This is a genomic window from Paraeggerthella hominis (assembly GCF_021044775.1).
GTDB lineage: Bacteria > Actinomycetota > Coriobacteriia > Coriobacteriales > Eggerthellaceae > Paraeggerthella > Paraeggerthella hominis.
The window spans coordinates 286,463-344,133 of the sequence record NZ_JAJNOQ010000002.1 but is presented as its reverse complement, the minus strand read 5'-3'; the positions used below and the strand labels follow the sequence as shown (position 1 = coordinate 344,133).

45 protein-coding genes, 2 tRNA genes and 1 riboswitch (1 of these 48 cut by a window edge) are annotated in these 57,671 nt (G+C 60.1%); of the genes, 13 read left to right on the top strand and 34 right to left on the bottom strand.

What is annotated here, in order from left to right:
- Positions 1 to 222 precede the first annotated feature (222 nt).
- The 8 genes from LQE90_RS03755 to LQE90_RS03720 form a co-directional block, all read right to left on the bottom strand.
- On the bottom strand, positions 223 to 1,656 hold the full coding sequence (locus LQE90_RS03755) for a uracil-xanthine permease family protein (protein ID WP_216529842.1): 1,434 nt from the start codon (positions 1,654 to 1,656) through the stop codon (positions 223 to 225).
- Positions 1,653 to 2,231 carry a xanthine phosphoribosyltransferase gene (locus LQE90_RS03750; protein ID WP_114566449.1) on the bottom strand — a complete coding sequence of 193 codons (579 nt, stop codon included), beginning with the start codon at positions 2,229 to 2,231 and terminating at the stop codon, positions 1,653 to 1,655. The genes LQE90_RS03755 and LQE90_RS03750 overlap by 4 nt, the downstream gene beginning before the upstream one ends.
- 129 nt (positions 2,232 to 2,360) lie before the next feature.
- Positions 2,361 to 3,890 (bottom strand): basic amino acid/polyamine antiporter, encoded by a 1,530-nt coding sequence (locus tag LQE90_RS03745; protein WP_216529843.1) that lies wholly within the window; start codon positions 3,888 to 3,890, stop codon positions 2,361 to 2,363.
- Between the two features lie 90 nt (positions 3,891 to 3,980).
- Positions 3,981 to 6,803, bottom strand: a complete 2,823-nt coding sequence (gene menC, locus LQE90_RS03740) for an o-succinylbenzoate synthase (protein ID WP_216529844.1) — start codon at positions 6,801 to 6,803, stop codon at positions 3,981 to 3,983.
- Between the two features lie 107 nt (positions 6,804 to 6,910).
- Positions 6,911 to 7,750, bottom strand: a complete 840-nt coding sequence (menB, locus tag LQE90_RS03735; protein WP_114566410.1) for a 1,4-dihydroxy-2-naphthoyl-CoA synthase — start codon at positions 7,748 to 7,750, stop codon at positions 6,911 to 6,913.
- Between the two features lie 842 nt (positions 7,751 to 8,592).
- On the bottom strand, positions 8,593 to 9,531 hold the full coding sequence (locus LQE90_RS03730; protein ID WP_231088187.1) for an alpha/beta fold hydrolase: 939 nt from the start codon (positions 9,529 to 9,531) through the stop codon (positions 8,593 to 8,595).
- Between the two features lie 85 nt (positions 9,532 to 9,616).
- Positions 9,617 to 11,494, bottom strand: a complete 1,878-nt coding sequence (gene menD, locus LQE90_RS03725) for a 2-succinyl-5-enolpyruvyl-6-hydroxy-3-cyclohexene-1-carboxylic-acid synthase (RefSeq protein ID WP_216529846.1) — start codon at positions 11,492 to 11,494, stop codon at positions 9,617 to 9,619.
- Positions 11,491 to 12,747, bottom strand: a complete 1,257-nt coding sequence (locus LQE90_RS03720) for an isochorismate synthase (protein WP_216529847.1) — start codon at positions 12,745 to 12,747, stop codon at positions 11,491 to 11,493. Before LQE90_RS03720 ends, menD begins: the two co-directional genes overlap by 4 nt.
- A gap of 147 nt (positions 12,748 to 12,894) precedes the next feature.
- Here LQE90_RS03720 and mscL point away from each other — a divergent pair, with 147 nt between their 5' ends.
- Positions 12,895 to 13,347: a large conductance mechanosensitive channel protein MscL gene (gene mscL / locus LQE90_RS03715; RefSeq protein WP_216529848.1), complete on the top strand. Its 453-nt coding sequence runs from the start codon at positions 12,895 to 12,897 to the stop codon at positions 13,345 to 13,347.
- Between the two features lie 66 nt (positions 13,348 to 13,413).
- Here the strand turns inward: mscL and nhaA are convergent, their stop codons facing one another.
- The 3 genes from nhaA to LQE90_RS03700 form a co-directional block, all read right to left on the bottom strand.
- Positions 13,414 to 14,904 (bottom strand): Na+/H+ antiporter NhaA, encoded by a 1,491-nt coding sequence (gene nhaA / locus LQE90_RS03710; RefSeq protein WP_216529849.1) that lies wholly within the window; start codon positions 14,902 to 14,904, stop codon positions 13,414 to 13,416.
- 114 nt (positions 14,905 to 15,018) lie between these two features.
- Positions 15,019 to 15,369 carry an anaerobic ribonucleoside-triphosphate reductase gene (nrdD, locus tag LQE90_RS03705; RefSeq protein WP_216529850.1) on the bottom strand — a complete coding sequence of 117 codons (351 nt, stop codon included), beginning with the start codon at positions 15,367 to 15,369 and terminating at the stop codon, positions 15,019 to 15,021.
- Between the two features lie 84 nt (positions 15,370 to 15,453).
- On the bottom strand, positions 15,454 to 16,392 hold the full coding sequence (locus tag LQE90_RS03700) for a LysR family transcriptional regulator (RefSeq protein ID WP_114566403.1): 939 nt from the start codon (positions 16,390 to 16,392) through the stop codon (positions 15,454 to 15,456).
- Positions 16,393 to 16,642: 250 nt separating this feature from the next.
- On the opposite strand from LQE90_RS03700, the gene LQE90_RS03695 reads away from it, so the two are divergent.
- Entirely contained in the window at positions 16,643 to 18,436 is a 1,794-nt protein-coding gene (locus tag LQE90_RS03695; protein WP_216529851.1) for an FAD-dependent oxidoreductase, read from the top strand.
- Between the two features lie 132 nt (positions 18,437 to 18,568).
- On the opposite strand, the gene LQE90_RS03690 is transcribed toward LQE90_RS03695, so the two are convergent.
- Positions 18,569 to 20,029: a CorA family divalent cation transporter gene (locus LQE90_RS03690; protein ID WP_216529852.1), complete on the bottom strand. Its 1,461-nt coding sequence runs from the start codon at positions 20,027 to 20,029 to the stop codon at positions 18,569 to 18,571.
- A 378-nt stretch (positions 20,030 to 20,407) separates the two neighbouring features.
- On the opposite strand from LQE90_RS03690, the gene LQE90_RS03685 reads away from it, so the two are divergent.
- From LQE90_RS03685 to LQE90_RS03675, 3 genes are read left to right on the top strand one after another with little or no spacing between them, the layout of a single operon-like run.
- The gene (locus tag LQE90_RS03685; RefSeq protein ID WP_231088186.1) at positions 20,408 to 21,583 is read left to right on the top strand and encodes a site-specific integrase; all 1,176 of its coding nucleotides are present in this window, start codon (positions 20,408 to 20,410) and stop codon (positions 21,581 to 21,583) included.
- The gene (locus LQE90_RS03680; protein WP_114566399.1) at positions 21,571 to 22,575 is read left to right on the top strand and encodes a tyrosine-type recombinase/integrase; all 1,005 of its coding nucleotides are present in this window, start codon (positions 21,571 to 21,573) and stop codon (positions 22,573 to 22,575) included. The genes LQE90_RS03685 and LQE90_RS03680 overlap by 13 nt, the downstream gene beginning before the upstream one ends.
- Positions 22,565 to 23,596, top strand: a complete 1,032-nt coding sequence (locus tag LQE90_RS03675) for a tyrosine-type recombinase/integrase (RefSeq protein WP_181792526.1) — start codon at positions 22,565 to 22,567, stop codon at positions 23,594 to 23,596. The genes LQE90_RS03680 and LQE90_RS03675 overlap by 11 nt, the downstream gene beginning before the upstream one ends.
- Positions 23,597 to 23,699: 103 nt before the next feature.
- On the opposite strand, the gene LQE90_RS03670 is transcribed toward LQE90_RS03675, so the two are convergent.
- The 4 genes from LQE90_RS03670 to LQE90_RS03655 form a co-directional block, all read right to left on the bottom strand.
- Positions 23,700 to 23,969, bottom strand: a complete 270-nt coding sequence (locus tag LQE90_RS03670; RefSeq protein WP_216530004.1) for an ACT domain-containing protein — start codon at positions 23,967 to 23,969, stop codon at positions 23,700 to 23,702.
- A gap of 102 nt (positions 23,970 to 24,071) precedes the next feature.
- Positions 24,072 to 24,635, bottom strand: a complete 564-nt coding sequence (gene folE, locus LQE90_RS03665) for a GTP cyclohydrolase I FolE (RefSeq protein ID WP_114566396.1) — start codon at positions 24,633 to 24,635, stop codon at positions 24,072 to 24,074.
- 32 nt (positions 24,636 to 24,667) lie between these two features.
- A complete protein-coding gene (locus tag LQE90_RS03660) occupies positions 24,668 to 25,846 on the bottom strand; it encodes an SLC13 family permease (RefSeq protein WP_216530005.1) in 1,179 nt (392 codons plus the stop codon).
- Complete coding sequence (locus LQE90_RS03655; RefSeq protein WP_216530006.1) at positions 25,839 to 26,699, bottom strand: exodeoxyribonuclease III; 861 nt, start codon at positions 26,697 to 26,699, stop codon at positions 25,839 to 25,841. The genes LQE90_RS03660 and LQE90_RS03655 overlap by 8 nt, the downstream gene beginning before the upstream one ends.
- Before the next feature lie 158 nt (positions 26,700 to 26,857).
- Between LQE90_RS03655 and LQE90_RS03650 the strand changes: the two genes are divergently transcribed.
- Positions 26,858 to 30,268, top strand: a complete 3,411-nt coding sequence (locus tag LQE90_RS03650; RefSeq protein WP_216530007.1) for a metallopeptidase domain-containing protein — start codon at positions 26,858 to 26,860, stop codon at positions 30,266 to 30,268.
- Here the strand turns inward: LQE90_RS03650 and rlmH are convergent.
- The 7 genes from rlmH to LQE90_RS03615 form a co-directional block, all read right to left on the bottom strand.
- Positions 30,259 to 30,729, bottom strand: a complete 471-nt coding sequence (rlmH, locus tag LQE90_RS03645; protein WP_114566392.1) for a 23S rRNA (pseudouridine(1915)-N(3))-methyltransferase RlmH — start codon at positions 30,727 to 30,729, stop codon at positions 30,259 to 30,261. The genes LQE90_RS03650 and rlmH overlap by 10 nt on opposite strands.
- Positions 30,730 to 30,854: 125 nt before the next feature.
- On the bottom strand, positions 30,855 to 31,760 hold the full coding sequence (locus LQE90_RS03640; RefSeq protein WP_216530008.1) for a 4Fe-4S binding protein: 906 nt from the start codon (positions 31,758 to 31,760) through the stop codon (positions 30,855 to 30,857).
- Positions 31,757 to 32,500, bottom strand: coding sequence for a 4Fe-4S dicluster domain-containing protein (locus tag LQE90_RS03635; RefSeq protein ID WP_216530009.1), 744 nt, complete (start codon positions 32,498 to 32,500; stop codon positions 31,757 to 31,759). Before LQE90_RS03635 ends, LQE90_RS03640 begins: the two co-directional genes overlap by 4 nt.
- 20 nt (positions 32,501 to 32,520) lie before the next feature.
- Complete coding sequence (locus tag LQE90_RS03630) at positions 32,521 to 33,198, bottom strand: TorD/DmsD family molecular chaperone (RefSeq protein WP_216530010.1); 678 nt, start codon at positions 33,196 to 33,198, stop codon at positions 32,521 to 32,523.
- Positions 33,199 to 33,386: 188 nt separating this feature from the next.
- Positions 33,387 to 34,262 carry a dimethyl sulfoxide reductase anchor subunit family protein gene (locus tag LQE90_RS03625; protein ID WP_216530011.1) on the bottom strand — a complete coding sequence of 292 codons (876 nt, stop codon included), beginning with the start codon at positions 34,260 to 34,262 and terminating at the stop codon, positions 33,387 to 33,389.
- A 2-nt stretch (positions 34,263 to 34,264) separates the two neighbouring features.
- A complete protein-coding gene (locus tag LQE90_RS03620) occupies positions 34,265 to 34,837 on the bottom strand; it encodes a 4Fe-4S dicluster domain-containing protein (RefSeq protein WP_216530012.1) in 573 nt (190 codons plus the stop codon).
- 1 nt (position 34,838) lies between these two features.
- On the bottom strand, positions 34,839 to 37,748 hold the full coding sequence (locus LQE90_RS03615) for a molybdopterin-containing oxidoreductase family protein (protein ID WP_216530013.1): 2,910 nt from the start codon (positions 37,746 to 37,748) through the stop codon (positions 34,839 to 34,841).
- A 376-nt stretch (positions 37,749 to 38,124) separates the two neighbouring features.
- Here LQE90_RS03615 and LQE90_RS03610 point away from each other — a divergent pair, with 376 nt between their 5' ends.
- From LQE90_RS03610 to LQE90_RS03600, 3 genes are all read left to right on the top strand, one after another.
- Complete coding sequence (locus tag LQE90_RS03610) at positions 38,125 to 38,652, top strand: MarR family winged helix-turn-helix transcriptional regulator (RefSeq protein WP_231088185.1); 528 nt, start codon at positions 38,125 to 38,127, stop codon at positions 38,650 to 38,652.
- Positions 38,612 to 40,075 carry a L,D-transpeptidase family protein gene (locus LQE90_RS03605; protein ID WP_114566384.1) on the top strand — a complete coding sequence of 488 codons (1,464 nt, stop codon included), beginning with the start codon at positions 38,612 to 38,614 and terminating at the stop codon, positions 40,073 to 40,075. Before LQE90_RS03610 ends, LQE90_RS03605 begins: the two co-directional genes overlap by 41 nt.
- A gap of 632 nt (positions 40,076 to 40,707) precedes the next feature.
- A riboswitch (glycine riboswitch) is annotated at positions 40,708 to 40,834 on the top strand.
- A 130-nt stretch (positions 40,835 to 40,964) separates the two neighbouring features.
- Positions 40,965 to 42,482 (top strand): alanine/glycine:cation symporter family protein, encoded by a 1,518-nt coding sequence (locus tag LQE90_RS03600; protein ID WP_305072030.1) that lies wholly within the window; start codon positions 40,965 to 40,967, stop codon positions 42,480 to 42,482.
- 162 nt (positions 42,483 to 42,644) lie between these two features.
- Here LQE90_RS03600 and LQE90_RS12495 read toward each other — a convergent pair whose 3' ends face one another.
- Positions 42,645 to 44,075: a response regulator transcription factor gene (locus tag LQE90_RS12495; RefSeq protein WP_216529240.1), complete on the bottom strand. Its 1,431-nt coding sequence runs from the start codon at positions 44,073 to 44,075 to the stop codon at positions 42,645 to 42,647.
- A 372-nt stretch (positions 44,076 to 44,447) separates the two neighbouring features.
- On the opposite strand from LQE90_RS12495, the gene LQE90_RS03590 reads away from it, so the two are divergent.
- Together LQE90_RS03590 and LQE90_RS03585 are read left to right on the top strand one after the other, a co-directional pair.
- On the top strand, positions 44,448 to 46,268 hold the full coding sequence (locus LQE90_RS03590) for a flavocytochrome c (protein WP_216529241.1): 1,821 nt from the start codon (positions 44,448 to 44,450) through the stop codon (positions 46,266 to 46,268).
- 151 nt (positions 46,269 to 46,419) lie between these two features.
- Positions 46,420 to 47,028 carry a cytidylate kinase-like family protein gene (locus tag LQE90_RS03585; RefSeq protein WP_216529242.1) on the top strand — a complete coding sequence of 203 codons (609 nt, stop codon included), beginning with the start codon at positions 46,420 to 46,422 and terminating at the stop codon, positions 47,026 to 47,028.
- A 66-nt stretch (positions 47,029 to 47,094) separates the two neighbouring features.
- On the opposite strand, the gene LQE90_RS03580 is transcribed toward LQE90_RS03585, so the two are convergent.
- From LQE90_RS03580 to LQE90_RS03570, 3 genes are read right to left on the bottom strand one after another with little or no spacing between them, the layout of a single operon-like run.
- A complete protein-coding gene (locus LQE90_RS03580; RefSeq protein ID WP_114566378.1) occupies positions 47,095 to 47,463 on the bottom strand; it encodes a tRNA-binding protein in 369 nt (122 codons plus the stop codon).
- Between the two features lie 13 nt (positions 47,464 to 47,476).
- Complete coding sequence (locus tag LQE90_RS03575; RefSeq protein ID WP_114566377.1) at positions 47,477 to 47,998, bottom strand: shikimate kinase; 522 nt, start codon at positions 47,996 to 47,998, stop codon at positions 47,477 to 47,479.
- Between the two features lie 50 nt (positions 47,999 to 48,048).
- Positions 48,049 to 50,061 carry a DUF2207 domain-containing protein gene (locus LQE90_RS03570; RefSeq protein WP_231088184.1) on the bottom strand — a complete coding sequence of 671 codons (2,013 nt, stop codon included), beginning with the start codon at positions 50,059 to 50,061 and terminating at the stop codon, positions 48,049 to 48,051.
- A gap of 58 nt (positions 50,062 to 50,119) precedes the next feature.
- On the opposite strand from LQE90_RS03570, the gene LQE90_RS03565 reads away from it, so the two are divergent.
- A tRNA-Ser gene (locus LQE90_RS03565) sits at positions 50,120 to 50,210 on the top strand.
- 173 nt (positions 50,211 to 50,383) lie between these two features.
- Here the strand turns inward: LQE90_RS03565 and LQE90_RS03560 are convergent.
- The 6 genes from LQE90_RS03560 to LQE90_RS03535 form a co-directional block, all read right to left on the bottom strand.
- Positions 50,384 to 52,156: an oleate hydratase gene (locus LQE90_RS03560; RefSeq protein WP_216529243.1), complete on the bottom strand. Its 1,773-nt coding sequence runs from the start codon at positions 52,154 to 52,156 to the stop codon at positions 50,384 to 50,386.
- Between the two features lie 203 nt (positions 52,157 to 52,359).
- Positions 52,360 to 52,722, bottom strand: a complete 363-nt coding sequence (locus LQE90_RS03555; protein ID WP_216529244.1) for a guanylate cyclase — start codon at positions 52,720 to 52,722, stop codon at positions 52,360 to 52,362.
- A gap of 102 nt (positions 52,723 to 52,824) precedes the next feature.
- Positions 52,825 to 54,777 carry a hybrid sensor histidine kinase/response regulator gene (locus LQE90_RS03550; RefSeq protein ID WP_216529245.1) on the bottom strand — a complete coding sequence of 651 codons (1,953 nt, stop codon included), beginning with the start codon at positions 54,775 to 54,777 and terminating at the stop codon, positions 52,825 to 52,827.
- A gap of 153 nt (positions 54,778 to 54,930) precedes the next feature.
- On the bottom strand, positions 54,931 to 55,485 hold the full coding sequence (locus LQE90_RS03545; RefSeq protein WP_114566373.1) for a LemA family protein: 555 nt from the start codon (positions 55,483 to 55,485) through the stop codon (positions 54,931 to 54,933).
- Positions 55,486 to 55,625: 140 nt separating this feature from the next.
- Positions 55,626 to 56,684, bottom strand: coding sequence for a 4-(cytidine 5'-diphospho)-2-C-methyl-D-erythritol kinase (gene ispE / locus LQE90_RS03540; protein WP_216529246.1), 1,059 nt, complete (start codon positions 56,682 to 56,684; stop codon positions 55,626 to 55,628).
- Positions 56,681 to 57,184 (bottom strand): nucleoside deaminase, encoded by a 504-nt coding sequence (locus tag LQE90_RS03535; RefSeq protein ID WP_216529247.1) that lies wholly within the window; start codon positions 57,182 to 57,184, stop codon positions 56,681 to 56,683. Before LQE90_RS03535 ends, ispE begins: the two co-directional genes overlap by 4 nt.
- A 162-nt stretch (positions 57,185 to 57,346) precedes the next feature.
- On the opposite strand from LQE90_RS03535, the gene LQE90_RS03530 reads away from it, so the two are divergent.
- Positions 57,347 to 57,434 (top strand) — tRNA-Ser (locus LQE90_RS03530).
- Positions 57,435 to 57,459: 25 nt separating this feature from the next.
- Here the strand turns inward: LQE90_RS03530 and LQE90_RS03525 are convergent.
- A protein-coding gene (locus LQE90_RS03525; protein WP_216529248.1) for a Fic family protein crosses the window boundary here: on the bottom strand, positions 57,460 to 57,671 show its end. It continues 643 nt past the right edge of the window; 212 of the gene's 855 nt are visible here — the last part of the coding sequence; its start codon lies off the right edge, out of view; it ends in the stop codon at positions 57,460 to 57,462.

The following is a 57,671-nucleotide window of genomic DNA, read 5'->3' as shown; positions in this document are numbered from 1 at the left end:
GCATTGTCGCCCGAAACGTACGGTTTTCGCGGCAAAACCGTACGTTTCGGGCGACAATATCCCTGCAGCGGCGCCGACAGCCTCCGCCGTGCCCGGCGCGCAGCCCCGCCGCGCCCGATGCGCGTACCCGACACCCGCGCCCGGCGCGGCGCGGCGCCCATCACGCACGAGCGCCGTCGGACCCCGCAAGGTCCGACGGCGCTCGCTTCGCTTCGTCGTATACTAGGCGCGCGCTAAATCTCCCGCGTCAGCAGACTGCGAGGGCGCCCCGGCTGAAGCAACTCCCTCCCCAGCGGCACCCTCAACAGGCGAGTCGCCCTGGATAGAATCAGCCGCCCCCGGATCTCCCTCCACTTTGATGTTTTTGGGCAACACCAGGTTCGCCACTACGGCAACCAGGAATACCATGGCCACGCAGTTCTGCGCGAACACGCTTTGGATCAGCTCCGGGAACACCGCGAACAAGTCCGCCACCTGCGTAAAGCCAATGCCAACCGCCAGCGAAAGCGCGGCGATCAAGATATTGCGCTGCGTGAAGCCCGCCCGCGCGATCATCTGAAAACCGCTCACGATAATGTTGCCGAACATCATGATGGTGCAACCGCCCAGCACCGCCTCGGGCAAAGACGAGAACACCGTGCTGATGACCGGCAGGAACGCCGCCAAAATCATGATGGCCGCACCCGTGGCGATAGCCTTGCGGTTCACAACCTTCGTCATGGCCACCAGGCCGACGTTCTGCGAGAACGACGTGATGGGCAGGCACCCGAAGCACGCCGACAACGAGCTGACGAAACCGTCGCAAGCGATCGAGCCCGAAAGCTCCTTCTCTTTGACCTCGCGGTTCAGGCCCACCATGGTAAGGGCCGACGTGTCGCCGATGGTCTCGGTAGCCGACACCAGGAAGATCAGCGTCACCGAAACGATGGCGCCCAGATTAAACTCCGGAGCAAACGGCATGAACTGGGGGAATGCGAACAAGCTAAGCCCCTCGAAGCCGCTGAAGTCGACCGCGCCCAGCACCAACGCAACCACATAGCCAATGATCAGGCCGAACAAAACCGACAACTGCTTGGTCTTGCCTTTGGCCAGAACCTGAAACACCAGACACGAAACAAGCGAGATGGTTCCCAGCAGCAAGTTTTGCGGAGAACCGAAGTCCGGCGCGCCGTTGCCGCCGCCGAACGAAGCAGCGCCCACGCCCAAAAGCGAGAACCCGATGGACGTCACCACCACCGCCGCAACGATGGGCGATATGATGCGACGCCAATACCGCGCGAACAGGCCCAAAACGCCCTCGATGATGCCACCGATGATGATGGCGCCAATAGCCACGTTGTAGCCGTACGTAGCCACGATGCCGCACAGCACCGTCACGAAGGTGAAGCTGATGCCCATGACAATAGGCAATCCCGACCCCACACGCCACAACGGGAACAGCTGAATGAGCGTGCCGATGCCCGCAATCAGCATGGCGCTTTGGATGAGCGTGCCGGTCTGCCCGTCGCTCAAGCCGGCGGCGCTGGCCACGATGACGATGGGCGCGAGGTTGGCGACGAACATCGCAAGGATGTGCTGAACGCCAAAAGGAACGGCTCGAAGCAGGGGGATGTCGCCGTCAAGCTTGAACAGGTTCTCGGTTGCGAACGTCTTCATCGGCGAAACCCGATCTCGCCCGTTTCCGGATCCATGCTCTCGACGATGGCAAGCGACTCCAGGCGATACCCGCGTTCGCGCAGATCGGCGCCGCCCGGCTGGAAGCCCTTCTCGACCGCGATGCCAATGCCCTCGACCGTTGCGCCCGCTTCGTCCACAAGCTCGATCAGCCCGTTCAGCGCGCACCCGTTAGCCAGGAAGTCGTCGATGATCAAAACGTGGTCGTTCGGCCCCAAGAACTTTTTGGACACGATGACGTCGTACACGCGACCGTGCGTGAACGACTGGATGCACGTGGTGTACATCTCGCCATCCAGGTTGATCGACTGAGCTTTCTTCGCAAACACCACCGGCACCCCGAAATGCCGAGCAACCACGCAGGCTATTCCAATGCCGGAAGCCTCGATGGTAAGAATCTTCGTTACGGGAGCATCAGCGAACAGCCGCTTGAACTCGGCGCCCATCTCATCGAAGAGATCAATGTCCAGTTGATGGTTCAGGAAGCTGTCCACCTTCAGGACGCCCTCCGACTTCACCACCCCATCACGCCTGATGCGTTCCTCCAGCAGTTCCACGTTCTCCTCCGTACTTGCACGATTGTCCGTCGCGCAGCACAAAGCCGCGCGTTCCCTTACCATGCGGCCACCAGCCGCATTTCTACTGCGAACCAGTGTAAAGGAACGCGCGCACTCGAACGCGGAAAATTAGATAACAACCTGCCCGGTTGCGATCAGAACGATGGAAACCGCCGCAGCCAAAAGGATGACGGCCACCACCACTTTGTCGCGCAGGCTTACCAGATAAGGCTCGTTGCGCTCTTTTTTGCCCTTGATGTACATCAGGATGCCCGGCGCGTACAAAAGCGACATGATGGTAAGGCCCACCGCCCCGCTTGCCCACGCCAAAAAGAAGCTGTACAGCACGCCGATGATTCCGAAAATGCGCCACAAAACGATGTTGCCGCCGATGCGGCCCTTGAACGCCCCGGGCTCGGTGAACGTAATCTTGGCGAAGTACGCCGCCGACAACAAGTACGGAAGCAGGATCATTCCCGCCGAAAGCGTGTAGAAGAATTGGTAGGTGCTGTCCGAGAACAGCATGAGAACCAGGAACACCTCGATGATAATGTTCGTGACCACCAGCGTCACGATAGGCGCGCCCTTTTTGTTGGTCTTCGCGAACGCCTTGATGAACACGCCCTGCTCGGCGGCCTCATACGGGGACTCGCTCGACAGCACCGTGTATCCCAGCATGGCCCCCACCAGCGACAGCACAACGCCGCCGTTGATGAGCATGGCGCCCCACGGGCCAACGGCGTACTCCATGACGCCCGCCAAAGCCGGGTTCTCCAGCTGGGCAAGCTGGGAAAGCGGCATCACGCCCATGCTGAGCATGCTGACCATCAGGTAGATTGCCAACACGCACACGAACGCGATAATAGTGGCCTTGCCTACGTCGCGCTCTTTCTTGGCGCGCCCGGAAATGGCCACGGCGCCCTCGATGCCCACGAACACCCAGATGGTGATCATCATAGTGCTGCTCACCTGGTCGAAGAAGGGAAGCCCCGGATCGGAACCCGTGGTGAGGTTGGCCATGAACACCGCCGGATCGAACTTCTGCAAGAAGATGATGGCCGTGATGGCGACGAAAATAGGCACGAACTTGCTGATGGTGATGACGGCGTTCACGCCCGTAGCCTCTTTGATGCCGCGCGACACCAAGAACACGTAGAACCAGATGAGAACGCTGGCCCCGATCACGGAAGGCAGATTGGTTCCACCGCCGAAAATGGGGAAGAAGTACGAGAGGGCGCCGAACAGCAGCGCAGAGAAGCTGACCGTGCACAAAAGCGCGCTGATCCAGTAGCCCCACGCGCTGTTGAACCCCAGAAAGTCGCCGAAACCGGCGCTTGCGTAGCTGTAAATTCCACCCTTTAGCTGAGGCTTTATGCGAGAGAGTGCATAAAACGTCATCACCAGGCACAGCACGCCGATACCGGAAATGCTCCATGCCGTAAGGATAGCCGCGCCGCTTGCGCCGCCAGCGGCCTGATCGCCCGCCAGCGTGAATACACCGCCGCCGACAATCAGCGTAATAACAGTAGTGACCAGGCGAAATATTCCTAAGCTGCCATGAATTTGCGACGATCCAGAGGACCCGTCCGCTCCTGTAATGCTGCCAGATCCCGCCGCAGAAGTTGATGCGGCCGCGTGATTCGCTGCGGGTGCGCTCATGAAATCCCCGTTCTTCTTTGTACGATACCGTGCATCATACCCCACTGCATCGCTTTCCGAACAGACGGTTATGCAACATTTTGGATAAAGCTATTCGACCGCTGTCCGACCAACAAGCACGTTCGCCAGAACCGAGCGGTTGAGATCGCATCCTATGCCGTATGGGTTGCCTTCCCGGTTCAACGTGACCAGGCCGCGTTCAGCCGTGTACGGAGGATCGGTCACGTCATGCGAGAAATATCGAGCGGTCGACCCTATGTCTCCCGGCGCCGTAACGTTGGGCAGCGTCTGGAACGCAGCATGCAGACGCTTGGAGATGCCCGTGTCGTACATGCCCCCCATCCATACGTCTATGCCGCGCTCAGCCGCTGCGTTCACAAAATCGAGCGCAGGCTGCACGCCTCCGAACTTGCCGATCTTCACGGCATAGCATTTCAGTTCGGGGTGCGAAAGCGCGCGGGCAAGATCCGCCGGACGGGCAATCGACTCGTCAAGGCACAACGGGGTTCGCATGGTTCTTTGCAGCCGCGCCAGCCGGGTGAAGATATCTGAGGAATCCGACCCCGAAACACGACGGGGATCAAGCGGCTCCTCGATCCAAGCCACGTTGCAAGCGTCGAGCGCGCGCAGCTCGTCCGCGTCGCGATCGGAAAAACTCTGGTTCGCATCAAGCGTAATGGCGAGGTCGGGGAACGCCTCGCGCACCGCGCGCACGCATCCAAGCGTACCGGGAGCCACCTTCAGCTTCACGCGCCGGTAGCCCGCCTCCACGCAACGGCGCGCCGAGGCCACCGTGTCGGCTTCGGAGGCCAACCCCAAAACCGCCCCGGCGGAAACGGAGGCGGACAGCGGTCCCCCGATGCGCGGCGACTTCTTGTTCGACCCGCCTATGAGCTGCCACAACGGCTTGCCGACTATCTTGCCGTACAAATCCCACAGGGCAGGCTCCATGGCGCCGCACGCCAAGGGAAACGAAGCCGATTCAGGCTGCGTGGCAAACAGGGCGGATGCCTCGCTTGGATGGAGCATCATCGCGCGCAGCACAAGGGGCGCCAGCACGTCCCGCAGAATCCGCGCATCCTGATCGAGCGTTTCCGGTAGATACCAGTCCGTCGGGAACGCGACGCACTCGCCCAACCCGGTACGGCCAGCATGGTCGGTCACTTCCACGATGATGGACTCGCGCTGGGCCATCACGCCCTTCGGAGTTTTAAAGGGGCTCTCGAAAGGCAGGCGAATGCGGTGCAGGGTTACGCGCACCACCTCGATGCGCTGGTCGTACAGCCTTTCGAGGGCAGCGCGATCCACCTTGCCAATGCCGCTGCGCGGAAACTCGTCAAGCACGCACACGTGCTTCGGCAGGTACAGCTTCGAGAGCCGCGGCGCCAGATGAGCGCGCACGGCATGCGCGAATCGGCAGTTGTCCAGCGCAGACGACCTTGATGCCTCCTGCGCCCGCTCGCGCTCCACGAACGCCACGGGTCGGCGCCCCCATCGCTCGTCGGGAACCCCGAACACATGCGCATCGGCGACCCCCGGAACGCGCAGAAGCCGCTCCTTGATCTCGGCGGGATAGATGTTCTCCCCGCCCGAAACGAACATGTCCTCGGTACGCTCCTTCACGTAGATGGAGCCCTGGTACATGGCGGCGGTATCGCCCGTGAGGAAGTACCCGTCCACCGTATGAGCTGCGCGGGCGTTCAGGTACCCCGCGAACACACCGGGACCCTTCACCGCCAAACGGCCGAAGCCATCCTCGCCCGGATCGACAATGCGGGCCTTGTAACCGGGAAGCAGGCGCAGCCCGCCTTGGAACGAAGACGTGACCTGGGCGTGGGCAATCTGGCTTGAAGTCTCGGTCATGCCGTAGCTTGCGTACACGCGAAGACCCAGCGCACAGGAGCGCTCGAGCGTTTGCGGGTTCGTTGCTCCGCCGCCCAAAAGAATGCAGGCGTAGCGCTTCAGCGTTTCCGCACGGCCCGAAGCAAGCAGATCCTGCAGCATCTTGTCCACCACCGACACGTGCGTAGCGCCCTTGCTTGCAGCGTCGCCCAACAGGCGGTCGGGATCGAAACGGCGGTACAGCACGAAGCTGTTGTTGTTCAAAAAGCTGCGAACCACCACCTGGAACCCGCCTATGTGGTACAGCGGCAGCGCGGCCTGCCACAGCCCTTCGGCCCGACGGTTGAGGGCGGTGTTGGATATCTCCGAGGAACGGCACACGTTATCCCAGGTGAGAGGTACTGCTTTTGCGCGGCCGGTCGTTCCCGAGGTGAACATGATCACGGCTCGCATGCTGGAATCGAACACGTGCGCGGCATGCTCGGCAAAGTGGATGATGCCCTCAAGAGCATCTTGGCGAGCAACGGCGTCGCGTCGACGGGCGGAAGCCCTGCCCGTACCCGCCCTTCCCAGGGCCTTCGTCGAGCGAGCCTCGGCCGAAGCGGCCGCAACAAGCGTGGAGAACGTCGGTCGACTCGGCCGAGCGGCAGCGCGCGACGCAGGCGACGCGGTCGATTCTTCGCCGGCAAGAAGCGCCGACGCCCGATCGAGTACACGCTTCACGTTGCCCTCGTCGATACGTGCGGCGATGCGCGCATCGGACGTGCGCTCCACCTCCATGACGCGACTCATCTTCTCGGCGCTCGTCAAACGGTTGTTGAGCGCTATCAGCGTGAAGCCGCCGTACGCAGCGGCCAGCATAAGGAACACGTACGCAGGGCAGTTCGGCAGATCGACAACAAGGCAGTCTCCCGGATTCGCTCCATGGGACTGCAAGTTGCGCGCGATGGCCGCAGACAGCATCCGCGTTTCGCGATACGAAAACGACAGCTCCGCACCCGCTTCGTCAACGTACGTGAAGCACGTACGTTGCGGGCACTGCCGCACCATGCTTTCAAATGCGCCGATCATCGCCGCACTCCGCCCCGCCTCTCAAGCACTTCGTCGCTGGCCGCAACGACCAGGCACTATCATCGCGCCTGGCGCGCGAACGCCGCCGCACGCCAGGATTCACCATCTTAGGGAAACTTCGGGAACTGAGTGAAGTCGGGCGCGCGATGCTCCTTGAACGCGTCGCGACCTTCCTTCGCCTCGTCCGTAGTGTAATACAGAAGCGTCGCATCGCCGGCAAGCTGCTGAATCCCCGCCAAACCGTCGGTGGCCGCGTTGAACGACGCCTTCATGAATCGCAGAGCCGTGGGGCTGAACTGCAGCATTTCGCGCGCCCAGCTCACGCACTCCTGCTCGAGCTGGTCGAAGGGAACCACCTTATTGACCAGGCCCATGTCCAAAGCCTCGGCCGCCGTGTACTGCCGGCACAGGTACCAGATTTCGCGCGCCTTCTTCTGGCCTACGATGTTGGCCAGATAGCCCGCGCCGTAACCAGCGTCGAAGCTGCCGACCTTCGGACCCGTCTGGCCGAACTTGGCCGTTTCGGCCGCAATGGACAGGTCGCACAAAATGTGCAGCACGTGACCGCCGCCGATGGCGTAGCCGTTGACCATGGCGATAACGGGCTTGGGGACAACGCGGATGAGGCGCTGCAGGTCAAGCACGTTGAGGCGCGGGATGTTGTCCTCGCCCACATAGCCGCCGTTGCCGCGAATCTTCTGGTCGCCGCCGGAGCAGAACGCCTCGTCTTCGGGACGGCCGCCGTGATTCGCGCCCGTCAGGATGATGACGCCGACCGAAGCGTCGTCGCGTGCCACGCTAAACGCGTCGTAAAGCTCCGTAACGGTGAGCGGAGTGAAGGCGTTGCGACGTTCGGGCCGGTTGATGGTGATTTTGGCAATGCCGTCGCACGTCTCGTACACGATTTCTCGATACGATTTGCCCGCCTGCCACGCAGTATCGCTCATGGCCGTCCTTTCATTACGCGCTCGATCAGCCGAGCACGCCGTATGGGAGGTTTTCGGTTGGATTGGCTTATAGTAACGCGTAATGGGAAAAGGCGCACGTCTCCGCAGAATATCTCCGGAAAGAAACGACGCAACCTGGGGAATCGGCGGAAAACGCCCGCCGTCGCGCACAAGCCGGGCCACCGGGGCGAGCCGCGCGCCGAGCAGCGCCCGTTCGACCGCTCTCGCAAGCCCTCCGCTACCACGCGCTGTCAGAACCGCCGGGGCCTGCTGGCAGCGCCGGAGCGCGCTGCCGCACGGCGCGTCCTGCCGTCGCCGCACGCCGCTGCCGCGCCTTGTTGGCGGCAGGGTGCCCTGCCAGAACCGTCGCACCCCGTCAGCGGCAGCACCCAGCCGCAACCCCGCACCCGGAAAGAGGCTTGCGCACGAAAAACCGCCCTCGCTGGCAGGTTTTGACGGTTTGAGGTCGATTGATCTGGCAAGGCAGGTGCTCCGGAAAAGGCAGCTTGGTAGATCGAGGCTGTGAGCAGGCAAAACGAAAAGCAGGTCGAACTTTGGCAAACACGCTGCTCAACTCGACGACCTCAAACCGTCAAAACCTGCCAGCGACAGGGGTTTTTCGTGCGCGCTCCCCAGCGCGGAGGAGGCGGACGGTCGGCAAGGGGGCAGAGGCGCGGCCGATCGAGCTGGCTCAGGACGTCGCCGACCGCTAGCGCAAGGGCGCGCAGGAGCAGGGGCACCGGGAGGCGCGCACCCCGCACCCATGGGCGCACCCGTAAGCACCGCGCCTCCCGCACGAGAGGACGCTTCGCACCTACGCCGCAAAGCAAAAACCAACAACGCTATGCGCGCGGCCTGAGGGACGCGGGCGCCAGGAACGCCTCGACGCATCGAACGAAATCCGCGGGCGCCTCCAGATGCACGTTGTGTCCCGAACCTTGAACTACCTCGACGGCAACGTCGGGAACGCAGCGCAGCTCTTCGGACAGCGCACAGTACTTCCGATCGAGCGACCCGGTCAGATACTGAACCGAAACTCCCTGGTCGCAAACAGTAGCCAGCGCGGAAAGCACCTTTTTGCGCGTTGGCATCGAATGCTGGCCGGCATGCTCGAACGTACGCGCAAGCGCCTCCGCGTCATTAGCGAGCCGTCCGGCGCGCACGTGAGACCGCACGTTCGGGGGCAAACGTCGTTGGGAAGCGAACAGCGGAAGACGCTCCCATGCATCCATGAACGCCTTCAGGCCCTGCTCACGCAAGCGGGAGGCATTAGCCGCATCGCGATCTGCCGCACAAGCACGATCGGCATCGGTGGCGAATCCGAGCCCAGCGCTTTCCAGAACAAGCGAGCTCACCGTACGAGAGAACGCTTCCGGCTGTCCAACCAGGGAAGACAGTGCAATACGACCGCCCATCGAATACCCGATCACCGCAGGGCGGCGCCCGCCGTTTTCCGCCGCCGCGTGCGCGGCAAACGAAAGCAGAGCCTCCCCCTGAGCTTGCAGCGCATAGGAAAACGAATCCGCAGGAGCGGCCGACCCTCCATGTCCAACCAGGTCAAGCGCATATACCGTGCGGTGGCAAGCAAGCAAGGGGGCAACTTGATCCCACGAGTCGGCGCTTTGGGAAAACCCATGCAGCAAGATAACCGGGGGAAGCGACCGGCAAGCCCCCGTCCAGATCAGGTAGCGGTAGCGTACGCCGCGCACATCGAAGCTGCTCTCATGCTGCAAAACCTCGCTCATCGCATCTCCGAACTCGTGCTGCAAGACTTCGCTCATCGCACCTCCGAACCACATGGCGCAAGCGGGCACCTGAACCGGTTCAACAGGCTGGACCGGCGCAGCGCACGCGCATCGGCCCCCATTAGGAAAGATTCCAATACGGCGCGTATCGCTCCCGCAGGCCTTCCAGGGGAACCGGAACCTCGATCAGACTGATACCGGGAACGCCAAGACATGCCCGGTACGCTTCGTCGAACTGCGAAACGGTCTCGGCGCGTCGATAGGGCACGCGAAACGCTTGCGCAGCGGCGGCGAAATCGACGTCTTGCGGGGTGAGGAACAGCCGCTCGAAGTAGTCCTCGTCGGATTTCTGGGGCAGCATGTCGAAGATGCCGCCGCCGTTGTTGTTGAGCAGCACGATCACGATGCTGGGCGAACCGCCGCCCTGCGCCGCTTGAACGCGCAGCTCGCGTTGCAGGGCAAGGGCGTTCACGTCGTGCAGCAGGGTAAGATCGCCCGTGAGCAGCGTCGTTTGCGCGAACGATTGAGCAGCGCCCAGCGCCGTGGACACCGTGCCGTCGATGCCGTTCAACCCGCGATTGCACAGCACCGTCAAGGACTTGTTGCCCTTGAGGCAGAACGTGTCAACGGCGCGCACGCTCATGGAGTTGGCTGCGAACAAACACGACCCGGCAGGCGCAAGCTCCACGACGCGCCGCACGAACGCGCCCTCGAAGCCCGCCTCCACGGAATCAGCCGCGATCAAGCAGCTTCGCGCCGCATCGTTCGCGGCCTTCCAAGCGCCTGCGAAATCCCGCTGCCGATCCGAAGGTTCATGATCGATGGTCCCCAGGTCGCAAGCCACGCGCAACGACCCTGCGAACTCGACCGGCCCGCAACGCACGAACAGATCGGTGGCTGCATTGCAATCGCGCGTCTCAAGCGGATCGACGACAATCTGCATCGGGCGAAGCGACGCCACCATCTGCGTCGCCTTCTTCGACACCGGGAAGCGCCCGAAGCGGATAACCGCCTGCGGAGCGCGCTCTTCGGGGACCGACCCGCCAACGCCGAACAGAGAATCGTAGTTGTCGATCACCACGTTATCCGCAAAGCAGCGCAGGCCGGAAAGCGGATCTGCCAAAACGGGGAGGTCGAACGCCTCGGCCCACGCAAGCACCTTGCGCGCCTCGAACTCCGTTGCGCACGAGCCTTCCCCCGCCAACACGAGCGTGCGGCGGTTGGCAAGCAACGAAGAAACGCGGGCGGCATCCTGCATGCCGAACGATGCACGCGGACGCATGACCCCGAACGCCTCCGACAAAGATCTGCCGACGTCAAACACCCCTTCCGCGGAAAGGTCGGGCTTGAGCGGTTCGTCGAACGGAAAGTTGAGGTGCACGGGGCCGCCCCAGCATGCTGCCGCCAATCGGAGGCCTTCATCGGGAAGCACCCCTTCGCCCAGAGACGCGATGCACGCTTCGCGCGCCGCCTGGCGGGCAAAACCCACGGCCGCAGGGTCGGCGGAGGGCAGGGGCATCTGCCTGAACGCGCGAACATGGCTGCCGTACGCATTGAGCTGGTCGCACGTTTGCGGCGCGCCCAATCCCTGCAGGCGCGGCGGGCGGTCGCCCGTTAAAACGATCAGCGGCACGCGCGAGGACTCCGCCTCAAGGACGGCGGGATAGTAGTTCGCCACCGCCGACCCCGACGTGCACACCACGGCGACCGGCCGGCCGGTCGCCTTCGCCATGCCAAGCGCGAAAAACGCGGCCCCGCGCTCATCGACGTCGACGAACACCCGCATGCGCTCGGGCGCGCGGCGCGACAGCTCGTACGCGGTCATCGAAAGCGGCGTAGAACGAGACCCGGGGCTCACCACCACGTCTCGCACGCCCCAGCAACTGAGCTCGTCGAAAAACGCCGCCAAAAACTCCACGCCGTCGAGATAGCAAGACGAAGCCGCCGGCTTATACTCGGACGAAACAAGGCGCTGGCCTCGCCCTTTCGCCTCGCTCATGCCTGGCTCCCTTCAAAGGCGCTGAGGACCGTCTTCAGCTTCATGCCGATCTCATCGTACTCATCGTCGGCATCGCTACCAGCCACGATGCCGCAGCCAGCGTACACCCAGCCTATCTCGCCGTCGAACACGCCCGTGCGCAACGCAACGGAAAACTCGCCGTCGCCTGCACCATCAACGTACCCGCACGCCCCCGCGAAAAAGCCCCGGTTGTACTCCTCGATGCGCCGAATGAGCATCTGGGCCTCGCCCACCGGCGTGCCCGCAACCGCCGGGGTTGGGTGCAGGTCGCCCATCATCGTCCACAGGTCAACGCCCTCGAGCATGCGAGCGCGCGCGGGCGTGAACAGGTGCTGCACGTGCGTAAGCGGCAGAATGCCCGGGTTGGCGGGCACGTCCACGTCGTAGCACGTGCGGCGGAACACTTCGCGGATGAACCGAACCACGTAGTCGTGCTCCGCCCGGTTCTTCTGGTCGCCCATCAGCGCATCGGCCAGATGGGCGCGCTCCTGCTCCGTCGCGCCGGCCGGGCACGTACCGGCCAAGCACATGCTCTCCACTTCGGCACCGCGCTTGCGCACGAGCAGTTCAGGCGTGCAGCCGCAGAAGAACACGTCGGCGTACCGGTACAGGAGCACCGTGCCGCGAGCCTCGCCGTCAATGAGGTTGACCAGCAGATCTTTTGACGAAAAGGGGCGGTCGGCAACCAGCTTCTGTCGGCGGGACAGCACCACTTTGTTCACGCGTCCTTGCTCGATAGCAGCCAGGCCGACGCCCACGGCTTCGCGCCATGCCTCGCGCGAGTCGGGCTCCACGCGATAGGGAATGGTTTCGCGGCGGCGCTTGGGGGCCGAAAGAGCCTGGCGCTCGAAGCGCTCGATGCGCCCGGCATACACGGGGCCGAGCGAATTCACCTGCAAATGCACGCCATCTTCGGTTTCTATCAGCACGATTTCCGGCAACATGAACCGCAAGCGAGGAAATGCCTCGAACAGCTCGTCGGTAGGCGACGGATTCTCGGCATCGAAACGGTTGAAGGAAAAGAACACGGGTTGCTGCGCTGCGGGACCTTCAAGATCGCACTCCACGTCAGCCAGCGACGGCAGCGCAATGCACCGGCCCAGTCCCATGAAACGAACCGGTCGATCCTTGCGGTAATACACGAACTGATCGGTGAACCCCTTCTGAAGCACGCAAAACGCATCCACCATATCGGCCTCGATCGGCTTCGTGTACGAGTAAACCCGCGTCATGGCGCCTCCATCCGTGACTATCCGAAAAGGTTTCGGACCTACTTCATTGTTGCTACAACCATGGCATTCTAGCACGACCCCTCTATACTGACGGAAGGCGCTTGGCAGAGTCACGCAAGCTACCGCTTTTCAGCAGAAAGGACAACCATGAAGAAGTTCTTAGAGGAATTCAAGGAGTTCATCAACAGGGGCAATGTGATGGATCTTGCCGTAGCGGTGGTTATCGGCGCCGCATTCACCGCCATCGTCAACTCCGTGGTGCAAGACCTTATCATGCCTATCGTGTCCGCATTCATCGGCGGCGTCGATTTCTCCGACATGAAGCTGTTCATTCCCCTGGGCGCCGGAGATTCGGCCATCGCGTACGGAAACTTCATCAGCGCAGTTATCCAGTTCCTGATAATCGCGCTGGTGGTGTTCCTTATTGTGAAGGCGCTGAACAAGATGCAGTCGTTTGCGCAGCGCGGGAAGACCATCGAGGAAACGAAGGCCCCGCATTGCCCGTACTGCCTGGAAGAAGTGGCGGAAGGGGCAACGCGCTGCGCCCATTGCACCGCAGAACTGCCCGAGCCGGCAAAACCGACCATCGTTGCAAAGTAGGCGCATCGCGCACCGCTTCCACAAGGCAACCGCCGAACGGGGCGCAGGGCGCGCAAGATCCGCGCGCTACGCCCCTTCACCCTCGGATTCGACCTCGACTTCGTCGGTAACCTTGCGCAGCACCAGAAAGCCCACGATGCCCGCAATGAGCGACGCCGCCAGAATGGCCGCCTTCGCCACCGCGATGGTAGCGGCGTCAACGAACGCCAGGTTCGTTACGAAGATGGCCATGGTGAACCCCACGCCGCCCAACACCGACACGCCAACGATGTGGCCCCAGTTCACGCCGCGAGGAAGATCGGACAACTTCAGCTTCACCGTAATCCACGTTGCCAGGAAAATCCCGAGCGGCTTGCCGAACAGCAAACCGCAGAACACGCCGATAGTAACCGGGTTCGTAATGATGGCCATCGGATCCATTCCCACCAGCACCACGCTGGCGTTCGAGAACGCGAACAGGGGCAGGATGAAGAAGTACACGGGAACGTGCAGGTGATGATCAAGCCGCGTGACAGGCGGAATGGACAGGCGCGAAACGCGGCCGATTTCCTTGAGCTCGTTCAGATACTCCTTCTGCACGATGTCGGGCTCGCCTGGGTCGTAGCGCTCGTCGGCGCGTCGCGCGCGGGCTTCGAACCAGCTTGGCGCGCGATCCAGCTTGACCTGCGAGCGCGCCGGTATGGCCAGGGCGAGCAAAACGCCCGCGATGGTGGCGTGCACGCCGGACATGAGGAAGCACACCCACATGAGCAAGCCCACCAGCAGGTAGGGAGGCAGGTCGTAGATGTGCAGGCGATTGAACAAGATGAGCACAGCAAACAGCGCCAAGCCGCCCGCAAGCCACACGATGTTCAGATTGGCCGTATAGAACACGGCGATGACCAAAATGGCGATCATGTCGTCGGCGATGGTCAGCGTAGACAGGAACGATCGCAGCCCCGACGGAATGCGATTTCCCAAAAGGGCAAGGATACCCAGGCAAAACGCGATGTCGTTGGCCATGGGAACGCCCCAGCCCTGCATTGCGCCGCTACCGGCGTTCACCGCCAAGTAAACAAGCGCGGGCAGCACGGCGCCGCCCGCAGCGGCAACGATGGGAAGCAGCGCCTTGCGGGGGTTCGTCAGCTCTCCCGCCGTCATTTCGAACTTGATTTCCAAACCTACCAGCAAAAAGAAGATCGCCATAAGGAAATCGTTGATGAAGTGCTCCAGCGTAAGATGAGGCGCGAAATCGCCCAGCGAGAACCCGATATTGAACGAATGCCAAAACTCGGCGAAGTACGGAAGGATGGGCGTGTTCTCGATAACGAGCGCGGCCACGGCAGCGGCCAACATGAGCATGGTAGCCCGGGTGGACGAGTGCGTGAACTCCAAAAGCTTGCGACGCCGGCGATGGTGCCCGCGCACTTCGGGTTCCAGGATGCGCTCGGTAGGGGCGCACGAAGGATCGCCGCTCAAGCATGCGGGAGCCGTCGTATCTTCGGAAGATCCGATCGGCTCGCACCGCTCGGCTCGGTCGTCTGAAGGCTGCGGGGTTTTCACAGTGGTATCTTTCATCGCGGTCATTGCTTTAGTATACGAAATGAGTCGCAAACAAATGTCGCGACCCGTCAACGAATACGATTTTTTCGCCCGCCGGAAACCCCGAGCGCGCAGCGTGGTACGAAATTGCTAGCAGCCGTTCGCGCAGGCGAACGAGCGCTCGTCGCGCGCGACACCGTGCTTCACGCGATCGTGCTCTTCGGAAGACTTCGCGTCGTTCCAGCGGTCCATGGTGCCCACCAAGTACCCGGTAATGCGACGAATGCGATCGAACGGAACGGGTGCCAATCCGTAGCGAATGCCCACATCCTGACCATCAACTTCAAGATCAAGGCTGGTCACAGAGCTGTTCGGGTGCTGCGCGTTACCGCGATCGATGTAGGCGCGAATCTCCGCGTCGGTAACCGGGGCGTCCGATGCGCTCGTGTATTCGATCGAGACGTCAACGCCGTCGATGGTCTGCTTGGTTGCCTGAGTCATGCGTGTGCTCCTTTTTGCTCATGCGGTGAGGTTGTCGTGCATTCGTATATGCTACTAAAAGAGTAGCATTGAAGCAAGGGGGCTTTACCGAGCAGACGCGGCAGCCAGCTTGGTCATAGCGGCCACCAACAGCGACCCGTTTTCGGAGCGAGCGAATTCATCGGTATACAGCGCGTAGAAATCGGTACGCAGCGGCAGATCCTCCAAGACGAACGTGCGGCATTCTTCCCGTTCGTCAAGCCCGAACCGGGGAACGAGCGTCGTGGGAACCACGCCGATGCTGTCTTTGAAATCGTACGTGAAGTACTCGAAATGGTCGGAGAACCCCATGGTCTTCAGATCAACGTCGGCGCCGCGCAAACGAAACCGGTCCGCCACCCCATCGCGGATATAGCCCCGGTAGATGTCGGGAGGCAGCATGACGGCCATCCCGTCCAGGTCACGAGCGCGAACAACATCTTGATCGAACAGCGGGTTTCCCTGCGTAACAAGCAGTCGGATTTCCTCTGACCCCAAGCGAAATCCCTGGATGCCTTCGGGATACGCGCCGCGATCGTCCTTGGAAACATAGCTTTTCGCGCCTGCAACCACAATGTCGTTCGTTGCATCCCTAAGCGCTTCGACCGTGCTGCACGGTCCGTTAACCGTCACGATGTCGATGCGCTTCATAGGATAGCGACGCTGCACTTCGCAGCGCGCCTTGTACAAAATGGTCTCCAGCCAAGGCAGATTGGTCTGGGCAACCGTAACTGTTAAAAGATTGTCGGCCATGTTTTGATAGTCGTCCACCAGAGCATGAACGAAGTCCAGAAGCTTCGCTCCCGACTGCACGAATTGCTTTCCCGCAGGAGTCAAGACCACCTTGCCTTGGGATCTCCCCACCAGAAAGCATCCAAGCTCGTCTTCAAGCGCGTGAATATGCTCGGTTAACGTCGGACGCGTGATGAACAGCCTTTTTGCAGCCGCTGAGTAGTTCGCATCTTCGGCAAAAACCAAAAACTCTTCCACATACCGTGTATCCATCGGTGTCCCCTCCCTGGTCCAACGACGAACAGTTGTAAAGAAAATTTTACACCCTCTTACCCGTTTTGGACAGCGCCCCAAAAATACCTTCGCCCTATGCGAAAAGGCTTCAGGTGCGGGCGAGGAACCGGGCATACGATGGCGATACGCGCCGTGCGGCATCGAAAGCAAACTCGCTCGACCCGCGAATAGGACGGCGTGCTTCAACTCGGCTGGGGAGCCGAACAACGCAGGGAAAGGGGAATCGACCATGGAACTTGACCGTAGAAGCTTTCTGAAAGGCGCCGCGATCTTGGGAGGAACCGGCGCGCTTGCAGGCTTGGCAGGATGCTCGCCGCAGGGCGGCGCCTCCATGTCCGCAACTACAGCGGGCACGGGAGCGCAAGCAAACTTTGAAGCAGCCGCGGCGCCCATCGACCCGGTGGAGCCCCCTTCAACATGGGACGAGGAAACCGAGGTCGTCGTGGTGGGATCGGGCGCGGGAGGAATGAACGCATCCATTCGATTGGCGCAAGCGGGCTATCGCGTCCTCATGCTGGAGCGCAACGAAGAAACAGGAGGCAACTCGAAGCACTCGTCGGTGTTCTCCAACTTCGGCGGGCACAAGCAAGCCGAAGCTGCTCACTGGGCCTACCCGTCGTACCCCTACGACGTGAACAACATCGTAGAATTCGTCATGGACTGCCAGCAAATGACGGGCGATCCCGATCTTCTTCGAGCTATGGCTGTCGAAGGACCGAAGTGCATCGACTGGATGAACGAAAAGGCAAACGCAAAGTGGGTGCCCATGAATCCCTCGCCTGCCGGAAACGGACTGCTGGAATGGGAGGGCATGTCCACGCCCACGAACGGAATCAACGTCAACCTCATCCCATTTCAAGAGCTGGAGAAAACCGCTCGGGACGCGGGCGTCGACATCCGCGTCGGCTGCAACGTTGACGCGCTCGTTTTCGACGGAACAAGCGTGCTGGGCGTCAAGACGACGCAGCGGAAAGAGGCGCGCTTTGTCCGAGCGACGCGCGCCGTGGTGCTGACGGCTGGCGGCATGGAAATGAACCGCGCCATGATGGCCAAGTACTCCGCCACCTGCTTGCCCGGCATAGCGAACATCGCCACCCCGCCGAACGGCACCGGAGAATGCATCCGCATGGGACAAGGCGTAGGCGCAGACCTTTCGGGATACGATTCAACCGGTGCGTTCGACGGAGGCGTATGGTGGCGCGACTACGACGAGTTCGACACCATGATGGACTCCCATATCAACAAAGACGGCAACCAAGCATTGAGGCAGCCCTGGCTGCGCATCAACCGCGACGGCCAGCGCGTACCCTTCATATCCACGTCGGCCACCAGCTACCCGTACACCACCGACGCCCCTCCGTCGTCGGCAGGGTTGTGCGACACGGCCGCCATCGAGATGAGTCAACCGGGCGGAAAAACGTACTGCTGCTTTGATTCGAAATTCGACCAACTGGTGCAGAACAACTTCTTCGGGCAGGTTATTTGCCGAAAGGCAAAAATAGTGGCAGCCGACGACCCCTTCATCGACCGCGTGCCCGAATGGCTGCGCGACTGGCACACCGGATTCCAGCAAATGATCGACGGGGGAGCCGTCTTCAAGTGCGACACGATAGAAGAGCTGGAAGCAAAGCTTGAACTCGGGCAAGGCGTGCTCACCGATGCGGTACGGCAATGGAACGAAGCATGCGCGAAAGGCGAAGATTACAGCGCAACCTATCCGTACCCGCCCGAGTGGATGATCGCCATAGACGAGCCCCCGTTCTACGGAGCGAAGCTGGGCGGGCACGTATTCGGCTCGAAAACCGGCTTGCGCATCACGCCGCACATGCAAGTGGTAAGCACGGACGGCAAGCCGATTCCCGGCCTGTACGCAGGATGGCATACCGCAGGCGGTTCTTCGGGCGAGGGCAACCCCGCCGGCAAGCCCCTCACCGGCATGTACGCCGATCTGGGACTTGCATTCGTAGGAGGATTCATGGCAGCTGGCGGCATCATGAGCCAGGACGGCAAGACCGATAAGTAAATTCCGGGCGCGCCCCGCCGAAGCGAAAGCGCGCCCGGCTTGGAGGGGACGGGGCTTTGCAGCAACCCCGCCCGCTCCAAGCCGGGCGCGCAGCCTGCACAAGAACGCCGCCGAGCCAATCGATTCAAACCGCTAGAACCACTTGTTGCGCTTGAAGATGATTATCTCCACCGTCACGATCACGATAGCCACCGCTATCAAGACGAAGTAGGACATGCTCCAGCCCAGTTCGGGCATAACCTTGAAATTCATGCCGTACCATCCCGTTATCAGCGTCAAGGGCATGAATATGGATGTGACCACGGTAAGAATCTGCATGACCTTGTTTTGCCGTACGTCTATTTTCGCCTGGTACAGGTTTTTGATTTGCAGAGCATAGTCCAGCAAATCCTGCGTGTCATCGGCAAGCCGTTGAGATTGATCGGCCAGTATGGTGAACAGCGCACGATCATCCTCGGTAAGCGCCGAGCTGCGTGCCGTTGCCAAGGTTCGCCCCATGTGAGAATACTGCTTGTAGAAGCGCAGCAATTCCCGAAGCGAACGGCGCAACGACATCACGAACTCCTCGAAGTCTTTCGGTATCTCGTTGACCTCTTCGGACGTGTTCTCCTCAAGCTTGTCCAAGCGCTCGAGAACTTCGTTAAGATACGTTGCGTCGTTTCCGATGAGATAGCGCAAAAACTCGAATAGAACTGCGGCTGAACTGGTCTTTTCAAACGTTTGCCGATCGACGTACAGCTTGAACAGCACGGGAAACAACGGGTCTTCGGTCGCAAAAACCAAGTGCCCCTCGTCCAACACGTATGCAGCCTCAAGGGGGCGCGCGGCGTGTTTCTTCACCTCCTCGGGAAGCATGTCAACCGGAAGCAAAAGGGTTCCGCTCACGTTCGACGGCAGCACGTCCGCATGACAATGGCGCACGAGATTCTCTGCAAAGTCGTCAGACGAACACGCCTCGCCGCACAAGGCGGGATCCCTGCCCACAATGAACACGTCCGCCTGGTCGGAATCGGCAACAGGAACCAGCCGCCCTTCAAGTCGGTACGAGCAAGGAGCTTCGAAAGCATGCGAAGCCGCCGAATCGACTTCGGCCTTTTCGTCCTCATGGTCTTGCTCTTCTTTGATGCCCTGCCAAAACGTTTCCGCGGTGGCACGACGAGCCGCCGCGTAATACAGAACGGGCAAGATCACGGAAGCCGCAGACGAAACAATATGCTGGTACGTAAAGCCCGAAAGCAGACCCGTGGCCAACGAGGAGATCAGCGCGGCGCCAATCAGCCCTAAACCAAGAACCTGGCACGTTTCGGCAGGAGCTTTTCCATGCGCGGCGCGAAAACCCATCGCAGCTGAAAAAATCTGCAGCAAGGATTCCGCTATGCCTATGCCTGCGATTACCGCCACGAACAAGATAACAATCTCGTTATCAAGAGCCTGCCCGTCGAACAACTGCCTGACGCTTTCGGGGTCTTGGATGATAGCGTGGACGTTAAAAAGCAGGACCAACGCATTAACCAGCCCCAACAACGCAATGACAAGAAGGAGCGCGCTCACAAGGCGCAGCGCTTTAGGGCTTTTCTCTTTTCCGCGATGCATGTATCACCTACATTTTGCTCGATGGACAAGCTCGGCAAAGAAGCTCACGTACGCGAGCACATTGTAAGCCAAGCAATGCGAAAGCCCGCGACGAAGACCATGACGTTACCAAACGAAACGTGCCGCCAGGAAATTCTGACGGCACGTTTGCAATCGCAGCGGCATCGGCCCTGCGATTATTTAGCTTCGAAGCTAAATCTTGTACATGTTATCACTAGCTGTCCATAAAACGGTTTATGCAAAGTGCTCAAGAAGTAAATATTATGTTTAGTGATTGCAAGTCTTAGCTGTTCAAGGTTTCTTTATAGGACATTACTACTTCACATAATTTATCGCCACAATAGGTCTGTCTCTATTCCCAACGTGAAAGGATGGTTTATGGGACAGACCGTAAGTGAGATTGTCGGCAGAGCTCGTCGCTATATGGAGGCCGAAGGCTACTCTCCAAGCATCATCGAGCGGTATGTGAAGGGATGGGCGTACCTGGAGCGTTTCGCCAAAGATTCGGGCGACGACCAGTATTCAGAGAAGTTAGCAACACGCGCGCTCGCCAATGCCCCCTCTTCCTTATGTTTACCCATCCGTCGGCTTGTCGAGTTCGACCGGATAGGCATGTTTTACTGCAGGGCAGACTATCGCTATCCTTGCCCGGCCCGCTTTGTTTACCTTGTCGAAGGGTATCGCGATCATCTTACCGAGCGGGGGCTCAAGAAAGACACGAAGCGCTGCCGCTTGAACGCCGCGCGAAAATTCCTGTATTTCATTGATGGCAAAATCGGATGTATCGAAGAGCTTTTGCCGGAGCACGTAACGGCTTTCCTTCTCGACGCAAGGGAGAGCCAGGCGCCCAAATCGGTTTCCGTCACCGTAACTCGGCTTCGTGATTTCCTTGCATACGGGTCCACCGTACTCGAACTGGGTCACTCGCCTGAAAACGCGCTGACAGGCCGAATCGCAAAAGCCGCTCCCCAACTGCCTTCTTGGTTCACAGCCGAAGAGCTGGCATGCCTTTTGGATGCCGCAGCCGCAAGCCCTCGCCGCCCGAAGATGAAAACGGCCCTGGTTCTATTGTTCGTCACCTATGGGTTCCGAGCGAAAGACGTCATACGCCTTTCGCTCAATGACATCGACTGGGCAATCGACGAGATCCGCTTCGCGCAAAGCAAAAGCGGGGAGACGCAGATCGTTTTAATGACTCACCCCGTGAAGATGGCTTTGCTAGATTACTTAAAGAACGAACGCCCCGAATCGGGGTTCGACACGGTGTTCCTAACAGAAGTAAAGCCATATCGACCTTATAACAGCGCCGGCGCTATCTATTCGAAAATCACCGAACTTTGCGCTCGAGCCGGAATCGACGTGGTAGGCCGCCGCCACGGATCGCACGCCATACGCCACTCACTCGCCACGACGATGATGGACGGCGGAACCGACTACAAAATCATCGGTTCGGTCCTCGGGCAATCGCAGATCGACTCTGCACGGCCCTATCTCGATATCGACATCGAGCGCTTACGCTCGGTCGCCCTGGAGGTGCCGCCATGCCGTCTATAGACCGAATCGAAATCAACGGCCCGAATGCGGAGCTGTGCATCGACTTCGTCAACCACAAGCGGTCCATGGGCTACAAAGTGGACGTAGGGAAGATCTACATGCTCCGAAGCATTTCAGAAGCGGCGGAGGCATACAGACCGGCTGGAGACGATAGCGTCCTTCCCCGCGAAGCCGTCCTCCAATGGATCGAGCCCCGCGGAGAAGAAGCCATGGGCACGAGGCACAACCGTGCGAGCATGATCAGGAATTTCGGACTCTTCCTGCAATCCAACGGGTACGACGCGTACGTCCTCCCCAACAACATGCTGCCAAAATGCTCGTCGGATTTCCAACCCTACATCTTCACGCATGCCGAAATTCAGGAATTGGCCCGCATATTCGACGCCATACCCTATGACAAGCGCTATCCCGATCGCCATCTCGTCGTCCCCATGCTGTTTCGAACCCTTTACGGATGCGGCCTGCGGCTGGGCGAAGCCCTCAACCTCGCTGCCTGCGACGTCGATATGCGTGATGACGTCCTTGCGATTCGGCACGCGAAGGGGGAGAAGAACCGCTTCGTCCCCATGTCCAAGTCGCTTGCAGCCGAGTTCGCGCGGTATTGGGAAAACATGCGGTTTGCCGAAGGGCCGGCTGACCGCGTCATATTTCCCTCCCCGGAAAAACGCATTGTCCCTTATACGGAGCAAGCAGTGCGCAAGGTGTTTAAAGAAGCCTATGCGACTTTGAAATTGTCTACCGTCAAAGGAGACCTCCCGCGCGTCCATGACCTGCGCCACACGTTCGCCTGCCACGCGCTCGATGCCGCAGCGGAGCGAGGTGAAGATCCGTACGCGCTCCTCCCCGTGCTCGCAAGCTACCTGGGGCATTCCAGCGTTCAAGACACGATGCGCTACCTCCATCTCACCGAGGAGAGCCGACGTCGGATCGTCAACACCATGGCCGCATTCGATGAGAGCATTTTCCCGGAGGTGGATTACGATGCCATCTAGGCAGTTGGCAAGCAACAAGAACTTCCAGAAACATGTGACGGTTTTCCTGCGCTCGTGGATGCCGAAGCAGCGCAGCAGGAGCGCCAACACCGTCGCGGCGTATCGAGATTCCATCTCCCTTTTCCTTGTCTACATGCGAGACGAGCGAGGCATATCCGCTAATAAAATGACGTTGCATGACCTTACCGCTGAGGCGGTGGGCGACTTCTTGCTTTGGCTCGAAGACGAAAGGGAGAACTCGACTGCCACCCGAAACGCACGGCTCGCCGCACTGAGATCGTTCGCTGACTACCTTCAATATGAAGAGCCTGAAATGCTGACAGAGTGTCGCGGCATCCTGTCGATTCACACCAAGAAAGGCAGCGAGGGCCACCTGAAATACCTTTCGAGCGAGGCGGTGAAGGCCATCCTCGAAGAAGCGGCAGAGGGAAGCCTGCGGGATCTAGCCCTACTGCAGCTTCTCTACGATTCAGGCTGCCGCGTAGGCGAGCTGATCAATTTGAGCACCAACTCCCTCGCTCTGCGAAATCCTTCCGAAAGCAGCACGGTCTACCTCGTAGGCAAAGGCAGGAAGAGCCGAATTGTGGGGATTTCAGCGCTCACCACCTCGCATCTTAGGGAATATCTGAAGCGCCGCGACAAAAGCTACGTACCAAGCGATCCACTCTTCACAAACCAAAAGGGCGAACGCTTGACCAGAGGAGGAGTTGCCTACATCCTGTCCAAATATGTGGATACAGCTCGCAACGAACATCCTGAATTGTTTCCATCATGGCATATCACACCCCATACGATGCGCCATAGCCGTGCCACCCACTGGCTCGCAGAAGGCGTCCCTTTGGAAAAAATTCGGGATCTGCTCGGCCATGAGTTCATTTCGACAACCGAAATCTACGCGCAAGTCCTAGATAAAGACAAGCAGGAGGCCATCGAGCGCGCAAACGCCAAGGTGCTAGCGAAAGCCCATTATAAACCTCCTGCCGAGGAAGACTTCATCGAGTTTCTCAAAACAGTCGTCTAGACGGCAGGAGGCCGAAAAATATTATGTGGAGCTGGTATAGGATGAGATTCAGCCTCATCTGGCAAAACGCCGCCAGCTTCACATAATGCAGCCTTGCAAAAGGCTACACATAATACATGAACTGAAACACGTCTTCTCGCTGAATGATGATCTGCACGCCCAGGTCTTCGCCGACCGCCTCGAGCTTTTCCTGCACGGTGTTGAAATCGGCGACCTTAGTATCAAGCGTGACGAGCATCGTCATCGAGAAGATGTCGTCCAGAATGGTCTGGCTGATATCGTCGATGTTGGCGCCGCACTCGGCAAGGGCCATCGAAACCTTTGCAACGATGCCGCTGCGATCCTTGCCCAAAACGGAAACTACGCACTTCATAAGGTAATCCCTTTCTCGCCTGCATCCACAATCTGCTCGCACCCATAATACCCGACCGCGCGGCCATGTTTCACATGAAGCACGTGCGCGGCGCCACCAGCTCTAGCGCGCGAAGATAAGCGAAAGCGCTTCGGCCCTGGTAGCTTGGCTCTTTTCAAACGCACCGCGAACGGCGCTCGTCATGGTTTTCGTGCCCGGCTTCTTCACGCCGCGCATGCTCATGCACATGTGCTCGGCCTCCAAAACCACGATGACGCCCTGAGGATGCAGCTCCTCTATCAGCGTGTCGGCGATTTGCGAGGTAAGGCGCTCCTGCACCTGAGGGCGCTTGGCGAACACGTCAACCAGGCGCGCCAGCTTCGACAGCCCGCAAATGCGGCCGTCGGCGGCGGGAATGTAGGCAACGTGGGCCAAGCCGAAAAACGGAACCAGGTGATGCTCGCACATGGAATAGAAGGGGATGTCCCGAACCAGGATCATCTCTTCATGGTGCTCGTCGAACGTGGTTTCAAAATGTTCGGAGGGATCCTCGGTCAAACCGGAAAATACCTCTTCGTACATCTTGGCCACGCGCTCGGGAGTCTTGAGCAAGCCCTCGCGATCGGGGTCCTCGCCCATGCCCTCCAAAATCAGCCGTACGCCTTGTTCTATTTTCGCTCTATCCATACCAAGCTTTCCTTCGTCGTTTTGTCCCAGCATCATAGCATGCATGCCCACAAGCCAAGCAGCAACGCCAGAAATGCTACATTCACCACGGCAAACGTAGCAAGGAAGCGCCCGATGCCAGCCCCTTCGGAATGCAAGTATATCCTCAGCGCGATAAGGCTGGCCAACGACGCGACCGGCGTTCCCAGCCCGCCGATGTCCACGCCGAGCAGCAGGCTTCGCCAATCGGCGGTAAACTCCGAAAGCAACACTGCGGCCGGGACGTTGCTGATAACCTGGCTCGCCGCAATCGATGCCGCCAAGGCGCTTTGGTCCATAAGCCCCTCGAGTGCAGCGCGCACTTCGTCGATGCGCCCCATGTTGCCTGCGAACACGAAAAAGCACACGAACGTGAGCAGCAATCCGTAATCGACCGCCTTGAGCGCGGGCCTATCGAACAGCAGCAGCACCGCCACCACCGCAACCAAAAGCAGCCACGCGTCCATCACGCGCGCGACCGCAAGCAAGCACGCAGCGAACAGCGCGCCGTGCAAAGCCACGCGCCGCACGTCGACGCCCTTCGCCGCAAGGGGCACGACCACGCGAGCGCGTCCCGACCCCGACGCCAACGACGCTGCCGCCAACGCCGCAAAGGCAAGCGCCACGTAGGGAGCGAGCAGCCCCAGAAATTCAGCAAGCCCCACGTCGTAGCGCAGGAACAGGTACAGGTTCTGGGGGTTGCCCACAGGCGTGGCCATGCCGCCCAAGTTCGCAGCCACGGCCTGCAAGACCACGACCCACGCCAAGGAGCGCGTGCGTCCGGCATGCGTCAGCACCAGCACGGCAAACGGAACGAACGCGATCAGGGCAACGTCGTTGGTCACCAGCATAGATGCGAAAAACGGAAGCATGACCAGCGTAAACGACACCACGCGAAACGATCGGTCCCCTTGCAGCAACAGCTTTGCAAGCATGTCGAACAAGCCGCTTGCCTTGCAGCCTGCAACCGTTGCCATCAAGCAGAACAGCAAGATCAACACCCGTGCGTCAATGTACGAAGCGTAGGCGGCATCAAGCGGAACGAACAGCGCGGAAAGCGCGGCGCACAGAAATGCAACGCACAGGACCGGCTCGCGGCGCATACGACGAACAACCCCGCACGCGCACGCCCGAACCCAGCCGCACGTCAAAGCACCGCGCCCCGCCAAGGAAGGGCGTGCGCTATCAGGCAAGGTCCAATTCCAACCCGACCGGGCAGTGGTCGCTGCCGTACACCTCGTCGTATATGCACGCGCTCGTAATCTTCGGCGCAAGGGAATCGCTCACCAAGAAGTAGTCGATACGCCATCCCGCGTTCGTCTGGCGCGCCTTGAAGCGATAGCTCCACCACGAGTACGCGCCCGTCACGTCGGGATGCAAATGCCGAAACGTGTCGGTGAAGCCCGCCGCAAGCAGCTCGTCGAACTTGCCGCGCTCCTCATCGGAGAATCCGGCTTTTCCGCGGTTCGGGCCGGGATTCTTCAGGTCTATCTCCTGGTGCGCAACGTTCAAATCGCCGCACACGACAACGGGCTTCGGATCGGCGCTATCGCCCGGCTGCGTCAAGGGCAGCTCGGAAATGGTAACGTGCCCCTCTCCCGGAGCAGGGCTTTCAACCGGCACGCCGGCAGGCAAGACGCCCTCTTCAAGCCCCTTGCAGAAATCCCGGAACGCATCGTCCCATTCCATACGATGATCGATGCGCGCAAGCTCGTTTTGAGCGTTGGGCGTGTACACGTCAACGAACCAGAACTGGGGAAACTCGAGCGCCGTCACGCGGCCTTCGGTATCCAGATACGGAGAGCCAATGCCGTGAATCACGCGAGAAGGAACCTCTTTGGAAAACACGGCAGTGCCGGAATAGCCCTTCTTTTCCGCATAGCTCCAATACTCGCGGTACTGCGGCAAATCGAGCGTTGCCTGACCTTCCTGAAGCTTGGTTTCCTGCAAAGCCACAATGTCCGCATCGAGTTCGGACACGATGTCCTCGAAGCCCTTTTTCTGCACGGCCCGCAAGCCGTTCACGTTCCACGATATAAAGCGCATGGGAATCCTTCCCTCGAATTGATCGCGTCCAGTATAGCGGAAGCGCGCGCGAAGCCTGCCGCAGGAAAATGCAACCTTCGCGCTCGGCAAAGGTGGTGCCCGATCGAGCAAACCGATACTATACGGGCTATCGATTTCTTTCTTGAAAAGAGGACCGCATGGACCGCTTCGCCCGCCACGAAACAGCCCTGCCGCTCGAGCGCACGCCCGAACAACGCCGACTGCACGGCATTGCGGTCGCGCTTGCCGCGGGCATCGCCCTAACATGCGCGCTTTTCCTTGCGCCGAGCTGGGCGCTCGCGCACGAAACAGGCGAATCCCCGTGCACGCCCACCGCAGAGCAAAAGGCCGCCTACCTTGCCGACGGCTCGTTCGAAAACCGCTTGGCATTCGAACAAGCCCTCGAAAACGACCAGCCGAACGACGCGCTTGTGCAGCAGGCCCTCGCACGCCAGAATACCCAGGACGGCATTGCCCAGCGATCGGTTCCCAGCGTTTGGGCAAGCGGCATGGCCACGCAAGGGAAGGCCCACGTGCTGGCCCTGCACGTCACGTTTCCCGATTACTCCTTCGAAGCAGGCGACACGGCTCAAGCCTTGCAGGCGCTTATCGGGCCTACGTCCGAAGGAGCCGCCGCCAATCCCGGAGCCACATCGTTTCCCTACGAAAGCTTGAGCGCGTACTATTACCGGGCGTCGTACGGCAAGCTCTCCCTTACGGGAGAGACGTTCGAGTACCGCGCGCAACACCCCCGGGATTACTACTCGACCAACATAACGGCCCTGTTCGAGGAAGCGCTCAAGTCGCTCGACGACAGCGTGGATCTAACGCGCTTCGACGCCAACGAGGACGGGAAGATCGACGCCGTGTACCTGCGATTCGCCGGGAAAGACACCGGATGGGGCTCGGTATGGTGGAGCAACGAAAGCACCGCCTTCGGCTCGACCGAAACGTACGAAAACGGACGCGTGCGCCTTTGGAACACCGTCACGCTGGCCGAGCCGTCGAACGACGCACACGCCGCGCAAACGCTCATCCATGAAACCGGGCACGTTCTGGGCCTGCCCGACTACTACCAGTACGCGGCGCAGCAGGGAAGCACCGATGCTCGAACGGGGCTTCTCACCTTCGACATGATGATGGACAACCAAGGCGACCACAACGGCTTTTCCAAATGGCTGCTCGGATGGATAGCCGACGAAGACGTCACGCGCGTGATCGCCAACGAGCAAGGCATCACGGTCAAGCAGGGGCAAGCCGTTGTGGAACAAGCGCCCAGCAGCGCGACCGTCGAGCAGACGCTGGAGCCCTTCACCTCGAACGATCCGACGAAGGCCGGCCGGATAGCCGTCGTCTCGAACCAGGACGAAGGCATGTTCTCGTCGTATTACGTGCTTGAATACGACCAATTCGCCGGGAACCAAAGCGTCTACTACGGCAGCTCTTCCGAGGGAAAGGCGCCGCTGCCCTCGGGCTTCCGCCTGTTCCGCGTGCAAGGGGAGCTGACCGCGAACGGAGAGAACTACGCGCACACGAACAGCCACGGAACCGTGTACAACCAGCTGATAGAGCTGGTCGATCCCGACATGAACGAGATCCACACCAACGGCGGCGGCGGGCTTGTCTCTTCAGCCGTAAACGGAACGGGCTACGGCTGCATGCTATACGAAGGGGACACGGTCTCCCCGCGCAGCTTTCCGTCAACCAACTTCTTCGAGAACGTCAACCTGGGTTTTACCGGATTGACCATAACCGCAACCGAAACAGGAGGAGGCGCAGGAAAATTCTCCGTTTCGTACTCTTCCGAAGACAAGCCCGCAGCGCCGAGCGATTTCACGCTGACCCCCGCGTTCAGCACGGTGTCGAACGCGAACAACCTGGTGTTCGAGGCATCGAGCGCGCCGAGCTTTCCCTTAGGACCAACACCCCAGCCCACCCTCATCGTAGACGGGGAGCATGCGCCCCTTTACGACATCAAAATAGACGGAACCAAGATAACCGTGCCGTTCTTCGTAAACCCCGCCGATCTGAAGCCGACCTCGACATGCGAGATAGTTTTTCCCGCGGGCACGTTCGTGATCGCACGGGAAAACGATGAGGACGTCCTGTCCCCCGAAGTGCGCATCCCCCTTAAAGTCGATGCCCACATGGCAACGATCTCGCAGTCGGGCCAGTATTTCGAAACGGAATACCACGACAGCCAAACCGCTGCCAGCAACCTGTTTTCAGCCTCTGACGGATCTCAGAAGTTCTTCCAGGTGGCAGACGGAAAGCTCAAGCTGCACACGATCGATCCGCAAAGTCCCGAGCACCTTCAAACCGTCGTGGTCGAAGGGGTCGACATGCCCGCCGGGGAAGTGGTGAAGAACCTAACCGCGGTGCCGCTGTCGAACCAGCGCGCATTCCTAGCCACGCCGAACGACGAAACGAAATCATGCGAGGGCTACTGGATAGATCTTGAGCGCGGCGTGGTGGAAGCAACGTGCTCCCTTGGCGGCGAAAGCCATCCAAGGATCATAAGCGCAGATGAAAGCGTCATCATGTTGTCCACGTACCCGGGGCACACTCCGCAAGGATGGCGAGCCGGCAATCTTTTGACCAAGCTGACGCTCCAAGCGGACAAAACGACCGATGCACGCTACGGCTGGACATCGTTCGACGTGACCGCCCTCGCGGGAAGCGACGCGATCGCCTGCGGAACCATCGACAACGAAACCGGCGCATTGAAAGAAGTGGGCATCGTAGCCGGAACCGACTTGGCTCGAAAGCTTGCCGACAGCACGTACAGCCCCGAAAACGCAAGCGATGGAGGAAACGCGTGCACCTCCGACGTCATGAGCGCCACGCTCCCCCTTGCAGTCGGGCGGTCGCTCCTTGACGTGCAACGCGCTAACGGCGACTATTACGTGCTGCTTTCGGTCCCGTACGACCCTCAAGCAGAGGGAGAGGACGGCTTGCTCGTCCGCTTCGACGACAAGGGCGTCGAAATCGCCCGCGCCGACATCAGCATGGACGCCGCAACAGGAGACGCCTTCAGCCACATGCGCGTTGGGAAGAACGGCGGCATCGCGCTTCTTGCGCGCGGCCCCTTGCCAGCTCAAGGAGCCATAAGGGGCACCGTTCAATTCCTTGATGCCACCATGAATCGAACGGCTTCCTTGTCCACGGCGCCCGTGTGCACGGGCGCTTGGCTGGCAGACGGAGGGTGGCTGGACATAGGCCATGACCTGATGGCGCTGTTCGGGCCTAAAGGCTCGCCCGCCGGCGCAAACGAAGGCGGGCGCGAAAACACATGGCCGGGCGATTTCCTGTTCTACAACATCACGACGCCCCTTGACGTGGATCCTCAGAAGCCGGGCGATCCGCTTACCCCGCCGGTTGCGCCGGACGTTCCGGCCAAGGACGGCGCAGCGAAACCCGAAGACCCGAAAGCCTTGGTGCCAACCGGTGATTCGGCAACAGCGGCAACGCTTGTCGTAGGCGCGCTCGCTATGCTCGCTGGCGGCGCAGCGGCGGCCGCGCGGCGACAGAGGCTATCCGACCGATCCGGCAACGCGCGCTACTTGTGATAAGGCTCGCCGCGCGAGATCTTTTGAGCGCGGTACAGCTGCTCGAGCAGCACCACGCGCGCCAAGTTGTGCGGCAAGGTGATGGGGCCGAACGAGAGCGTTTCGTTCGCGCGTTCGCGCACCGCAGCGCTCACGCCGTCGGATCCGCCGATGACGAAGGAAAGGTCGCTCGTGCCCCCCAACGCCAGCGCATCGATGCGCTTCGACAGCGACACGCTTGAATGCTGCTTGCCCTCGATAGCAAGCAGCAGAACATGGGAGCTGGGAGGAATCGCCGCCACGATGGCCGCGCCCTCCCGCTCGCGCGCGGCGTCCACGCCGCCGGCGCGCGCAGGATCAACATCGGGAATCTCCTTCACGGTTGTCTTCGCGTACGGCTGCAAACGCTTCAGGTACTCGGCGCAGGCGTCCGCCCAGAACCGCTCCTTGAGCTTGCCCACCGCCACAATCGTGAACTTCATCGACTTCCCTTCGCTTTCCTTGTTGCCCGCACGGCTACCGCGCGGCAAGCTTCATCGCACTTGATGCAGCCATGATACCGGAAAGCGCGAGCATCGGGCGGCACGGAAAACTAGTCGCATCACACCTAATGAGAAGATCGATCGGCGTCGGCCGCAGATTCCTTCACGGCTAGCTTGATGGACTTCGTGGGGCAGTTTTCCACGCAATCAAGGCAGAACGTGCAGTGCTCGAGCGTGGTCTTGCCGGAATCCGAGACGTCGATGTCCTCGGGGCACACCGTCGAGCACGTGCGGCAGCCCTCGCGCGATAGGCAGGTTGCGCAGTCGGCAACCGGGCGCACCCCGAACCCCAGCTTCGCACGCAGCTTGCCCACAAGCCCGAAGAAAAATCCCAGCGGACACACGGACGAGCACCAGCGTTTGAACAAGAACAGCTCGGCCACCAGCATAAGCGGAAACACGATCAGCTCCCAGCCCGGCTGCAACAGCACGAACACGCGATTGAACGCCCACAGCGTACCGAACACAAGCCCGATCGGACACAGGAGGCAAAACACCGGGAACCCGACGGCAAACGACACGACCAACAGCACGACCAGCACGATGCCCTGCGTTTTAAGGCCGAGCCCCGAAGCCTCCGCACACGACGCGCAGCCCCCATGCGCAGGCGCCGCGGCATCGTCGTTCGGCGCGCACGATTCGAGCGCGCGACCGTTCGCCGCCTTCCCGCTGCGGCCTAGAATGCCGCGAGGCGAACGGCCGCCGAACACGTTTTTCAAAAGCTGCGAAGGGCACAGCCACGAGCAAAACGCCCGGCCGATCAGGAACACGATTGCCAGCACGGCCAGCACGCCGGGCGCAAGCCCCCAAGGAATCGAGCCCGACGCCGCGGCGATCTGCGCAAAGCCAACCAGGCAAAGCGCGCAAAGCGTGCCCGCAGCCGCAACGCCCCCCACATGAGCAAGCGCAACGGCAAGCACCAGCACGCCCGAAGCCACCGCAATACGAACCATCTTCGCGCGCGTCTTCATCGAAGCCCTCCCGCCTCGCGTGTTTTATCCGGGCCGTCGGGATGGACGCCCTTCGTATGCGCGGCAAGTTCCGCGCCGCGCGTCACGGCAACGGTTTTACCCGCTTCCAGCGTGGCCGTATCCACCGCGCCCGTCATCTGAGCCGCTTCGCTGGCGCGCGAAACCACTACGATGCCCTTGTCCGCAACGCCCGCGTTGTACGCTCGCAGCGAAGCCGACGGACACACCTTCTCGCACTTGCCGCAGCCGTCGCAATAGTCGGCGTGCACAAGCGGACGGTCGTTGCCGTCCAGCTCGATCGCGCCTTCGACCGGGCATTCGTCAACGCACACCGTGCATCCGGCCCAGTCCCACGCCACGCACGCGTCCTTCACCACCACGGCAACGCCCAGATCCCGCTCGCGCGGGCCGCCGAAGGAAAGCGCGCCCGTCGGGCACGCTTCCGTGCACTTCATGCAGAAATCGCAGCACCCGTTCTCGAATGCAAGCATCGGCGTGCCGTAGGCCACCAAGCTTTGGGACAGCGGGACCGGGGTCACAATCTCATACGGACATGCCTGCAGGCATCGCTGGCAGCGATCGCACGCAGCCACCAGGTCCGAAGACGACTGCGCGCCGGGCGGGCGCACGAACGCCTCGTCGGCCTGCCGCGTCAAGGCACCGTATCCCCCCAGCCCCACAAGACCCGCGCCCACAACGCCGGCCGCCAAGAATCCTCGTCGGGTAATTTGCTCCGTCATCCCTCTCGCCTCCGCACGCTCTACTCGACAACCTCCGCCACCGCATCAACGTCGGCCTCCAAATACGCCTGCGTAAACGCAGCCAAATCCCCGTAGAACCCGCCGTCGTCGGCCTTCTTCGCATCGACGACGAACCGGTCTATCCAGTTCAACAGGTGGTCGCGCAAGAACGACAGCTGAGCGGACAGGGCGGTTTCGGCAGCCGCGGCGTCACCCTCTCGCAAAGCATCCACCGCCACGTCGCACAAGCGCGCCATGAACGCCAACTCCACGGCCAGATGGTCCTCGGGCTCCGGGAAGTCGGGGGTTTTCGCAAAGCGCATGGCGTGATACAAAGTTCTCACCTGGGCGTATGCGTCCTGCATCATAAGGCCCGACGAGCTGGTGTACACGGATTCGTACGGGAATGCTTTCTGGGCAGTACGCGGGCCCATGCCGAAAAACACCCGGTTGAACGACACGGCAAACCGCTCGAGGTCATCCTCGCCGCAGTTCGAAAGATCGGACTGCAAAAGAGCGAATCCTTCCGCGAGCGCTTTGTCATCCGAGATCAACGCCGGAGCTGCGGCAAAATCGCTCGCGAATGCAGCATCCAGCTCCTTCTCGTAGCAGCGTGACAGCAATGCGTACACGCTTTTGCGGCTCTCGCAAAACTCGATCAAGTTCTCGGTGAGCTCGCTGGTCAAATTCTCGCTCATGATGCTTCTCCTTCTAAGGCAGCCCGACATGACGCCGGGAGGTTCGACATCCGTTCGTTGGTCGTCCTTCGTACCGGAACGCGGCATGGGGGAGGGGGCCTCGATCCGGCACGAGGGACGATCGACGATCCAAGGCGGGGCGCCGGAACGACCCTGAACAGGTCGTTCCGGCCGCCTTGTCGGCTTCATCAGTAAATGAACGACTCCACGCTAGTACCCAAGTCGTACATGATGACGCGCAACGCCACAGCTCCCATGCCCGAGCAGGCGAACGCCGCGAGCAGCCACCAAGCCAGCTTCTTCGGATCGGTTGCGCCCAACCCCTTGTCGCCCTTCGTGGCCTTCATGCAGGCCAAGCCCGTCAAAACCGCCGGAACCACCAAGCCGATCACCACGACCGCGCCCCAGAACAGCAACGCCAGATCGCCCGAGATCAGGCGCTCGATCGAACGCGACGGAGCCTGGTAGGGCGCCATGGCAATCCAGATCACGTACGCCAGCGACGTGATGACCATGACGGCCACGCCCGCCAGAGCCAAGCGCAGCGCGAATCCGCCTTCTTCAGCGGCATTGCCGCGCAGCAGCACCAGCCCGCACATGAGCAGCATGCCCATGCCCAAACCCGCACCCAGGTACATGAGAGGCAGCGTGATGCTGCCCCATGCGGGACGCGCCGCGATCAAGTACGACATGCCGGCAACCACCGGAAGCGCCAACCCCAACACGCCGCCGACCACGCCAAGCGCCTTGCTCGCGCCTGGATAGTCCTTCTTCGCCAGAATCAGGTAGGCAAAGGAAACGATGCCCATGATGGCGACGATGAACAGCTCCTTGGACAAGCCCGATCCCAGGTTGCCCAGCAAATGCGTCGCACGCTCGGGATGTCCCATGTGCAGCACCGACACGCAGCCGCCGACCGCAAGGCAGACGAACGCGATCAAAGCTCCCAGGAAGCGCACGTCCTTGAACTTGCCCTTGAGCTCGCCCACGCCCAGGAACACGAACGCTCCCGAAGTAACGCCCAGGCATACGCTGAAGATCAAAAGGGGCCACTGGATCTCCATGCTTACTCACCGCCCTTCCAAGAGAACTTGTCCAAGCCGTAGTCCACGCCCGGATGGTTCCCTACGTCGGTCAGCTTGTAGGTCTTCTTCGACGCGCGCATCTTGGACGGCGCGGACTCGAGATCGTCCAAATCGCCGAACAAACGAGCCTGGCCGGGGCAATGCTTGACGCATGCGGGCTGCTCGCCCTTGTCGATCAGGTGCGCGCACATGGTGCACTTCTCGATAACGCCCTTGTCGCGCCCTTCGTCGTATGCGCGCACGCCGTACGGGCACGCCATGACGCAATACTGGCAGCCGATGCACTTGCTGTGGTCCACCAGCACCACGCCGTCTTCGCGCTTGTAGCTTGCGCCGGTGGGGCACACGCTGACGCATTCGGGATTGTCGCAATGCTGGCAAGATACGGGCAGGTAGTACATCTCCAGGTCAGGGTACGTTCCGGACGGACCCACCGTCAGCACCTTGTTGTAGTACGTGCCCAGGCCCACGCCGTTTTCCTGCTTGCAGACAACCGCACACGAATGGCATCCAATGCAGCTGTCCAGATCGATGGAAATAATGTTGCGGGTCATGCTACTTCGCACCTCCCTTCACCGTCACCTGCGCCACGCCGTTCGCCTGGTCGTCCGAGGCCAGCGTTTCGGCGGAAAGCGGCAGGAATATCTTCAGGTCCTCTTCGTTCATGCAGATGTTCGCAGGAGCGCCGTCTTCGGCCTTGTACACCTTGCACAGGCCGCCGTAGTTGTCCGTGCCCACGGCCGGATCGTAAGGGCCGTTGTTCTCGAACAGCACGTTGCAGTTGCAGTCGTACGCGCCGTGCAGGTCGTCGGTGGCTTCGCGCTCGGGGAACCACCAGTCATGCTCGACGTGGATGGTGCCGGGCTTGATGGCCTCGGTCAGGTTCGCGCGCTGCTTGATCTTGTCCACGTAGGTTTCGATGTACACCCAATCGTCCTGCTCGATGCCGTGCTCGGCGGCCGTGACGGGGTTGATGTCCATCGTCGGGAACATGTGGACCTCGCGCAACCACGGGCTGTTGCGATACTCGGTATGGAAGAACGCATGGCTGCGCCCGCCGGTGATCAGGGTGTAGGGGTACTCGTCCAGCAAGTCGGGTCGAGCCAGCGGCGTGATGGGCGGCTCGATGTACAGCGGCAGCGGGCCGTTGCCGTACAGCAGCAGGTCCTCCGACCACAGTTCCATCTTGCCGTTATCCGATTGCGGATGCGGCGGGATGACCTTACCGTCCGGCGTCTTCGCGCCGGGGAAGCGATACACCGACCCCATCTTGTTGCCGCGGAACATAGTGTTGAAGCCGGGACGGAAGTCGCTCGTTTTGCGCATGAAGCCCGTTTCGTACTTCGGCGCGCCCTTCACGTCGGTCATCTGGACGCCGGTCACGCTGATGCGCTCGCGGAACTCCTCGAAGCTGGCGCAACTCAGTTTCGGAGGCAGCGTCTCAGGGCCCTTCACCATGTAATCGAAGAACTCGTACTTGTCCTTCCAGTACATGTCCACGTCCATGTACTTGGCGAACTCGAAGCAAATGTCCATGTCGTCCTTGCATTCGCCGAGCGGCTTATGGAACGGCTGGCGGATGAGGTACGTGTGGCTGGTGGGATACCCGTGGCCGGAGTGCGCCCACTCCACGCGATCGACCTCGTTGGGATGAGCGGCCGGCAAGATGATGTCGGCAAGCTCGCCCGAAGGCGTCATGTAGATGTCCACGTTCACGAAGAAGTCCAGGTTCTTGAAGCCCTCGACAATCTCGTGGCCGCTTTCGATGGACAGGATAGGCTCGGACGTCTGCTGCCAGTACCCATGGATCTGGAACGGGTCGCCCTTGGCCATAGCCTTCGTGGTGGCCGCGCCGAAACCGCCCTGCTGACCGTAAATAACCTGGCCTCCGGAGTTCTGCGTGGTTTCCTTCAGCTCGCCCGTCGCGTCGTCGGCCACAAGAATCTGCTGGTAGCCGGTGTTCTGGCACACGGACAGCTTCTTGATGTTCCTGGCCGTTTCCATGCGACGCTTGCCCATGCGACCTTCCCTGTTGGGAACCACGTCGAACATGAACGAGTCGTAACCGGTGGCAGGTTCGCGGCCGATGTTCTGGCCGCCCTTCGTGTCGAAGTTGCCGGCCAGCGCCATCATGATGGTGAACGCCTGCGAGATGCCGGACGTGTTGATGGAGAACTCCACCTTCTGGCCACGGCAGAAGCATGCCGCAGGGCTGGCGTCGATGTAGATCTTGATGGCTTCCCAAATCTTGTCCTCGGGCAGTTCGCAAAACTCGGCGGCGCGCTCGACGGTCCACGGCGTGACATGCTCGACCAGAATGTCCCAGCTGGTACGATAGGTCTTGCCGTTGATCTCGCGGCTGCCGGAAAGGGCCGGCTTCGCGTCGGGCACGATGTTGCCTTCGGCGTCCAGCCACTGGAACGCCTTCGGGCCGCCCAGGTTCTGCTTGTTCTGCCAGTCGCCGCTCCAGAAGATCAGCTGGTCATGCGCCTCGTCCCAAGCAGGATACAGCTCGTCGGAGCCGCCTTCCTGAATCATGGACTGACGCAGCTGGTAGCCCGTGCCCGCTTCGTCGATGAAGAACGGTGCATTGGTGTACGCGCGCGCGAAATCGGTGGCGCACTTGTCCGAGTGAATGATCTCGTTGATGAAGGCCAGCACCAGCGCCATATCGGAGCCGGGACGGATGGGCAGCCACAGGTCGGCCTTGCTGGCCGTGCAGGTGTAACGCGGATCCACGCAGATGACCTTCGCGCCGCGCTCCTGAGCACGTTTGACGGTCAGCCAGTCGTAGTAACCGCGGCTGCGCTCTTGGCGGCACCAGATAAGGATGCAGTTGGTGTTGTTGCCATCCCATCCGGTGTACTGCGTCTCATCGCCGTACAAACGCTGACTGGTGAAGTACGATCCCACCCAGCACAGGTTGCCCACGCCGAACGTAGCCGTGCTTCCCAGCTCAAGCCACAGTTTGTTGATGGCCTGGAACTGCAGCATGTCGCGGCCGGTGCCGTACTGGTGAGCAATGGTGTGCCACCCGTATTCTTCGCCGATCTTGGTGAACCGGTCGGCCGCTTCCTGGTACGCCTCTTCCCAGGTGATGCGCTTCCATTGGCCGGAACCCTTCTCGCCGACGCGCTTCTGCGGATAGCGCACGCGCAGCGGATTGTACAGCTCCTGCGGAATCGCGAAGGCGCGCGAGCACAGCGTTCCCTCGCTGAACAGGTCCGGGTTTCCCTCGATCTTCACCACGCGGCCATCCTTGACGTGCCCGAACAGCGCGCAACGGCCGTAACACTGCCGGCAGGCGCTGGGGATCTTCTTCACGTCGTCGGATCGCGCCGCGTCCGACGCGCCTTGCGCGCTGTCCGCGAGGGCGGTGCCGCTTTGCGACCCAAGCAAAAGCGTGGACGCAGTCGCAACTGCCGAAGCTTTCACGAAGCCGCGGCGGCTCATTTTCAGTGCCATTCCTCCTCCTTTTCCCGCTTCTCCCTTTTCTAGCAGGAGCCGAAGGACTTCTCTGAACGCCCTGCGCAAGGTACGCAGCAAGCAGTGCATGGGCGCCTTCTTCCGAAGCCCGAACCCTCGATCCCCGCTATTTACTTGCATACCTAATTATATTTACTGTAATTATTAGTTCAACAAGTTAAATTCTCCTATTTTGAGGATAAAATAGCCAGCGTATAGAGGGCCGACCAGGCAGCACGCGCCCGCCCACGTGCGTACAAATTCAACCCCGCGAGAGATGATTCTTGACGAAGGATCATCTCTTGTGGTTATGTATACCCTGTATAACAATGCACACAGTCTCTCCTGCCGCCATACGCTCACAAGAAGGACATCCATGGCAAACGAGCACAATCAACTCATCGGCTTCAAAGTGTACGACGCCCAACGCTCCATCTATAAGTCCCTGGAAACGGCGCTCGCTCCGCTTGGCATCACGCCCGGACAGTTCAACCTGCTCAACCAGCTCGACCGAGCTGGCGAGCTTTCCCAGAAAGCACTCGCCGAGCGAACCCGCAAAGAACAGGCAACCATCACGCGCTACCTCGACCTGCTCGAGCGCAAGGGTCTTGTTGTTCGCACGCGCGACAAAAACGACCGACGCGCTCATGCGGTCAGTATCACCGACGAAGCGCGCGCGCTGCTGAAAGCAGCCGAGCCAATCACGTTCGACCGAGCAAAGCGCCTGGTCGAAGGCGTTGACCAGGAAGATCTCGACACCTTCGGGTTGCCGATTGTCGGTTTTTCGCGGGTTCGATTGCACCGGCTGGACCCTATTCCTATACTGGACTATATTTTCAACCCACCTTTTCAAGGACGCGCACATGAACCAGTATCAAAACGCCCCGCGCGGCTTTCACGTTGAACACCGCCGCACCAACCCCCTTAAAGTCATCGGCATCATGCTGGCCTGCGCTTTGGCCTTGCTGTTAGCGGTATACGTCAGCGTTGCCCTGTACTTTTCCGGACGCTTCATGCCAAACACGACGGCAGGAGGCATGAGCCTGTCTCTCATGTCCTCGTCAGAGGCCGAGCAATCCCTAAAAAACAAGCTGGACGACTATACGCTTTCCGTAAGCGGACAAGGCCTCGACCTCAAGTTGACCGCATCCGAAGCTGGCTTGGCCGTCAACACGTCGGCCGTCATAGACGACATGCTGTCGGACGTGAATCCCTGGCTCTGGCCGTTTCAGATTGGAGCGCAGCACGACGAGTCCGCCAAACTGGTAGCGGGGTCCAGCGGCACCGCCCTTGAAGATGCCGTGAAAGCCGCCGTCGAACAGGTCAATGCAAACGCCACGCCGCCGAAAAACGCGACGCTCGCGTTCGACAAGGCAACGAAAACCTTCAATATCGAACCGGAATCGGTGGGTACAGCCCTCGATGCAGATGCCGTGGTCAAAGTGGCGGAAGATGCGCTTTCCGCGCTCAATCGCCGCGCCGCCATCACGGCGGACCAGCTGCAGCAGCCAACCATCCTGAAAACCGACGAGCGCCTGAAGTCGGCCATCGAAACCGCCAACGTAATGATCGCCGCGAACATCCCCCTGACCATGGACGACTATCCCCTTGCAACAGTCGACGCCGACCTGGTTGCTCAGTGGATCACCGTGAACGACGAGGCCCAAGCCACACTGGACGAAACCGCCCTTGGCAGCTGGGTTGATCAACTGGTTCAAGCAAACAACACCGTTGGCAGCGCGCGCACGTACACGCGTGCCGACGGAAAGCAGATCACCGTGAAGGGCGGCGTATACGGTTGGGAAATCGACCGAGACGCATTGCTCGCAGCCGTGAAGGAAGGCGTTTCCACCGGAAGCACGCAGGCGATCGCCGTACCTACGGTCACGCACGGAGAAACATTCAAGGGCCCCGGCGTGCAGGACTGGGGCAAACGATACTTGGACATCGACCTGTCCGAGCAGCATGCGCGCTTCTACGATGAGTCGGGTGCTCTTGTTTGGGAGTCCGATATCATCACGGGCATTCCCGACGGGACGCACGACACCCCCGACGGCGTGTACTGGATGAACCGCAAGGAAAGCCCGTCTACGCTGAAGGGCTACGACGGCGACACCCAGATTTATGAAACCCCTGTTCAGTACTGGATGCCATTCGTAGGAGGCGCTATCGGCCTGCATGATGCGGAATGGCAGACGAGCGGCTTCGGCGGCACGAAATACGCCGACGGCCTGGGAAGCCACGGATGCGTCAACCTGCCTCCCGACAAGGCGGGGGAACTGTACGCGATAGTCCAGGGCGGCGACGTCGTGGTAAGCCACTGGTAGGAACCCGCGTTGTCGGCGCGGCGGATCGTCGCCGCGCCGCGCGCGTCCAGGGCCGCCCGCCCAACCCATGGCCGCAGGCGCATGCCTCACTCGAGGCCGCAGGGCGCGCCATCCCCACTCGGCGGTCGTCGCGACCCGCCGCTCCCGCCGTTCTGTCAAAACAAGCGAGTTTTGCGGCGATTTTCCGCCTTCGAAGACACCTTCCCCCAAGCGCGTTTTACATCGCACCAGGTCACGGAGTTGCAAGGACCATTTATTCTTGCTTGAGGACCAGCAAAACTCGTCCGTTTTGACAGAACGGCGCTGATTGCCTGGACGTCACCCGGGTGCACGCGCCTGCAATCAGCGCTTCCCGCGCGGTCGGGAAATCACCCACCGCGAAAGAACTTCGGAGGAAGATGCCCTGCCCCGCTGCGGGGGATGCTGCTGAACTGGTGCTTTAGGGGAAGTTCGAAAAGCTGCCGCCAACACGAGATGCGTTGATTCAAAGGCTCCGACCAACCGCACAGCGCAAATTTTCAGGTCGCAAGCCTTTCTTTTCGTTCACAACCAAACTGTTACCTGCTACAATGTGCCCACAATTTCATAGCGTACCCCGTTGATACGTCCTGAATCTTACGAGACAGGACGCGGAAGGGGCCTCTGGAGAATCCCGGCTATCGGGTGCCGAAGGGGCAAGGCGGAATGCATACGCGAACGTGGACGCGGTCCACGCGCAGCACCGTTGAAACTCTCAGGCAAAAGGACAGAGCTAAGCTACGAGTTCGTCGCGTTAGGCGGCGCTCGCTTTCCTTGGTTTCCCCTTGCATATCCTCCTGTTCGGCCTTGTTCCGCGTTGTTGCGAGGCTACAGAAGTTGCACGTACGTACATGCATAAAGGAGGAAACTGGTGGAAGGGTTTTTCAGCACGATCAACGATATGTTGGTCGCCATCGATGACTTCATCTGGGGCGTTCCCCTCATGGTGCTCATCTTGTTCGGAGGCATTCTGCTGACGGTGCGCCTGCGCGGCGTCCAGTTCAGCCAGCTGCCCCGCGCACTGCGCTACATGGTGAAGAACGAAAAAGACGGCACCGGCGAAGTGACCAGCTTCGGCGCATTGTGCACCGCGCTTTCGGCCACCATCGGCACGGGCAACATCGTGGGCGTGGCCACGGCTATCGTAGCCGGCGGCCCGGGTGCGATGTTCTGGATGTGGCTTGCAGCGCTGTTCGGCATGGCGACGAAATACTCGGAGGGCCTGCTTGCCGTCAAGTACCGCAGCGTCGACAAGAAGACCGGGCACGTGCTGGGCGGTCCGTTCTACTACATCGAGCGCGGCATGGGGCGCAACTGGCGTTGGCTCGCCAAGATGTTCGCGTTCTTCGGCATGTGCGTTGGTTTGTTCGGCATCGGCACGTTCACGCAGGTGAACTCGATTTCGACGGCCATCACCGGCTTCTTTGATCCCAATAAGTCCATGACGGTCAGCATCCTGGGCATGGACTACTCCATCTTCACCGTTATAGGCTCGCTCGTGCTGGCCGTGCTGGTGGGCCTGGTGGTCATCGGCGGCCTCAAGCGCATCGCGAAGGTTTCCGAGCGCGTCATTCCCGCCATGGTGGTGCTGTACGTAGGCTTCTCGCTGCTGCTGATCTTCACGAACCTCGACAAGGTTCCCGGCGCGTTCGTGACCATCTTCGAAAGCGCGTTCGGCCTGCAGGCAGCTGCCGGCGGTGCGCTGGGCGCCATCATCATCGCTATGCAGAAGGGTATCGCACGCGGCATCTTCTCGAACGAGGCCGGCCTGGGTTCCGCTCCGATCGCCGCAGCGGCCGCTCAGACGAAAGAGCCGGTGCGTCAGGGCCTCGTGTCCATGACCGGCACGTTTTTGGACACCATCGTCGTGTGCTCCATGACGGGCCTTGCCCTGGTCATGACGGGCGCCTACCAGATCCCCGGCCTTGAGGGAGCCGCCGTTACCACGGCAGCGTTCCAGGCCGGCCTGCCGTTCATCCCGGGCGAGATCGTGTCGTTCGTGCTGATGGCGTGCCTGGTTCTGTTCGGCTTCACCACCATTCTCGGTTGGGACTACTACGGTGAGCGTTGCCTGGAGTACTTCAGCAACGGCAACATGAAATCCGTGAAGGTGTACCGCTGGCTCTACATTGCCGCCGTGTTCATCGGCCCGTACATGACGGTTGCCGCCGTATGGACCATCGCCGACATCTTCAACGGCTTGATGGCCCTGCCGAACATGATCGCCCTTATCGCCCTGTCCGGCGTGGTGGCGAAGGAGACGAAGGATTACTTCGCGCGCCTGAAAGCCGCGGGTGACGAAGACGGCATGGAACCTCACTTGATCGGCGACAACTGGGACATCCCGCCCCTGGACGCATTGACCGATCGTCTGGGATCGAAGAACTAGCTCGCTAAAACTCTCCGCACTTCCGCGAAAGGCCCGCTCACGTTGCGGGCCTTTCGCATAGGACGCCGGCCCAGCGGGGCGGGGCGCCAGTTCGCACTCCGCGATGGCGGCGCCTCGCAGCGCCGACGCCGCCATCGCCCGCCAGGCCCACACCCCCGCCGACTAGCGCCTGGCCGGCTTTTCAGGGCTGTCAAGCAAACCGAACAATTCGGCTTTGCTGTGAATGCCCAGCTTCCGGTAAATATGGTTGATATGGGCTTTCACCGTGCCCTGGGACACGTACAGCGCCTCTTCGATCTCCGCGACCGTGGCGCGTTGGGCCAAAAGCTGCAGCACTTCTTCTTCGCGAGGACTCAAGCTGTACACGCGAGAAAGGTCCGACACGCGCATAGCCGTGCGACCTTCGGCGGGGCCGCTTTCCATCTGGTCGTCGTTCAGAGCAACGCCCCATTTCGCCGAAAGCCCGCGCTCGGTGAAGAAGATCACCAAGAACGCGACCACAACGGCCACCACAATCCCGTTGTACACCATGTTCGCGTCGGCGCTGCCCAGATACGCCGAAGCGCCCGCAAACGTCAGCCACCCCAAAAGCTCGACAAGGTAGCGAATGCCGCGCTCGATGCCGTTGATCCACACCGCGTTCACGCCAAAGCGGTACGTGATGTTGCTCATGACGATCATGATGTACATGGACAGCATCGTGTATCCGGCGTCGTAGCACAGCGCCATAATTTGTGCGCTGCCGGCAAACGAGGGCATAACAAACAAAAACCCTACGATGAACAGCGGAAATGCCAATTGGTAAATGGTGTCGAAGTTGAACCAGCGCGAAGCGGACAGTACGCCGAAGAACACGAGCCCCGTCACGAACAGCGCGCCCACGACGTTGCCGGGGACCAGCGGCTGCATGGGCAGCGCGCCGAAAGCCGCTGCGAACGTGCAGGTGGCCATAAGGAAGATGGGCTTCCAGGGTATGGTTTTCACATCGCCTTCGCGCACGGCGCGCGGAAGATCGCGGTCAGGCAGCCGCCGCATGCTCGAGCGGACGCACGCCAGGCAGATCGGCGGCAAGACCACGGCGAAAAACGCCAGGTACGGAACGGACATCCCCAGAAACAGCCACTTCACCACCTCGCCCACGAAGATGGCGATAGCATGGTACAACGCCACGCGAAGCGGATTGAGCGACCCGTAGAATTCCGCCCACATAAGAATCAGGGATCCCAAACCGCCACCGGCAAGCAGCAATCCGGCCACCTTCAAAGGCTCGAACGGAACGAAGAAGCAAGCGATCACGACAAGAGCCGAGCCGCCCGTCATGCTGGCGCCCGTTGCAATCACGGCGGGCTTGTTCGCCCAGAGGGGCGCCACGCGCCGAGCAGCGAAAGCAAGCGCCAACGACACCACGCCAATAGCGGCTTCGAACAAAAAGTAGTCGAACACGGTAATGGTGGGAAACGCCTCGTAGCGGAAAAGCGTCGCAATCCACGCGCGGTACAGGCCAACCCCGAAGAACACGAACGGGATGATCGCCACGCGCCCGAATATGGCTTTCCACCGCTGGGCGAACCCCTGCTTCTCCACGCTTTCCACGGTTTCCTCCCCAAACAAGTGGAACGGCGGTGCGATGCAGCACCAACCGGTGAAACGTCCAAGGGCTTCGGCGCCCCTGCGCCCGGGCGGCGAAGCAGTGCAGCTTCAACTCCCTAGCCGCGGTTCATCATAGCCAAAAGAGCCTGATGGCGAAAGAGGGTTATGGCAAGGGTTACGTATTTAACCTACGCGGACAATTGCGCGACGCGGCTCATCGCGGCATTTTGGAGAGGCATTGCGGCGCGGTTGAGAACGTTCGCCAAGCTGAGGCGGGCGCGTGCGGCCAACGCTCGGCAACATCCGACGGACCCGCATGCAAAAAGGAGCAACCCGCGAAGCAGCGGGACGGGATTTGTAGGGAGGACTATACACATGGAACGATTCTCGCGTAGGCAGTTCATTGCAGGCGGCGCCGTAGCGGCGCTCGGCGGCACTTTGGCACTCGCCGGGTGCGCGCCCAGCGGCACAGCAGGCTCCAAGAACGCATCGGCCGGCGACGGCGCAACCAGCACGGCAATCGGGTCGGGCATGGGCAAGCATGGCGAGTTCAATGTAGAGGTGTCGGTAACCGACGGAGCCATCGACCGCATCACCGTGCTCGATTCGCGCGAAACGCCGGGCATGGGCGACGTCGCCATGCAGAAACTCACCAAGCTGATCATCGACAATCAGACGCTCAACGTTGACGCCGTATCAGGAGCCACGCTGTCCAGCATGGCGTTCACCGGCGCCGTGGCAAGCGCCCTGGACGACCTGGGGCAGAAGTCGAGCGAATGGCAGAAGCGCGACAAGGCCGAATACGCGAACGAGACGACGCTGCCCGAATCCACCGACGTGGTGGTCATCGGAGCCGGCGGTGCAGGATTCGCAGCGGCTATTTCCGCAGCGAACGCCGGCAAGAAGGTCGTCTTGATGGAAAAAATGGGCGTACTGGGCGGCGACACCGCGCTTTCCGGCGGCGAGATGGCCGTTCCGGGCAACTGGATCCAGGTGAAGGAGGGCATCGCCGACAGCCCCGAAGCCCTAGCAAAGGACATGCTTGAAGGCGGCGACAACGCGGGCGATCCGGCGTTGGTGCAGGTGATCGCCGACGGCGCGCTGGAAAGCTCGCAATGGCTCACCTTCGAAGGCGGCGTGTCGTGGAAGCACGACCTCATGCAGTTCGGCGGGCACAACACGAAGCGCTCCATCATCCCCATCACGCACTCGGGGTCCGAGATGACCACCAAGCTGACCAAGCGCGTGAACGAGATCGACGATATTACGCTGGTCGACTGCACGCGCGCCGTTGAGCTGGTGAAAAACGGCGACGCCATCAGCGGCGTCAAGGTACAGAACACCGTGACCGGCGAAGAGAGCACGGTTGCCTGCAAAGCCGTGGTCATGGCAAGCGGCGGATTCGGCTCCAACATCGAGATGCGCGTGAAGTACAACCCGGCCATGGACGACAAGATCCTGTCCACCGACTCCGTAGGCGTAACGGGCGACGGCATCACCATGGGCGAGGCAGCCGGAGCAAACCTGATCGACATGGAGTACATCCAGACGTATCCCGTATGCGACCCCTCGACCGGCGCGCTGCTGTACGTCGGCGACGTGCGTCTGGAATACCAGGCGATCATGGTGAACAAGGAAGGCGATCGCTTCGTGGAAGAACTCGACCGCCGCGACGTCATTTCCAACGCCATCACGAAGCAAAGCGACGGCAAGGGCTACCTGCTGTTCAACCAGAAGGGCGCCGACGAAACAGGACTGCTGGTCACGCACGCCGACGAGTACGAGAACATTCTGGCTCGCAAGGCCATCGCAAAGGGAGACACGCTCGACGACGTGTGCAGCCAGATGGGCGTTGACGCTGCCGAACTGCAGAAGACCATCGACACCTGGAACCAGTACTGCAAGGACGGCAAGGATCCCGAGTTCAACTACCGCGGCACGATGAACCCCATCGAAGAGGGGCCGTACTACCTGATGGCCTGCAAGCCCGCGGTCCATTACACGATGGGCGGCCTGCACATCAACACCGACGCGCAGGTGCTCGACCAGACGGGCGCGCCCATTCCGGGCTTCTATGCAGCCGGCGAAGTGGCGGGTCACAAGATGGGCACGAACCGCCTGGGTTCCTGCTCGATGACCGACATCTACACGTTCGGACGCATTGCCGGAACGAACGCAGCTGCCTACTCGGCATAGCGCCGTCGATCCATCCGGCTCGGCCGCAGCGCTCCCGCAGCGGCCGAGCATATTCCCTCCCTTGGTTCGGGCCCGCAGCACGCGGGCCCGAACTGGTACAATGAGCGGCATACCACAGACGTCCGCGCTCGATACGCAAGAAGGGGATCGCATGGACCAGCACCTGATATTCGCAATCAGCAGAGAATACGGCAGCGGAGGGCGCGAGATAGGCGAGCACCTTGCAAACGAGCTGGGCATCGCTTACTACGACAAGTTGCTGCTCAAGCGCATAGCCGAGGAAAGCGGCCTCGACGGGGACGTTATCGCGGACTTCGACGAAAAGCCCCTGCGACCGCTGCTGCTCAACCCGAACAACTTTTTTTGCGGAACGGACATCGAACACCCCGTCGCGGCGCGCATTTACAAAGCGGAAGTGGGCATTCTCAAATCCATAGCGGACGAGGGACCGTGCGTCATCGTAGGCCGCTGCGCCGACTACGTGCTTTCAAAGCACCCGGGCTTGGTCAGCCTGTTCGTCAGCGCCCCGATGGACGCCCGCGTCAAGCGCGTCATGCGCCGCAACAACCTGTCGGAACAAGAAGCTCGTGCGCGCATCGCCAAAGTGGACAAAGCGCGCGCCAGCTACTACCGCTACTTCACGGACGAGCAATGGGGGCAAGCCTCTAATTACGACTTGTGCCTCAACTCCGGACAGCTTGATGCGCAAGGAGCCGTTTCGGTGATTCGCGCGTTCGTCGAAGCGCGGAAACCCCGGTAAAGCAAGGAAAAACGCAGCGAAGCGGGACGGAGCCGACAACTTGCGGTCTCCGTCCCTGTTTCGCACTTAGCCGAGACGCACGCCGTTCGGCACGTCGCGTTCAGGGACGGCGAGAACCGGCAGGATGCCGTCTTCGTATCCGATATCGTAGATCATGCCCTCGGACACTTCGCCCGCCATCTTTCGCGGAGCAAGGTTTACCACGAACAGAGCCTGCTTGCCCTCGATCTCGGCCTTCGGATCTTCTCGCTCCTCTTTCATGCCCGAAAGAATGGTGCGCGTAAAGCCGCCGAAATCCACCGTCATCTTTATAAGCTTGCTCGACTTCTCCACGTCTTCAACCAGCACGATACGCCCGACGCGAATATCCAGCTTGTCCAAGTCGTCAATCGTGATCAGCGGTTTCACGGGAGCGGTTTCTATCGTTTCGACCATGGAGCCTCCCTCGCTACGCTTGCGCCTGCTTGATCGCGTCGGCAACCTTGCGGGCTGCCGCGGTAATGGTCAAGTCGTTCACGTCGACCGTGATCTCGGCGTACTGCTCGTACAGCGGCTTGCGCTCGTCGAACAGCTCGCGCAGGCTCATGCCGATGCCGCCCTTGAGAACCACGCCGCGCTCCTGCAAATCGTGCAAGCGGTTCACCAGTTCGTCGTAGGATATCTGCAAGTACACAACCGTGCCGATTTCGGTCAGGTGCTGCATGGCCTCATCCGAGTAAACCGCGGAACCGCCCGTGGAGATAATGCTCTTGGACGCTTCGATATCGCGCAGGATCTCGTTTTCAACCTCGATAAACCCTTCGGGCCCGCATGCATCGATAAGCTTCTGAAGCGTTTTATCGCACTGATTCTGGATGACCAGGTCTGCGTCTATAAAGTGATAGTTCATGATCTTAGCCAACACAATGCCCAGCGTCGACTTGCCCGCACCGGGCATGCCGATCAGAACGATATTGTCTTTTTCCGCCATACTGGCTCCTCCCTAGCTGACAACTTCATCCGCATTGTAGCACGGCCTTTCTAGCGCGCGCCGCCGCCTCCGCCGAAGCCGCCGCCTCCGCCGCCCGAGAACCCTCCACCGAATCCGCCGCCGCTTGAGAAGTCCCCGCTTGCAGCGGACAGGGCGGCCTGAGCCGACGACAAGGTGTTAGCCATGGACGACTGGAACAGATCCCCCACCGCAGGCATGGCAATGCCGGTCGACGTATGCCCGCCCGTGTACCAGAACCACCACGGCATGTAGGACACGCCCAAGGACCCGTCGTACTCGAACAATTGCGGCATGGTGGTTTGCAGCTGCTTGATAGCTTGGTCGGCAACGCCGAACAAGTACGCATACACCATGAACTCGCCCCACACTTTTACGTCGGTGGGCGGGCGCTCGTCAAGCGACGAGAAATCGCGCAACCAGTTGCGCAGCGCCTTGCAACGCGCGATCAGGTTGTTTCCACGCACGCTTCGGCGCGGCATGTAGTTGGCGATAATGCCCAAGGCAATAGCCACAGGAAGCATGAAGATAAGAGGTATGAAGTTCTCCATCATCAACCAAATCGCCACGCCGCCAACGGCCATCACTACGGCAAGAGCAATCAGATACCCCTGATAGCGCTTGCCCTTTGCTTCGAAGAAATCCTGGCTGTTCGTTGCGGCGGACAACGTTCCCTGCCACGACTGCATGGCGTCAAGCAATTCTTGAGGATGGTCTTTGCCGTACGTTTCGATCGTGCCGAACCACAGCGAGTCGCGGCCTTCGGCAACCCGGCCGAACAGAAGGTCGAGCGCCGCACGGTCGATAGGATCGGCCACCGCGTCGGCGGCGGGCAGCTTGGTTATATAGTAGTCGCCCTTCGTTTTGGACGATCCGAACAAACCCGGCTCGTCATAACTGCCGGCATCGATGCGCACGGCACCGATATGAGCCAGATGCATGAGCGTAGCCGAGAAATCATCCTGGCTTTCGCGATCCCAACGCCACAGGCGACCGATCACCGCAGGGTGCACGGCAGAATCGGGAACGTCGCGCCAATACTCGTCCTTGAAGTCAGGTTCATGCTCGCGACCGTACCGACGATACGACCACAAGCCCCAAAGCAGCAGCAAAACGCTTATCACACCGCAGCCCACGATGAATGCAAGCGACATGGTGCGCTGAACGTTCGCTTGGTCAGACCACGACTGCTCTTCTTTCAGCACCGTATCAAGACGCATGGCCCCACCGTGCGCGGCGGCATCTTTCGCTGAAAGGTTCGTGAGCCATTTCACGGGAAACACAACGCGCGCTTCGGCAAACTGCCCGGCCGACACATGGGGGACCTTGTACGTAACGGATCCATCCGCATTGACCGACACCGATCCGTCAAGCGGGCCGTGACCCCAAGCGCGCACATTATCGCCCGCTTTCACCTCGGTTCCTTGAGGCACCGGCAGCGCAAGGGTCATCGTCACGTTGTCGGACGCTTCGGCCCATTGGGACCCTATGTACTTCCAGTACACCTCTCCCACGTCTCCGTAGGCCTGCGCGCCGTTGACTACCGTGTAGTCAAGCTCTATCATCGCCTGCGTATCGGATTGGTTGAAGAACGCGTACACGGTGTTCTTCGGCTCGTCGAACGAGTACGCATCCGTGCCAGGTCCGCCCGATTCGCGCCAGCCCAGCACGAACGGCACGTCTTTGAGCGTTGTCCATTCGCCCGAAATGGATCCGTCGGCGCCAAGCTGGCCCATGCGCATGCCGTTGATCTTGATGGACGCGTTCGACGGAAGACCGCTGCCGAGCTCCCACCATACAGCCGTGAAATCGCCGCTGAAGTCGAATGCGCGCTGCTCCACCACATGCAAGGACCCATCGGTTTCAACTTGCGCCTGAATATCAACCTTAGGCATGGTGTACGACTTCGCGTCGGCATAGGCCGGCGAGCACGCCAGAACGCCCACGGCTAAGGCGATCAGGCAGGCGAATGCAAGCGCGAATCGCCTGCGCTGCATAGCGAAGGAAATGTGGAGTTGCGTACCGCTCATGTTTTGCACAATCATGCTCCTTGCAACTTGGAGGTGGTCACGGTATCATAGCAAACCGCACCTATTATATTGTGGAGAGCTGACCGAGAGGCCGAAGGTGCTCGCCTGCTAAGCGAGTACACCCCAAAAGGGTGTCTGGGGTTCGAATCCCCAGCTCTCCGCCACCAACTTCAAAAGCCCGACAGTTTTTCAACTGCCGGGCTTCATTATATCGTCCAACCGGTTTCCCTACGGCAACGGATAGGTACCAGTGCACCGCCCCTCAGGTGCAAACCGGCCGCACGATGCTTGGCCCAAGCGAAGCCGAGCGGCAAGCAACGCAGCATACGCCGAACGCTTACGCCAAATGGCTTTTCTTGAGAATATCGCCGATGTAAGTGTTCTCGGTCTTTTTGACGAACGAATCGACAATTCGCTGCTCCACAAAGGGAAGATCCATGTCGACAAGCTTCTTGCGATCCGACAGATAGTACAGAGACCTCGCAAGGGCGCGCACATCGTACGCAGACGCGAACGTCTCAGGCACGCCGCGCTCCACGTCGAGCAATTGGTACACCGCCTCCATGGCGGTGCGCACGGAATACTCGGTCGTGAAAACCGTGTCGCGCTCGGTTTCAGCGAAATTGCCGATGAACGCAAGGTTCTTCGATCCCTGGGGAACCACCAAAGGACGATCCCCCGGCTTGCGCAGCATGAAGTAAGACGTGATGAACGGCATGTACACGGGTATCACCGTGCAATCATCGTGCGCCATAGCCTCGATTTGAGATTCAGGAACGCCCAAATGGTACAGCAGCTCTTGCGCGATTTCCTGGCCGCTGCACGCCTCGATGGGTTTCTTGACGTAGTTGCCGGGAACGCCCGACAGCAGGCCGTAGATCCACATGACCGTCTGGTCGGGACGCTGTTCCTTGAAATGAGGCTGACGATGTATCGTGAAGCTCATAAGCCAGTTGGAGTCCTTCACGGTAACGATGCCGCCGGTCACAACCTTTCCGGTCCTGAGGCCCCGGTTCGTCAATCGCTCTATATACGGATCGATCTTGCTGTTCTGCCAGGTAGCCGTTGCGGAAACGAACCAGCTTTCCTTGGGCAGGTTCTCGCAAAACACGTCAGGGTTGCCGAACTCGGGCGATTGCTCGGCCAACCGCTTCCACAACGTCCAGCTGCCGCCCAGCTCATGGGTGACGGGAGCCGGATCGAAATGGCTGCCTTGCGTGGAGCTTTCTGTTATGGATCCGTTCGTGATCAGCACCAGATCGTTTTCCGTCAGCCCTATGCGATCGATGCGACCGCTGCGGTCCACCACCAGCTCGCGGGCGACCTTCGCGTCGTCGGAAACGTCAACGCGAACATCAACGACCCGCGCATGGCACTCAAACCGGACGCCGTTCTCCTTCAAGTACGAAACCAGGGGCTTGACCAGCGATTCGTATTGATTGAAGCGCGTGAACTTAAGCGCGGTGAAATCAGGAAGCCCCTTGACGTGGTGAATGAAGCGCATGATGTAGCGGCGCATTTCTATAGCGGAATGCCAACGCTCGAACGCGAACATCGAGCACCAGTACAGCCAGAAGTTCGATTTGAAGAACTCCTCGGTGAAAACGTCTTCTATGCGCTTGCCTTCGAGCGATTTCTCGGAAGCCATCCATAGCTCGATCAGCTCTTTTTTCGCCTTCTTGGAAAGCGTGAAGTCGCCATCGTCTTCAACCTGGCACCCGCGATCGTGAATGATGCGGCAGTTGGAGGAGTTCGGATCGTCGTGATCAAGCCAGTAGAATTCATCGAGCACTGACGCATGTTCCACCTCAAGCGATGGAACGGATCGAAACAAATCCCATAAGCACTCGAAGTGGTTCTCCATCTCGCGGCCGCCGCGCGTCACAAATCCGTCAAGCGGCACCGCCTTACCGTCTAAAGATCCTCCCGGAACAGCCGTTTCTTCAAATACATGAATCCGATTGCCCTGCATGTGTCCGTCGCGTAGCAAAAACACCGCAGCTGCCAAACCGGCAAGGCCGCCGCCTACCAAATACGCCGACTTGTCATCGACTCCCTTGGGTTTTCTAGGCCGAGCGAACGCTTCGTAGTTGCCGTTGGTGTACCTCATGCGAACCCTTCCTTTCCCATCGCCAGCGCCGGCAAGCGCCGGAACCATACGTTGCACGAATGCCATCGTATGACTGACCCCGATCGAAACAGGGGCCAGTACGAAAAGGAAGGCGGATCGAAAAAGAGCAGTTACGAATGGGTTGGAAAACAAGCGGACCCGCTGTTGCGCAGGTCCGCTCGAATACCAACGAGTACAGCCGATCAGCCTCGGCGGCCCCTGAAGCGCGAGCCGATCCGTTTCGCCTTCATCGGCTTTTTGCGGTACGCCGGATGATGCTTGAGGAAAACAGCGCGGCATACTTGTGTCACGCCAAGCGCAACCAAAGCGGTAAGTAAAAAGCTAAACGCCAGATCGAACACGCCCACATTGTGCTCGAACCACGCATACAGGCTGAACAATCCAAAGAACGAGGAAAGAACGCCCGTGATAGCCGTGAACAGTTTGATGAGGATTTCCTTCGCACGGGTTGGCGAGTAGCGATACGTGGCAGCAAGATAGACCACCAGCGCGACCACCGCCAAAACAACCAACAGCACAGCGATGCGCGATAAGCGGGCGATCATGACGGAACTCCTCTCTCAGAACAGCAAGCGCCTTGCTTGTACGAACTCCTTGATTCCGCATCATACCAGACTCGCAAGAGGCCGCGCGAAGGCTCATCGATTCTAACGGGCGCTCCGTGGCTTCACGTGCGTTTCAAGCAGCCGTACGATCTCGTCTTTTCCGATTGGCTTGACCGCATAGCCGTCCATCCCCGCCTCGGAAGCACGTTTTCTGTCCTCGACGTACGCATTGGCCGTCATGGCAATAATCGGCGGATGCGAACGATGCGCGCAAGAGCTTTCCTCCACGATTGCGCGAGCGGCCTCCAAACCGTCCATGCGCGGCATTTGTATATCCATGAACACCAGGTCATAATAGTTTTCCGGTGCCGACCTCAACGTTTCGACCGCTTCAAGACCGTCCCAAGCGCGATCGACCGAAGCGCCCGTGCTCTTGATGAACTCCTCGGCGATCTCTCCCACGATGTCGTTATCCTCAACAAGCAGAACCCGTACGCGCGCCCAATCAGCCGAACGGCCGCCATCAGGCAGTTCTGCGTCGTCTGGCGCCGTCGAAAGATCTTCGGCGTCCGCCGAGGCCTCCTCCTGCATCTCGAAGGGAATATCCACCGTGAACTTCGAACCCTTCCCTTGAACGCTCTCCACTTTAATGGACCCGTTCATAACATCGATCAGGTTCTTCACGATAGACATCCCCAAACCCGTTCCCTCCACCGCAAGACGCGATGGGCGCTCCTCCCGCTCGAACGGATCGAACATGCGCTCAACGAAATCCGACGACATCCCTATGCCGTCGTCCTCGATCACAAAGCGAACTACGCAGGTTTTCTGGGCATCCTGCTCGTTCAGGTTCAACTCTTCCGCCACTTCGCCGAACGGCATACGGGCCGCCGAGAACCACACGTGACCGCCCGGCTCCGTATACTTCACCGCATTGCCCAGCAAGTTGACCAAAATCTGACTTACGCGCATCTCGTCGCCAACCACCAGCGTGCGCCCAAGCGAGCAATTGACCGCCTCGAACGAAAGTTGTTTCGTATCGGCCTGCGGGCGAACGATGGAAACCATCATCTCCACCAAATTGCACACGTTGAACGTCGCGCGGGTTAGATCGATTTGCCCGCTTTCTATCTTGCTCATGTCCAGCACGTCGTTGACCAGGTTCAAAAGATGATGCGAGGAGAGTTTTATCTTGTTGATAGATTCCCCTACGCGCTCGCGGTCATCCTCGTGCTCGCTGGCTATGTTCGCCAGCCCGATGATCGCGGTCAAGGGCGTGCGAATGTCGTGGGACACGTTCGACAGGAACCTCGACTTCGCCTCGTTGGCTTCCTGCGCAGCTTCAAGCGCGCAGCTCAGGCTTCCCTGGAGCGCACGTTGTTGATTGTTTTTCCGCATGATCACAATGATGAACAGGATGAGCGCAACGACGAACACGCTCAAGAGAACCGTTGCCGTGTCTATAGCCTCTTTCCGGGCATCGGCTATCTGAGCGTACGTCCTGTCAAACGATTCGGACGCAACGTCGATGATCTCGGTGTTGATCGTTAGCATGTGGTTGATGCGCGGGTCGATATTGTCGGAAAGGAAGCGAGCTACATCATGATCGCTCGCATCGCCCAAGCTCATATCGATGAGCTCTTGCTGTTGTAGACGGAACTCTTCGTAGCGGTTCGAGAGCTCGACGGCAAGTTCAGGAGCGGCGATGAACCGATCGGAAACCTGCTCAAGCTCTTTGATCATCTGCTGGTCGATTTCCTCGAACTCAACCCGAACGCTCTCCACGGTTTCAGGAGTGCGCGCGAAACCCAGGCGATCGTCGAGCGTTCTCATGGACATCAGATACGTCTCAGCCCGACCAGCGGCCAGCGTCACCGCGTAGGGGTGGTCTTTCAGCCGCTCGGTTCGCTGGTCTATCTCATTCATGTTTATAGACAGAACAACGTAGAAGCCAACCAAAAACGCCACCAAAATCAACGCGACAACGGCAAAGACGCCCGAGGAATCCAGAAGGCGGTCAAACGTTTTCGATTGTCGATCTTCGCGCTTGCCCATAAACCGCTCCGTCTGACAAACCAGGGAAGGGGAGCAGGACGCATCGAGCTGGGTCGCTGTACCGGACCCCGTCAATCGTCAAAACTCAGCAGCACGATCCCGGTATAGAACAAAAGCCCCTCGTCCCAGACACGAAACGAGGGGCTGCCCTTGCTAGAATTGAACTTGGGGAGCCACTTCCGCGCCCGACGCGGCATCGAAACTCTGACGCTCCTTGAAACCCATCATACCGGCAATAAGCACGGCAGGAAACGTCTGAATAGCGGTGTTGAACTTCATGACCGTGTCGTTATAGCTTTGGCGCATGTAGCTGATCTTATCTTCCGTGTTGGAAAGCTCTGCTTGCAGCTGTTGAAAGTTCACGTTCGCCTTCAGGTCGGGGTATGCCTCCGCAACGGCGAACAGGCTTTTCAGGGCCCCGGTCAAAATGCCATCAGCCTGCATTTTCCCTTCGGGAGTGCCGGCGTTCATGACGGCTGCGCGAGCCTGCGTGACCTCGTCGAGCGTACCGCGCTCGTGCGAAGCATAACCCTTGACGGTCTCAACAAGATTGGGGATAAGATCCAAACGACGCTGCAGTTGAACGTCGATCTGTGCCCAGGCGTTGTCCACCATGTTGCGCAGCTTGACCAGGTTGTTGTACAACCCGATAACAGCCAAAGCAAGCACAACAACAATGACAAGCACGACGATCCATACGATGTCCATAGCTCTCCTTTGCTAATGCGTACGGCTCATTCTACCATCGCTGGAAACGAGACTACCGTACGCCACTATTCTGTAACCGTTCCCTTACGGTAAGACTCGCCGATCAATCGCCCCAGTCCCGCATCAAGCGGGCCGGGAACCTATCTCACCGGAACGGAAGTCGCGCGCGAAGGACCGAAGGTTGTCGGGCGAGCCCACCAACCCCGGCTTCGAGCCTGCGCTGCCACGCGCGTTGCGGCATCGATCGACTTGCACATCGCGAACACGGCGGATCCGCTGCCGGACATGAGCGAGGCATCCACATCCTCATGAGAGCTTGCCCATGTTCGAATATCCGCAAGAGCCGGAAGCATCTCCTCGGAGACCGGCACCAAGTTGTTGATCAAGGGGACATCCTGCGCACGCGTGGCACGTAATGCAATAGCACGTTGATCGGCTGAAACGAACGAAGGGTTCCTATCAAAGGCGCGATAAGCAGCGGCCGTCGAAACGCCCCCTTCAGGCTTGATCAACACCACCGGCCCGTTCATGGGCGTCAGCTTATGGTCAAGCACATCCCCTACGCCGGTCAAGCACGCGCAGCCGCCGTGCAAGAAAAACGCCACATCGGCACCGAGTGACCGAGCGGTTTCCTCAATCAAAGCATCGTCGGTCGGAACGCCCCATAAGAGCGCCGCGCCCACCAAAGCGGCAGCGGCATCGGAAGACCCGCCCCCAAGACCGGCTTCTGCAGGAATGTGCTTCTCGATACTTACCACAATCGTTTCGTCTTGCTGCCGCCCAAGCGCGGCGGCGAAACGGCGAATAGCCTTGCTCACGATATTGTCCGAAGGGGCAACGTCGAGCGGCGCAAGTCCCTCGCACGAGCGTGAAACCAGATCAACCGCCAATCCCGCACCCAGCGCCGCCGGGGTGGTTTTCATGCGCAAGACGTCATGCAGCAACAGCGCATGCATGACGGTAGTAACCTCGTGGTATCCGTCCGCGCGCTGTTCGCCTATATCGAGATACAGGTTCACCTTCGCAGGAGCAACCAGCTTAACGGAGCCGAAGGCATTGAACGAGGCGACATCCACCCCCTGAGCGATGCGCGCAACCTCGAACATATCAACAACATGCGGGTCGTTTGCACGAGAAGAGGGCCCTTCCGCACCTGGAGAAACGGGCCTGGATTCCGGAAGTTCGGTCGTATTCGTCATAAAGGTTTCGTTCGCCTCTTTCTTTTGCTTGCGAAGAAGTCGCGTAGTATCTGGGCGCATTCGTCGGCAAGGACGCCGGAAGTCGCCTCGAAGGTATGGTTAAGCCGTTCGTCAGCGTTGACGGAGTACAACGTGCCCGTCGCACCAGCTTTCGGATCAGGAGCGCCAAAGACGCACCGATCGACGCGCGCTTGGTGCATCAGCCCAGCGCACATAATGCAGGGTTCGAGCGTCACGTACACCGTGCAACCTGTCAGACGCCATGCATCTAGATACTCAGCAGCCTGCTTCATAGCCAAAAACTCTGCATGCCCAGCTGGGTCTTTCGTCGTTTCCCTCATATTGCAAGCCCGAGAAATAACCATCGGATCAGCCAACGGATTGCGGGTAGCGGGATCGATAGGCTGGTATACGACAATGGCGCCGATAGGAACTTCGCCCAACTGTTCGGCACGGCGCGCTTCGGCAAGAGCCATACGCATGTAGTCTTCATCAGTCATGTCGCATATTATATGGTATCCTACCAATCGTTCAGGGATTCAACGCGATTTTCGCATGGCCAGAATGCTGGAGCGGCTCAAATATCATTGTTTCACGTGAAACAAAGCAAGCCCAAACGCGTTCGCCAAACCAATCGCGCAAAGCCCCAGGACCGAAAATGCGGAGGCGTGGCCGAGTGGTTGAAGGCGGCAGTCTTGAAAACTGTTAACGTTCACGCGTTCGTGGGTTCAAATCCTACCGCCTCCGCCATTGCTATTCTTGCTGATTGCCCAAATCACAACGCAGCTTTTTCCGATGCGGATCGCTCGATCAGCCGAGCGAACGATACCCGCAAGTCGGGTGCGCTCAAGTACACGTTCGCCGTAGCCCTCGTAGTTCGAACAAGCAGCCCCCGAGCAACCAAATCTTCGAAATCGGTTCGTGCTGTCGAGTATGCGATTCCATGCGCAGCGCGATGTTCCGATATGGCGAATTCCGTCTCGGGTG

What these genes read in the sequence shown, in the direction of transcription:
- LQE90_RS03755 (WP_216529842.1), bottom strand. Translation starts at nt 1,656, where the DNA reads ATGAAGACGTTCGCAACCGAGAACCTGTTCAAGCTTGACGGCGACATC.
- LQE90_RS03745 (WP_216529843.1), bottom strand. Translation starts at nt 3,890, where the DNA reads ATGAGCGCACCCGCAGCGAATCACGCGGCCGCATCAACTTCTGCGGCG.
- menC (WP_216529844.1), bottom strand. Translation starts at nt 6,803, where the DNA reads ATGATCGGCGCATTTGAAAGCATGGTGCGGCAGTGCCCGCAACGTACG.
- menB (WP_114566410.1), bottom strand. Translation starts at nt 7,750, where the DNA reads ATGAGCGATACTGCGTGGCAGGCGGGCAAATCGTATCGAGAAATCGTG.
- LQE90_RS03730 (WP_231088187.1), bottom strand. Translation starts at nt 9,531, where the DNA reads ATGAGCGAAGTCTTGCAGCACGAGTTCGGAGATGCGATGAGCGAGGTT.
- menD (WP_216529846.1), bottom strand. Translation starts at nt 11,494, where the DNA reads ATGAGCGAGGCGAAAGGGCGAGGCCAGCGCCTTGTTTCGTCCGAGTAT.
- LQE90_RS03720 (WP_216529847.1), bottom strand. Translation starts at nt 12,747, where the DNA reads ATGACGCGGGTTTACTCGTACACGAAGCCGATCGAGGCCGATATGGTG.
- mscL (WP_216529848.1), top strand. Translation starts at nt 12,895, where the DNA reads ATGAAGAAGTTCTTAGAGGAATTCAAGGAGTTCATCAACAGGGGCAAT.
- nhaA (WP_216529849.1), bottom strand. Translation starts at nt 14,904, where the DNA reads ATGAAAGATACCACTGTGAAAACCCCGCAGCCTTCAGACGACCGAGCC.
- nrdD (WP_216529850.1), bottom strand. Translation starts at nt 15,369, where the DNA reads ATGACTCAGGCAACCAAGCAGACCATCGACGGCGTTGACGTCTCGATC.
- LQE90_RS03700 (WP_114566403.1), bottom strand. Translation starts at nt 16,392, where the DNA reads ATGGATACACGGTATGTGGAAGAGTTTTTGGTTTTTGCCGAAGATGCG.
- LQE90_RS03695 (WP_216529851.1), top strand. Translation starts at nt 16,643, where the DNA reads ATGGAACTTGACCGTAGAAGCTTTCTGAAAGGCGCCGCGATCTTGGGA.
- LQE90_RS03690 (WP_216529852.1), bottom strand. Translation starts at nt 20,029, where the DNA reads ATGCATCGCGGAAAAGAGAAAAGCCCTAAAGCGCTGCGCCTTGTGAGC.
- LQE90_RS03685 (WP_231088186.1), top strand. Translation starts at nt 20,408, where the DNA reads ATGGGACAGACCGTAAGTGAGATTGTCGGCAGAGCTCGTCGCTATATG.
- LQE90_RS03680 (WP_114566399.1), top strand. Translation starts at nt 21,571, where the DNA reads ATGCCGTCTATAGACCGAATCGAAATCAACGGCCCGAATGCGGAGCTG.
- LQE90_RS03675 (WP_181792526.1), top strand. Translation starts at nt 22,565, where the DNA reads ATGCCATCTAGGCAGTTGGCAAGCAACAAGAACTTCCAGAAACATGTG.
- LQE90_RS03670 (WP_216530004.1), bottom strand. Translation starts at nt 23,969, where the DNA reads ATGAAGTGCGTAGTTTCCGTTTTGGGCAAGGATCGCAGCGGCATCGTT.
- folE (WP_114566396.1), bottom strand. Translation starts at nt 24,635, where the DNA reads ATGGATAGAGCGAAAATAGAACAAGGCGTACGGCTGATTTTGGAGGGC.
- LQE90_RS03655 (WP_216530006.1), bottom strand. Translation starts at nt 26,699, where the DNA reads ATGCGCTTTATATCGTGGAACGTGAACGGCTTGCGGGCCGTGCAGAAA.
- LQE90_RS03650 (WP_216530007.1), top strand. Translation starts at nt 26,858, where the DNA reads ATGGACCGCTTCGCCCGCCACGAAACAGCCCTGCCGCTCGAGCGCACG.
- rlmH (WP_114566392.1), bottom strand. Translation starts at nt 30,729, where the DNA reads ATGAAGTTCACGATTGTGGCGGTGGGCAAGCTCAAGGAGCGGTTCTGG.
- LQE90_RS03640 (WP_216530008.1), bottom strand. Translation starts at nt 31,760, where the DNA reads ATGAAGACGCGCGCGAAGATGGTTCGTATTGCGGTGGCTTCGGGCGTG.
- LQE90_RS03635 (WP_216530009.1), bottom strand. Translation starts at nt 32,500, where the DNA reads ATGACGGAGCAAATTACCCGACGAGGATTCTTGGCGGCCGGCGTTGTG.
- LQE90_RS03630 (WP_216530010.1), bottom strand. Translation starts at nt 33,198, where the DNA reads ATGAGCGAGAATTTGACCAGCGAGCTCACCGAGAACTTGATCGAGTTT.
- LQE90_RS03625 (WP_216530011.1), bottom strand. Translation starts at nt 34,262, where the DNA reads ATGGAGATCCAGTGGCCCCTTTTGATCTTCAGCGTATGCCTGGGCGTT.
- LQE90_RS03620 (WP_216530012.1), bottom strand. Translation starts at nt 34,837, where the DNA reads ATGACCCGCAACATTATTTCCATCGATCTGGACAGCTGCATTGGATGC.
- LQE90_RS03615 (WP_216530013.1), bottom strand. Translation starts at nt 37,748, where the DNA reads ATGGCACTGAAAATGAGCCGCCGCGGCTTCGTGAAAGCTTCGGCAGTT.
- LQE90_RS03610 (WP_231088185.1), top strand. Translation starts at nt 38,125, where the DNA reads ATGGCAAACGAGCACAATCAACTCATCGGCTTCAAAGTGTACGACGCC.
- LQE90_RS03605 (WP_114566384.1), top strand. Translation starts at nt 38,612, where the DNA reads ATGAACCAGTATCAAAACGCCCCGCGCGGCTTTCACGTTGAACACCGC.
- LQE90_RS03590 (WP_216529241.1), top strand. Translation starts at nt 44,448, where the DNA reads ATGGAACGATTCTCGCGTAGGCAGTTCATTGCAGGCGGCGCCGTAGCG.
- LQE90_RS03585 (WP_216529242.1), top strand. Translation starts at nt 46,420, where the DNA reads ATGGACCAGCACCTGATATTCGCAATCAGCAGAGAATACGGCAGCGGA.
- LQE90_RS03580 (WP_114566378.1), bottom strand. Translation starts at nt 47,463, where the DNA reads ATGGTCGAAACGATAGAAACCGCTCCCGTGAAACCGCTGATCACGATT.
- LQE90_RS03575 (WP_114566377.1), bottom strand. Translation starts at nt 47,998, where the DNA reads ATGGCGGAAAAAGACAATATCGTTCTGATCGGCATGCCCGGTGCGGGC.
- LQE90_RS03570 (WP_231088184.1), bottom strand. Translation starts at nt 50,061, where the DNA reads ATGATTGTGCAAAACATGAGCGGTACGCAACTCCACATTTCCTTCGCT.
- LQE90_RS03560 (WP_216529243.1), bottom strand. Translation starts at nt 52,156, where the DNA reads ATGAGGTACACCAACGGCAACTACGAAGCGTTCGCTCGGCCTAGAAAA.
- LQE90_RS03555 (WP_216529244.1), bottom strand. Translation starts at nt 52,722, where the DNA reads ATGATCGCCCGCTTATCGCGCATCGCTGTGCTGTTGGTTGTTTTGGCG.
- LQE90_RS03550 (WP_216529245.1), bottom strand. Translation starts at nt 54,777, where the DNA reads ATGGGCAAGCGCGAAGATCGACAATCGAAAACGTTTGACCGCCTTCTG.
- LQE90_RS03545 (WP_114566373.1), bottom strand. Translation starts at nt 55,485, where the DNA reads ATGGACATCGTATGGATCGTCGTGCTTGTCATTGTTGTTGTGCTTGCT.
- ispE (WP_216529246.1), bottom strand. Translation starts at nt 56,684, where the DNA reads ATGACGAATACGACCGAACTTCCGGAATCCAGGCCCGTTTCTCCAGGT.
- LQE90_RS03535 (WP_216529247.1), bottom strand. Translation starts at nt 57,184, where the DNA reads ATGACTGATGAAGACTACATGCGTATGGCTCTTGCCGAAGCGCGCCGT.